The sequence below is a fragment of the Mycolicibacterium madagascariense genome, from assembly GCF_010729665.1.
In the GTDB taxonomy this organism is placed as follows: domain Bacteria; phylum Actinomycetota; class Actinomycetes; order Mycobacteriales; family Mycobacteriaceae; genus Mycobacterium; species Mycobacterium madagascariense.
This window is the reverse complement of sequence record NZ_AP022610.1, coordinates 1-57,671: the sequence shown is the minus strand read 5'-3', so window position 1 is coordinate 57,671 and position 57,671 is coordinate 1. Positions and strand designations below refer to the sequence as shown.

The 57,671-nt window shown below is 69.2% G+C and carries 39 protein-coding genes and 15 pseudogenes (1 of these 54 running past the window's edge); 29 read left to right on the top strand and 25 right to left on the bottom strand.

Annotated elements, in window-relative coordinates; all coding sequences use genetic code 11:
- The 3 genes in view from G6N60_RS00265 to G6N60_RS00255 are tightly spaced (at most 1 nt apart) and all read left to right on the top strand, a layout consistent with a single transcriptional unit that may run on beyond the window.
- Positions 1-375: the 3' end of an MCE family protein gene (locus G6N60_RS00265; RefSeq protein ID WP_179969618.1), read on the top strand. The gene continues 840 nt to the left of window position 1, outside the view; only the last 375 of its 1,215 coding nucleotides appear in the window; its start codon lies off the left edge, out of view; the stop codon is at positions 373-375.
- Complete coding sequence (locus tag G6N60_RS00260) at positions 376-2,028, top strand: MCE family protein (protein WP_163730849.1); 1,653 nt, start codon at positions 376-378, stop codon at positions 2,026-2,028.
- Position 2,029: 1 nt separating this feature from the next.
- Positions 2,030-2,542: an Rv2253/PknI dimerization domain-containing protein gene (locus G6N60_RS00255; RefSeq protein ID WP_246240132.1), complete on the top strand. Its 513-nt coding sequence runs from the start codon at positions 2,030-2,032 to the stop codon at positions 2,540-2,542.
- 683 nt (positions 2,543-3,225) lie between these two features.
- On the opposite strand, the gene dnaB is transcribed toward G6N60_RS00255, so the two are convergent.
- The 9 genes from dnaB to G6N60_RS00210 form a co-directional block, all read right to left on the bottom strand.
- A complete protein-coding gene (gene dnaB, locus G6N60_RS00250) occupies positions 3,226-5,052 on the bottom strand; it encodes a replicative DNA helicase (protein WP_163730847.1) in 1,827 nt (608 codons plus the stop codon).
- A gap of 492 nt (positions 5,053-5,544) precedes the next feature.
- Positions 5,545-5,997 carry a 50S ribosomal protein L9 gene (gene rplI / locus G6N60_RS00245; protein WP_163730845.1) on the bottom strand — a complete coding sequence of 151 codons (453 nt, stop codon included), beginning with the start codon at positions 5,995-5,997 and terminating at the stop codon, positions 5,545-5,547.
- Between the two features lie 20 nt (positions 5,998-6,017).
- Entirely contained in the window at positions 6,018-6,284 is a 267-nt protein-coding gene (rpsR, locus tag G6N60_RS00240) for a 30S ribosomal protein S18 (protein WP_163730843.1), read from the bottom strand.
- Between the two features lie 35 nt (positions 6,285-6,319).
- Entirely contained in the window at positions 6,320-6,841 is a 522-nt protein-coding gene (locus G6N60_RS00235) for a single-stranded DNA-binding protein (RefSeq protein ID WP_163730841.1), read from the bottom strand.
- Between the two features lie 114 nt (positions 6,842-6,955).
- Positions 6,956-7,246, bottom strand: coding sequence for a 30S ribosomal protein S6 (gene rpsF / locus G6N60_RS00230; RefSeq protein ID WP_140689897.1), 291 nt, complete (start codon positions 7,244-7,246; stop codon positions 6,956-6,958).
- A gap of 120 nt (positions 7,247-7,366) precedes the next feature.
- The gene (locus tag G6N60_RS00225; protein ID WP_163730839.1) at positions 7,367-7,831 is read right to left on the bottom strand and encodes an SRPBCC family protein; all 465 of its coding nucleotides are present in this window, start codon (positions 7,829-7,831) and stop codon (positions 7,367-7,369) included.
- Positions 7,828-9,477: a glycosyltransferase family 87 protein gene (locus G6N60_RS00220; protein ID WP_372511026.1), complete on the bottom strand. Its 1,650-nt coding sequence runs from the start codon at positions 9,475-9,477 to the stop codon at positions 7,828-7,830. The genes G6N60_RS00225 and G6N60_RS00220 overlap by 4 nt, the downstream gene beginning before the upstream one ends.
- Positions 9,474-11,897, bottom strand: coding sequence for a transglycosylase domain-containing protein (locus tag G6N60_RS00215; protein ID WP_372511025.1), 2,424 nt, complete (start codon positions 11,895-11,897; stop codon positions 9,474-9,476). The genes G6N60_RS00220 and G6N60_RS00215 overlap by 4 nt, the downstream gene beginning before the upstream one ends.
- A complete protein-coding gene (locus G6N60_RS00210; protein ID WP_163730835.1) occupies positions 11,890-12,312 on the bottom strand; it encodes a DUF5318 domain-containing protein in 423 nt (140 codons plus the stop codon). The genes G6N60_RS00215 and G6N60_RS00210 overlap by 8 nt, the downstream gene beginning before the upstream one ends.
- A 256-nt stretch (positions 12,313-12,568) precedes the next feature.
- Between G6N60_RS00210 and G6N60_RS00205 the strand changes: the two genes are divergently transcribed.
- Together G6N60_RS00205 and G6N60_RS00200 are read left to right on the top strand one after the other, a co-directional pair.
- Positions 12,569-13,114, top strand: a complete 546-nt coding sequence (locus tag G6N60_RS00205) for a PadR family transcriptional regulator (protein ID WP_163730833.1) — start codon at positions 12,569-12,571, stop codon at positions 13,112-13,114.
- Between the two features lie 62 nt (positions 13,115-13,176).
- Positions 13,177-14,259: an inositol-3-phosphate synthase gene (locus G6N60_RS00200; protein ID WP_163730831.1), complete on the top strand. Its 1,083-nt coding sequence runs from the start codon at positions 13,177-13,179 to the stop codon at positions 14,257-14,259.
- A 12-nt stretch (positions 14,260-14,271) separates the two neighbouring features.
- Here the strand turns inward: G6N60_RS00200 and G6N60_RS00195 are convergent, their stop codons facing one another.
- Entirely contained in the window at positions 14,272-15,447 is a 1,176-nt protein-coding gene (locus tag G6N60_RS00195; protein WP_263992450.1) for an enhanced intracellular survival protein Eis, read from the bottom strand.
- Positions 15,448-15,514: 67 nt separating this feature from the next.
- Between G6N60_RS00195 and G6N60_RS00190 the strand changes: the two genes are divergently transcribed.
- From G6N60_RS00190 to G6N60_RS00170, 5 genes are all read left to right on the top strand, one after another.
- On the top strand, positions 15,515-16,414 hold the full coding sequence (locus G6N60_RS00190; protein WP_163730829.1) for an Rv0045c family esterase: 900 nt from the start codon (positions 15,515-15,517) through the stop codon (positions 16,412-16,414).
- 10 nt (positions 16,415-16,424) lie between these two features.
- Entirely contained in the window at positions 16,425-17,210 is a 786-nt protein-coding gene (locus G6N60_RS00185) for an LLM class F420-dependent oxidoreductase (RefSeq protein WP_163730827.1), read from the top strand.
- 73 nt (positions 17,211-17,283) lie between these two features.
- Positions 17,284-19,083, top strand: a complete 1,800-nt coding sequence (locus G6N60_RS00180) for an ABC transporter substrate-binding protein/permease (RefSeq protein WP_163743204.1) — start codon at positions 17,284-17,286, stop codon at positions 19,081-19,083.
- Positions 19,080-19,826 (top strand): amino acid ABC transporter ATP-binding protein, encoded by a 747-nt coding sequence (locus tag G6N60_RS00175; RefSeq protein WP_163730826.1) that lies wholly within the window; start codon positions 19,080-19,082, stop codon positions 19,824-19,826. Before G6N60_RS00180 ends, G6N60_RS00175 begins: the two co-directional genes overlap by 4 nt.
- A gap of 107 nt (positions 19,827-19,933) precedes the next feature.
- Complete coding sequence (locus G6N60_RS00170; protein WP_163730824.1) at positions 19,934-20,401, top strand: MarR family winged helix-turn-helix transcriptional regulator; 468 nt, start codon at positions 19,934-19,936, stop codon at positions 20,399-20,401.
- Here the strand turns inward: G6N60_RS00170 and ggh are convergent.
- Positions 20,398-21,738 (bottom strand): glucosylglycerate hydrolase, encoded by a 1,341-nt coding sequence (gene ggh / locus G6N60_RS00165; RefSeq protein ID WP_163730821.1) that lies wholly within the window; start codon positions 21,736-21,738, stop codon positions 20,398-20,400. The two genes, G6N60_RS00170 and ggh, sit on opposite strands and share 4 nt — an antisense overlap.
- A 54-nt stretch (positions 21,739-21,792) precedes the next feature.
- Between ggh and G6N60_RS00160 the strand changes: the two genes are divergently transcribed.
- The gene (locus G6N60_RS00160) at positions 21,793-22,491 is read left to right on the top strand and encodes an SDR family oxidoreductase (RefSeq protein ID WP_163730819.1); all 699 of its coding nucleotides are present in this window, start codon (positions 21,793-21,795) and stop codon (positions 22,489-22,491) included.
- 6 nt (positions 22,492-22,497) lie between these two features.
- The gene (locus tag G6N60_RS00155; RefSeq protein WP_163730817.1) at positions 22,498-24,171 is read left to right on the top strand and encodes an amidase; all 1,674 of its coding nucleotides are present in this window, start codon (positions 22,498-22,500) and stop codon (positions 24,169-24,171) included.
- Between the two features lie 60 nt (positions 24,172-24,231).
- On the opposite strand, the gene G6N60_RS00150 is transcribed toward G6N60_RS00155, so the two are convergent.
- Positions 24,232-27,090 carry a leucine--tRNA ligase gene (locus G6N60_RS00150; RefSeq protein WP_163730815.1) on the bottom strand — a complete coding sequence of 953 codons (2,859 nt, stop codon included), beginning with the start codon at positions 27,088-27,090 and terminating at the stop codon, positions 24,232-24,234.
- A 220-nt stretch (positions 27,091-27,310) separates the two neighbouring features.
- On the opposite strand from G6N60_RS00150, the pseudogene G6N60_RS00145 reads away from it, so the two are divergent.
- Both G6N60_RS00145 and G6N60_RS00140 read left to right on the top strand, forming a co-directional pair.
- Positions 27,311-28,199 (top strand): annotated as a pseudogene (locus G6N60_RS00145) (LpqN/LpqT family lipoprotein).
- 43 nt (positions 28,200-28,242) lie between these two features.
- Positions 28,243-28,582, top strand: a pseudogene (locus G6N60_RS00140) (hypothetical protein); the annotation flags it as partial.
- 24 nt (positions 28,583-28,606) lie between these two features.
- Here the strand turns inward: G6N60_RS00140 and G6N60_RS00135 are convergent.
- Positions 28,607-29,205, bottom strand: a pseudogene (locus G6N60_RS00135) (YqgE/AlgH family protein).
- A 143-nt stretch (positions 29,206-29,348) separates the two neighbouring features.
- Between G6N60_RS00135 and G6N60_RS00130 the strand changes: the two are divergent.
- Together G6N60_RS00130 and G6N60_RS00125 are read left to right on the top strand one after the other, a co-directional pair.
- Positions 29,349-30,630 (top strand): annotated as a pseudogene (locus G6N60_RS00130) (MFS transporter).
- Between the two features lie 18 nt (positions 30,631-30,648).
- Positions 30,649-31,419 (top strand): TIGR03084 family metal-binding protein, encoded by a 771-nt coding sequence (locus G6N60_RS00125; protein WP_163730813.1) that lies wholly within the window; start codon positions 30,649-30,651, stop codon positions 31,417-31,419.
- On the opposite strand, the gene G6N60_RS00120 is transcribed toward G6N60_RS00125, so the two are convergent.
- Both G6N60_RS00120 and G6N60_RS00115 read right to left on the bottom strand, forming a co-directional pair.
- On the bottom strand, positions 31,416-31,928 hold the full coding sequence (locus tag G6N60_RS00120) for a pullulanase (protein ID WP_163730811.1): 513 nt from the start codon (positions 31,926-31,928) through the stop codon (positions 31,416-31,418). The two genes, G6N60_RS00125 and G6N60_RS00120, sit on opposite strands and share 4 nt — an antisense overlap.
- A gap of 18 nt (positions 31,929-31,946) precedes the next feature.
- A complete protein-coding gene (locus G6N60_RS00115; protein WP_163730809.1) occupies positions 31,947-33,398 on the bottom strand; it encodes a CCA tRNA nucleotidyltransferase in 1,452 nt (483 codons plus the stop codon).
- 110 nt (positions 33,399-33,508) lie between these two features.
- Here G6N60_RS00115 and G6N60_RS00110 point away from each other — a divergent pair.
- The 4 genes and pseudogenes from G6N60_RS00110 to sigM all read left to right on the top strand — a co-directional run bounded on the left by G6N60_RS00110 (position 33,509) and on the right by sigM (position 40,886).
- Positions 33,509-34,295, top strand: a pseudogene (locus tag G6N60_RS00110) (NUDIX hydrolase).
- Positions 34,292-36,680 (top strand): annotated as a pseudogene (locus G6N60_RS00105) (DUF6049 family protein). The pseudogenes G6N60_RS00110 and G6N60_RS00105 overlap by 4 nt, the downstream one beginning before the upstream one ends.
- Positions 36,677-40,258 (top strand): murein biosynthesis integral membrane protein MurJ, encoded by a 3,582-nt coding sequence (gene murJ / locus G6N60_RS00100; protein ID WP_163730806.1) that lies wholly within the window; start codon positions 36,677-36,679, stop codon positions 40,256-40,258. The pseudogene G6N60_RS00105 and the gene murJ overlap by 4 nt, the downstream one beginning before the upstream one ends.
- Before the next feature lie 58 nt (positions 40,259-40,316).
- Positions 40,317-40,886 carry an RNA polymerase sigma factor SigM gene (gene sigM / locus G6N60_RS00095; protein ID WP_163730804.1) on the top strand — a complete coding sequence of 190 codons (570 nt, stop codon included), beginning with the start codon at positions 40,317-40,319 and terminating at the stop codon, positions 40,884-40,886.
- On the opposite strand, the gene G6N60_RS28430 is transcribed toward sigM, so the two are convergent.
- A complete protein-coding gene (locus tag G6N60_RS28430; RefSeq protein WP_246240129.1) occupies positions 40,883-41,194 on the bottom strand; it encodes a hypothetical protein in 312 nt (103 codons plus the stop codon). The two genes, sigM and G6N60_RS28430, sit on opposite strands and share 4 nt — an antisense overlap.
- A 528-nt stretch (positions 41,195-41,722) precedes the next feature.
- Between G6N60_RS28430 and trxB the strand changes: the two are divergent.
- The 3 genes and pseudogenes from trxB to G6N60_RS00075 all read left to right on the top strand — a co-directional run.
- A pseudogene (trxB, locus tag G6N60_RS00085) lies at positions 41,723-42,693 on the top strand (thioredoxin-disulfide reductase).
- Positions 42,694-42,709: 16 nt separating this feature from the next.
- Positions 42,710-43,045 carry a thioredoxin gene (trxA, locus tag G6N60_RS00080; protein WP_163730802.1) on the top strand — a complete coding sequence of 112 codons (336 nt, stop codon included), beginning with the start codon at positions 42,710-42,712 and terminating at the stop codon, positions 43,043-43,045.
- 84 nt (positions 43,046-43,129) lie between these two features.
- A pseudogene (locus G6N60_RS00075) lies at positions 43,130-44,311 on the top strand (N-acetylmuramoyl-L-alanine amidase); the annotation flags it as partial.
- A 14-nt stretch (positions 44,312-44,325) separates the two neighbouring features.
- Here the strand turns inward: G6N60_RS00075 and G6N60_RS28425 are convergent.
- The 9 genes and pseudogenes from G6N60_RS28425 to rpmH all read right to left on the bottom strand — a co-directional run bounded on the left by G6N60_RS28425 (position 44,326) and on the right by rpmH (position 50,545).
- Positions 44,326-45,073: pseudogene (locus tag G6N60_RS28425) on the bottom strand (acetyltransferase).
- Between the two features lie 167 nt (positions 45,074-45,240).
- On the bottom strand, positions 45,241-46,218 hold the full coding sequence (locus tag G6N60_RS00070; protein WP_163730800.1) for a ParB/RepB/Spo0J family partition protein: 978 nt from the start codon (positions 46,216-46,218) through the stop codon (positions 45,241-45,243).
- Positions 46,215-47,114, bottom strand: a complete 900-nt coding sequence (locus tag G6N60_RS00065) for a ParA family protein (RefSeq protein WP_170312538.1) — start codon at positions 47,112-47,114, stop codon at positions 46,215-46,217. Before G6N60_RS00065 ends, G6N60_RS00070 begins: the two co-directional genes overlap by 4 nt.
- A gap of 86 nt (positions 47,115-47,200) precedes the next feature.
- The gene (gene rsmG, locus G6N60_RS00060; RefSeq protein ID WP_163730797.1) at positions 47,201-47,959 is read right to left on the bottom strand and encodes a 16S rRNA (guanine(527)-N(7))-methyltransferase RsmG; all 759 of its coding nucleotides are present in this window, start codon (positions 47,957-47,959) and stop codon (positions 47,201-47,203) included.
- Between the two features lie 54 nt (positions 47,960-48,013).
- Positions 48,014-48,541: a Jag family protein gene (locus G6N60_RS00055; protein WP_163730794.1), complete on the bottom strand. Its 528-nt coding sequence runs from the start codon at positions 48,539-48,541 to the stop codon at positions 48,014-48,016.
- Positions 48,542-48,547: 6 nt separating this feature from the next.
- A pseudogene (gene yidC, locus G6N60_RS00050) lies at positions 48,548-49,665 on the bottom strand (membrane protein insertase YidC).
- A 126-nt stretch (positions 49,666-49,791) separates the two neighbouring features.
- Positions 49,792-50,016, bottom strand: a pseudogene (gene yidD, locus G6N60_RS00045) (membrane protein insertion efficiency factor YidD); the annotation flags it as partial.
- Positions 50,013-50,369 (bottom strand): ribonuclease P protein component, encoded by a 357-nt coding sequence (gene rnpA, locus G6N60_RS00040; RefSeq protein WP_163730790.1) that lies wholly within the window; start codon positions 50,367-50,369, stop codon positions 50,013-50,015. The pseudogene yidD and the gene rnpA, both read right to left, overlap by 4 nt.
- A gap of 32 nt (positions 50,370-50,401) precedes the next feature.
- Complete coding sequence (rpmH, locus tag G6N60_RS00035) at positions 50,402-50,545, bottom strand: 50S ribosomal protein L34 (RefSeq protein ID WP_068001749.1); 144 nt, start codon at positions 50,543-50,545, stop codon at positions 50,402-50,404.
- 574 nt (positions 50,546-51,119) lie between these two features.
- Between rpmH and dnaA the strand changes: the two are divergent.
- From dnaA to G6N60_RS00005, 6 genes and pseudogenes are all read left to right on the top strand, one after another.
- A pseudogene (gene dnaA, locus G6N60_RS00030) lies at positions 51,120-52,587 on the top strand (chromosomal replication initiator protein DnaA).
- Positions 52,588-53,134: 547 nt separating this feature from the next.
- Positions 53,135-54,325: pseudogene (gene dnaN / locus G6N60_RS00025) on the top strand (DNA polymerase III subunit beta).
- 29 nt (positions 54,326-54,354) lie between these two features.
- A complete protein-coding gene (gene gnd / locus G6N60_RS00020; protein WP_163730789.1) occupies positions 54,355-55,239 on the top strand; it encodes a phosphogluconate dehydrogenase (NAD(+)-dependent, decarboxylating) in 885 nt (294 codons plus the stop codon).
- Positions 55,240-56,392: pseudogene (gene recF / locus G6N60_RS00015) on the top strand (DNA replication/repair protein RecF). It abuts the gene before it with no gap.
- Complete coding sequence (locus tag G6N60_RS00010; RefSeq protein ID WP_163730787.1) at positions 56,389-56,991, top strand: DUF721 family protein; 603 nt, start codon at positions 56,389-56,391, stop codon at positions 56,989-56,991. Before recF ends, G6N60_RS00010 begins: the two are co-directional and overlap by 4 nt.
- A 177-nt stretch (positions 56,992-57,168) precedes the next feature.
- Positions 57,169-57,671 (top strand): annotated as a pseudogene (locus tag G6N60_RS00005) (ATP-binding protein); the annotation flags it as partial.

Sequence of the window (57,671 nt, the reverse complement as noted above, 5' to 3'; positions counted from 1 at the left end):
ACGGTTCAGGCGCTGGCCGACGTCGGAGACGACATCGACACCGCACTGGCCTTCCTGCCGGTGTTCCCGATCGGGCAGAACGTCATCGACCGCGGCATCCGCGGGGACTACATGAACCTGTTCGTCACCCTGGACCTCACCCGGGAACGACTCAAGCGCGGACTGGGCGTGGGCACCCGTTTCGGTGACCCCAACATCCCTCTGGTGCCCGCACCCGGCGACGAAGGCTATGACGCCTACTACTCCAAGGATCCCCTCGGCGCCGGCCTCGCCCCACCACCGGCCCACCCGCCCGACACCACCACCACCCCGCCGTCGACCAACCCACCCGACGGCGCCATCCCTGCCCCACCACCCCCGACGGGCGGCAGTTAGATGCTGTCCAGATTGGTGCGCATCCAGCTGGTGATCTTCGCGATCACCTCAACAGTCGGCTTGATCGTGATGGCGGTGGTCTACCTGCGACTGCCCACCCTGGTCGACGTCGGCCGCATCACCGTCCGCGTGCAGATGCCCAACGCCTCCGGGCTCTACCCGCGGGCCAACGTCACCTACCGCGGAGTGGAGATCGGACAGGTCAGCGGCGTCGACGTCGACCGCACCGGCGCCACGGCGACCTTGTCACTGAACGCCTCCGCACACGTCCCCGCCAATCTGCAAGCCGCCGTCCGCAGCGTGTCGGCCATCGGCGAGCAGTACGTGGACCTGCGTCCGCGCAGCGACAACCCGCCCTACCTGCACGACGGGTCGGTCATCGGACGCCAAGACGTCGTACTTCCCCAGCCCGTCGGACCCATGGTGGACCACCTCAGCGCGTTCCTGGGCAGCCTGCCCCAAGACCAGATCAAGAGACTGTTGACCGAAACCTCGACGGCGTTCGACGGCGCCGGACCCGACCTGGCCACCCTCATCGACTCCTCCTCCCGCGCGGCCGCCGACCTGCGCTCGGCCTCCGCCCGAGCGGGCCACCTCATCGACGATTCCCGCCCCGTCCTGCAAGGACAGCTCCGCAGCGCCGATGACCTCCGTCAGTGGACGCACGACCTGGCCGACGTGACCGACCAGCTCGTCACCGACGACCCACCCCTGCGACGAATCCTGTCCACCGGTCCGGGCGCGCTCGACGAGGCCACGGCCCTGCTCGACCAGATCAAACCGACCCTGCCGATCCTGTTGGCCAACCTCACCACCGTCGGACAAGTGCTGCTCACCTACCGACCCGCCCTCGAGCAACTACTGGTCCTGCTCCCCCCATCGACGGCGTTCTACATGTCGGAGGCCGGCCAAAACAACGCGACCGGCAAACCGGTCGGGGACTTCCACGTCTCGATCTCCGACCCGCCCGCCTGCACCGTGGGATTCCTCCCCCCGTCGGCCTGGCGCAACCCCGACGACACCTCAGAAGTCGACACCCCCGACGGGCTCTACTGCAAGCTGCCCCAAGACTCACCCATCTCCGTGCGCGGCGCCCGCAACTACCCCTGCATGGCAGTGCCCGGCAAGTTCGCGCCCACCGTCGAAGAGTGCTCCTCCGACAAGCCCTTTCAACCCCTCGCCCTGCGTCAGCACGCCCTCGGGCCCTACCCCCTGGACCCCAACCTGATCTCCCAGGGCATTCCCCCCGACCAACGCGTCACCCCCCGCGACCACACCTATGCCCCCGTGCAGGGAACACCCCTGCCACCAGGCGCCACACCCTCGGGCACCCCGCCAGGACCCAACGAGGGACCGCCCATACCGACGACCCCACCGCCGGCACCTTCACCCGCTACCCCGCCCGGTCCCGCCGACACCACCGCGGACTCTCCGCCGGCGCCGAACGCGGAGCCGGCCCCGGCGCCCAACGCCGCAGACGTCGCGCCCAGCGCGTTTCACCAAGACCCCACGAGTCCATCGGTGGCCACCGCCCGCTACGACCCGAAGACCGGCCGCTACGCCACCCCCGACGGACAGGCATTCACCCAAACCAACGTGACCTCCGCGCCGCCACACGACTGGCGAAGCGTCATCCTGCCCACCGGGTCCTGACGTGAAACGGCCCGCGACGACGCCCCGACTCCTGACGGTGTCGACCTGCACACTCCTGCTGCTCGTCACGTGCGCCACGAGAGCCGGGGCTGACCCCAGTGACGACGAATTCGCGCTCAACGGAACGTTTTTCGCGGTCTCCGACGGTCAGTACGCCAAGACCAACGACCGCTTTCACGACGAGGCCACCGTCACCAGCACCTGGACCATCACCACCGACTGCGCGGACTTCGAGGACTGCACCGGCACGGTCCGCAGCGACCAAGGGTGGACCGCCGACATCCAGTACGCCGGCCGGTTGTGGAAGGTGGTGCGCGACCTACCCGACTGGGAGCACTGCCCCGACGGCTCCACCGCACCCGGCACCCAGAAATACACGTTCGCCCTCGACGACAACTACCCGCCCAACGTCCTGGTCGGCTTCGATCGCACCGTCGGACCCAGCGGGGCATGCGGCGTCAACCAATGGCTCGACGTCGCCATGCCGTTCACGCTCACCAAGACTCGCCCATGACGCCGCGGCACTACACCCCGCACCGAGACTCTGTCGCCATGAATACCTCGGGGGGCCGCGAGCGGGCGCCGGAGACTTCGTCCCGCCAGCGCACGGATAGTGCATTCAATCGAGTCGTCGGCGTCGTGGATCGGCTAGCTCCCGAGTTCCGGGCACCCCAGAGGCCGATTTCACCTGAGCCGACTCGTCGACGTTCCAGCGATCGCTGACCGCCCGAGGCCTCTGTGGTTTTGGCCGACCCCTTCCGCGAATTGAGCCGCTCACAGCTCCTCAGGTGACGTGGGTTCGTCTCATGCGTGCGCCATCAACACCGGATCGTCGAGAGCTCGACAACCGATGGCCACTCGGCGGAGGTGTTCGACTGTCACGGGTCTCCCAGCAGCGCAGCACGATTCGCGAGAGCTCGAGAGCAGCCCTGGACCTTTCCTGATGGCGCCTAGGTTGCGACTCTGCGCCGATGGTGACCCCACATCCACGGCATCGTTCGCGGTCACGCCGCGATCCGACGTGATGTCACCGCCCAGTCAGCTGACGTGCACCTGGCGAGACTCGCGTCTCACCCGCACGGGCTGATGCGTACCCAAAGCGGGGCTCGTAAATTGTCTAGACATCAATACTTTTGCGTCTAGTTCAACAATGAAGTGCGAATTGTTAATTCACGGTGCATCTCGACACAACCCCCCTCAGTGCGCCATGTTCGCAAACCGCGACAGGTGCAGCTGATGCGCCACGGTGATCGTCTTCGTCGGTCCCGCACGGTGTTTGGCGATGATGAGGTCGGCCTCCCCGCCGCGCGGGTCGTCCCGCTCGAACGCGTCCGGCCGGTGCAACAGGACGACCATGTCCGCATCCTGCTCGATTGATCCCGACTCGCGGAGGTCGGACAGCATCGGCTTCTTGTCGGTTCGTTGCTCCGGACCACGGTTCAGCTGGCTCATCGCGACCACCGGCACTTCGAGCTCCTTCGCCAAAAGCTTGATCTGCCGCGACAATTCGGAGACTTCCTGCTGGCGCGACTCGACCTTCTTGCCCGAGGTCATCAGCTGCAGGTAGTCGATGACGATCAGACGCAGGTCCACCTTCTGGTGCAGTCGGCGCGCCTTGGCGCGAATCTCCATCATCGTGAGGTTCGGTGAATCGTCGATGTAGAGCGGCGCCTCGCTGATCTCGCTCATGCGGCGGGCCAGTCGCGTCCAGTCGTCGTCACTCATTCGACCGGATCGCATGTCGGCGAGCTTGATCTTCGCCTCGGCCGACAGCAGTCGCATGACGATCTCGGGCTTGCTCATCTCCAGGGAGAACACGATGCTCGGCATGCGGCCCTTGATCGAGCACGACCGCAGGAAGTCCAATCCCAGCGTCGAGTTGTGCGTCGGCACCATGCCCTCGCCGGCGAGGTACAGGTGCGACTCGTTGTCGACCTCCACGCATCGCACGGGGACACTCGCCACCGCCCGGACCCACGCCACGTGGACGCCGCGGGTCAGCAGACCCGTCCCGCCGCCCCTGGTCGCACCGAGGGTGGTCGGAATGAGTCGGTCTGCGCCACTGCGCAATTCGACGGTCGTGCGGATGCCTGCCTCGGTCGGCCACTGGTGCAGCTCGTCGGCGACGATCATGGTGCCGTCGGAGAACTCGACCTCGTAGCAGGGCCGTCCGGTCATGACCTCGGTCGCCGCCACGACGCGCGTCGGCTCACCGTCGGCCCCGAGGAGCTGGTCGCCGACCCGGACGTCGCCCATCGTCGTCCACCCGCCCGGGGTGGCCAGCGGAGTGTCCAGTGCCAGCGCCTTGCCCACGCCGGGCCGTGCCGCCACCACGATCATCTGCCCGGGGTGCAGGCCGTTGGTCACCTCGTCGAGTTCGACGAAGCCGGTGGGCACGCCGCGCGCGATGCCGCCTTGCGATGCGATGGCGTCGATCTCGTCCATCGTGGGCTGCAGCAGGTCCTCCAGGACGGTGAAGTCCTCACGGGTGCGGCGCTCGGTCACGTCGTAGATCTCGGCCTGCGCCCGGTCCACGACCTCGGCGACGTCAGATCCGTCGGCACCCGCGTACCCGTACTGCACCACTCGCGTGCCCGCCTCGACGAGCCGGCGCAGCAGCGACTTCTCGGCCACGATGCCCGCGTAGAAGCCGGCGTTGGCCGCCGTCGGCACCGTCGAGATCAGCGTGTGCAGATAGGGCGCCCCGCCCACGCGCTTCAGCAGCCCGCGGCGGTCCAGCTCGGCGGCCACCGTGATGGCGTCGGCCGGCTCACCGCGCCCATACAGGTCGAGGATCGCGTCGTACACGCTCTGGTGGGCCGGACGGTAGAAGTCCCCGGGCCGCAGGCGCTCGAGCACGTCGGCGATGGCGTCCTTGGAGAGCAGCATCCCCCCGAGCACGGACTGCTCGGCCGCCATGTCCTGGGGCGGTTGGCGGCCGTAGTCCTCGGCGGGCGGGCCCGCCTCGTCGGTACGCCCCCCGGAATGACCACCCTGCCTGCCAAGGTCATCGACGACAGCCACGAAGCGTCCCACCTACCCCTTCACGTCCGACAGGCGATCGAACATCCGTTCGACACCATCACCGCGACTGTAGATCAACCCCCCGACGAATACGTCCCCGTTGACGTCGGATCCAGCCGTGACCGCTCACGCTAGACGTTGCTGAAAGTGGTGGAAACCAACGCTGTTGACAACCTCGTGGATGGCGTGTGGATACGACTGGTCGGCCATGTTGAGCCCTTGGGGACAACCTGTGCACAACCGCGCGGGTTTCTACCATCGGCGCTGATGAGAGCATTACAACAGGTGTTGACGGCTGTGGATGCGAATTGGTGCGGCGTGTCGGCCACGGTTGCCGTCTCGGGCGTGTTGCATGGCGTCCGCGGGCCCCTTGGGTGAACAACTGGTGGGATTCGCTGTGCCGAGACGCACCGGCAATGTTCGCCCAGGCATACAGCAACGCCCGGGTGAAGATCGATCAAGGCTTCACCCGGGCGTTTCAACGCTGTGGTACTACTCCGCGACGACGTCCACGGTGACGACGGTGACGACCTCGGGGTGCAGACGCACGTCGACGTCGTGGGATCCGACGGCCTTGATGTGCGCCTTGGGCAGGTTGATGGTCCGCTTGTCCAGGTTCGGGCCGCCGGCCTTCTTGATGGCGGACGCGATGTCGGACGGGGTCACCGAGCCGAACAGCTTGCCGGCCCCGGCGGTCCGCACGGGCAGCGTCACCGAACCGAGCGCCTCGATGGCTGCCTTGAGCTCCTTGGCGTGATCGAGATCGCGGACGAGCTTCACCTCGCGGGCCCGCCGGATCTCCTCGGCCTGGCGTTCGGCGCCACGCGACGCGACGATCGCCATGCCGCGGGGCAGCAGGTAGTTGCGGCCGTAGCCGTCCTTGACCTCGACGGCGTCGCCGGCCGAGCCCAGGTGGTCGACCTCGGCGGTCAGAATGAGCTTCATGTCAGTGTCTCCGTTCCGGTCTAGCGCGATGCCGCGCTGAACGGCAGCAGAGCCACCTCGCGGGCATTCTTGACGGCGATCGCGATGTCGCGCTGGTGCTGCACGCAGTTGCCGGTCACGCGGCGGGCACGGATCTTGCCGCGCTCGCTGATGTACGTCCGCAGCAACGCGGTGTCCTTGTAGTCGATGATCGTGTTCTTGCCCTTCTTCGAGCAGAAGGTGCACTTGCGTGTCTTGACCGGCTTCTCAGGAGCCGGACGCCTCTTCGTGGAGGAGGACTTGGCCATGTCTATCTCTTTCTAGGTACGGATGAAGATGTTGATCAGAAGGGGGGCTCGTCGTCGGCGCCGCTGAACGAACCCGATGCGGGGGCGCTGCCCCACGGATCGTCGCGCGGACCGTCGTTGGAGCCGCTGTTGGCCGGGGGACGCGAACCGCCGCCACCGCCGCCGAAGCCGCCACCGCCACCACCGCTGCGGCTGGCCTTGTTGACCTTCGCCGTCGCGTAACGCAGGGACGGGCCGATCTCGTCGACCTCCAGCTCGACCACCGTGCGCTTCTCGCCTTCGCGGGTTTCGTACGACCGCTGCTTGAGGCGACCGGTGACGATGACCCGCGATCCGCGAGTAAGGCTCTCGGCCACGTTCTCGGCGGCCTCGCGCCAGATGCTGCACCGCATGAAGAGCGGATCGCCGTCCTTCCACTCGTTGGTCTGCCGGTCCATCACCCGGGGCGTCGACGCCACCGTGAAGTTGGCGACGGCGGCCCCGGACGGCGTGAAGCGCAGTTCGGGATCGGCGGTCAGGTTTCCGACGATGGTGAGGTTGGTGTCACCAGCAGCCACGGGATCCTCCTGTGATGAGTGGTCGGCGGGGTAGGTCGCCTCGAAGCGAGTCGCAGCGAGCCTACGGAAGCACTCCGACGAGCGCGGTCGGTTGGACAGCGCGGTCGGTCGGACCTAGTGCTTGTCGGTCCGCATCACCTTGGTCCGCAGGACGGACTCGTTGAGGCTGAGCTGGCGATCCAGCTCGGACACCGTGGCCGGCTCGGCCTTCACGTCGATGACGGCGTAGATGCCCTCGGGGTGCTTGAGGATCTCGTACGCCAACCGGCGACGGCCCCAGATGTCGATCTTCTCGACCGTGCCACCGTCCTTGCGGATGACGTTCAGGAACGTCTCCAGCGACGGAGCAACAGTGCGCTCGTCGAGCGTGGGGTCGAGGATGACCATGATTTCGTATGGACGCATGTGGAACCCATCACCTCCTATGGTCGTGTGCGGCCACGGCGTGTCCGTGGCAGGAGGGTCGCCTGCGTCGGCAACTGGGCAAGGTTACCGCAAGGGGGCCTGAGCAGCGAAATCGCGCGCTCAGCCGCCCTCGGCGGTCCGCTTGATGGCCGCCAGCGTGACGGGGATGCCGGCGTGGGCCGCCGTCGAGCGGATCTCGATCTGGTGCTCCGCGTGCTCGCCGAAGCGGTCGTGGAAACCCTGGATGCCCTCGGGCTGGAACGCCCACCACTCGGTGAGCCGGGAACCGCCGTCGACGGCGTCGATCGTGAAGCCCCACCGCACCCAGCCGTCGTTGACCACCCAGGCGAACTCGCGGCCGGGGTCCGCGGCCACGACCCGGCTCCTGGTCTCCCACGTGCGCTTGCCGTCGTCGTTGCGGCCGGTGAAGTAGGAACCGACCGTCGGGCCGGCGCCCTCGTCCCACCAGCACGCCCGGCACTGCGGGCTCCACTCGCCCATCCTGGTGACGTCGGAGACCAGCTCGTAGAGCCGATCGGGCTCGACGTGCACGACGACCGAATCGTGGAAGTCCAGGGCGGTCACGTGGGCAGCAACTCCTTCTCGGGTGTGGACACCGGCTCGCGCGAGGCGGGCCGCAGTCGACGGGGCAACCACTTCGGCGGCGCGTCCTCGGCGTGCTCGAAGACCCCGCCCGACGGATCGTCGACCCGGCCGCCGTACCGGACCAGATCCAGTTCGGACCGGCGGATTTGGCGAATCACCAACGCGCACAACGTGACTACGGCGACGTCACGTATCAGTACGGTCGTGGTGAACCACTGTTCCGGCAGGCCCATCTTCTGCTCGCCGAACAGATAGAGCATCCGCGGCACCCAGACCAGTGCGTCGATCGTCATCCACGCCAACAGGATTCGACGGTGCGGCAGGGCCAGCACCGCCAGCGGCACCAGCCACAGCGAGTACTGCGGACTCCAGACCTTGTTCGTCAGCAGGAAGGCCGCGACGACGAGGAACGCCAACTGCGCCACCCTGGGCCGCTGCCTGGCCGTCAACCCGAAATAGGCGATCGCGCACAGGCAGATCGCGAACAACACCGCCGTCACCGCGTTCGTCACCGACGGCGGCTGCCAGAAGCCCAGCTGCGGATCGAAGCCCTTCCACCCCGTGAACGACTTCACGACGTTGTAGATCGAATCCATGTCGTCGCCGCGCCGGGTGTTGAGCCGGAAGAATTCCGACCAGCCGCGCGGAAACAGCACCAGGATCGGCAGATTCACCACCAACCACGTCGCGACGGCGGCGCCGACGGTCTTGCCGACCTCGCGCAGCCGTCCCGTCCGCACGCCGACGATGACCAGCGGCACGATCAGCAGCAGGGGGTAGAGCTTGAGCGCCACCCCGACGCCGATGAGGGCACCCGCCAACGCGGGTCGGCGGCGCGACCACGCCAGCATCGCGCCCGCCGCGCAGGCCGTCGCCAACGCGTCGAAGTTGGTGAAGATCTGGAAGATCAGCAGCGGCGAGCCCGCGACGAGCGCCGCATCCCACGGGCGTCGGCCTGCCAGTCGCGCCGTCGCCCACACCGTCGCGAGCCAGGCGAGCGCCAGGCCGAAGGCGGCGATGTCGAAGAACATCACCACTTCTGCGACGATCGGCACGCCGACGAGCTTGGTCAGGGCGGTGTAGGTCTTCGCCAACGCCATCGACGCGTACTGGTAGAGCCCGGTCAGCACCGGATACTCCATGTACCGGACCGCCGGGCGGCCGTCGTACTGGACCTGCGGATTGCCCGCGGCGTCCTTCTCCCGCCACGACGACTTGTACGGAAACTTGCCCTGGGACAACAACTCTGCGGTGTACAGCGGAACCGTGTCGGAGTAGCAGAGCTCGTAGTAGGCGCGCTGGTTCTCCCACACGGCGACCCGCTGATCGGCCGTGCCCCTGCCCGTGGACTGTAGACAGGCCGCCTTCGTCGTGTATCCGAGGGCCAGGAACACCAGCGCGATCATCAGCATGACCCGCAGCGGCGTCATGAACCGCGCCCGGCCGATCAGCGCGTGCCGTCCGACCGGACCGCCGATGACACCCGACAGCGCCGCGCCGATGGTGTCGGTCCGGCTGGGTAGGTCTCGGTCGTCGTCACTGCGCAGGTCGTGTGCCAGCGGAGCTGGCGAGTCGATCCCGATCTGCGGCTCGGGCGGTGTCAGGGGCGGCTCGGCGACCGTCACGGCGGCGGAGGCGGGGCAGTGACGGTCGGGGTCGCCGCAGCGGGGTCACCCGGCGGTGGCGGCGGTGGCGGCGGGCCCCCGGTCACCGTCGTCGGCGGTCCGAACGGGATCGTGATGCCGGGGCCCAGCTCGATCGTCGGCTGGATGACGGTCTCCGACGGCGGCGCGGGCGGGGGTGGCGGCGGCGGTGGCGGGGCGGGCGGCCCCGCGTAGCCGCCGATCTCGGTCGGCTTGGGAAACGTCTCCACGTCGGTCCCCTTCAGCGCGCCGTCCATGGTCGCCTTCCAGATGTCGGACGGCAGCCCGGAGCCGTACACCGCGGCGCCGGACTTGGTGACCAACGGCTTGGTGCCCTCGGTCGTGCCCACCCAGACCGCGGTGGACAGCGACGGGGTGTACCCGACCATCCACGCGTCGCGGTTGTTGTCGGTGTCGCCGAGCTGGTTGGTGCCGGTCTTGGCCGCCGACGGCCTGCCCCCGGCCAGACCGTGTCCGCGGGAGTAGGACGCGATGGGCTGCATCGCGGCGGTCACGTTGTCGGCCACGGCCTTCGGGATCTTCTGTTCGCCGGGGTCGTTCTGCTGGGAGGCGTCGAAGAGCACCTGACCGTCCGGGCGGACGACCTTCTGCACGAAGTGCGGGCGGTGATAGATGCCCGAGTCGGCGAGCGTCGCGTACGCCGAGGCCATGTCGATGACGCGGGTCTGGTACTGGCCCAGCACCACACCGTTGTTGGGCGGGCCGCCCTTGCCGTCCTCGGACAGCGTGTGCTCGACGCCGGGGAAGCTGGTCGCGACGCCGGCCGCATGGGCCGCATCGGCCACGTCCTGCGGACCGTTCTTCAGCTTGAGCATGAGTCGGTAGTAGCTGGTGTTGAGCGACAGCTTGAGCGCCTCGGCGATGTTGCACGTGCCGCACGCCTCGCCGTCGACGTTGGTGATCTTGATGCCGTTGACGTCGACCGGCGAACTGTCCACCTGGTAGCCGAGCCCGATGCCCTGCTCGAGGGCCGCGACGAGCGCGAACACCTTGAACGACGACCCCGTCGGCAAACCGGCCTGCGCGAAGTCGAAGCCGTTGGCGTCCGAACCGCCGTAGTACGCCTTGACCCCGCCGGTCCTCGGGTCGACCGACGCGATGGCCGTCCGCATGTCGGGATCCTGGCCGTCCAGGTACTTCGTCGCCGCGTCCTCGGCGGCCGCCTGCGCCTTGGGGTCGATCGTGGTGGTGACCTGCAGGCCCTCGGTGTTGAGGGTCTGCTCGTCGATGTTGAACAGGTCCATCAGTTCGCGGGTGACCTGACGCTCGATCAACCCGTTGGGCCCGGTCGTCTGGTTCTGTGCCTGCGCCTGCTCCGGCGGCACCGTCGGGGGGAACACCTGCGCGGCGCGTTCGCTCGGCGACAGCGCGCCCATCCGGACCATGCCGTCGAGCACCCAGTTCCACCGCTCGGCCGACCCCGCTGGATCGACCGCCGGGTCCAGTGCCGAGGGCTGCTGGATGAGCGCCGCCAGTAGTGCGCCCTCGGCGACGTTCAGCTGTTCGACGGGTTTGCCGAAGTACGCCGTCGACGCCGCCGCGATGCCGTACACCCCGCGGCCGAAGTAGATGATGTTGAGGTAGGACTGCAGGATCTGGTCCTTCGACCACTCGCCGGTCATCTTCGTCGAGATGACGAGCTCCTTGGCTTTTCGGACCAGGCCGCCGACACCCGAACGGGCATCGCCCACGAGCGCGTTCTTGACGTACTGCTGCGTGATCGTCGAACCACCCTGCAGGTCACCGCCGAAGACGTTGTTCTTCATGGCCCGCAGGAATCCGGTGAACGAGAAGCCCGGGTTGGAGTAGAAGTCGCGATCCTCCGCGGCCATCACCGCGTTGCGCACGTGCACGGGAATCTGGTCGATGTCGACGTCGACCCGGTTGCCCTCCGGCGGCACGATCTTGGCGAGTTCGCTGCCGTCGCTGGCCAGAATCGTCGACACCTGGTTGGTCCTGATGTCCCCCGGCTTGGGGATGTCCACGATGACGTAGGCCATGCCGAACGTGATGGCGGGCAGCAGCACGCACAGCGCGAGGAAGAGGTAGGTGCCCCGGCGCACCCACTTCCAATTGACGTGAAACCGGCGCCCGGGCCCCTGCCCGCCGGGCGGACCGCCGCCGATCGGGGGACCGGGTGGCGGCGACTTGGGCGGCGGCGTGCCGTCGAGAGCGGCCTTCACGACGTCGATCGGGTCGCGGTACTGCGCGGGTGGCGGCTCGCCGACCGGCGGCAGCAACATCGTCCTGCGGTCGTCGGCAGGGAACGGTTCGCGCACCTGGGCGCCGACCGGGCGTCGGGCGGGCATGACGCCACCGCCAGCCGAAGACTCCTTACGGAGGTCGTCGGCCGACTCTTGGCGTCGTCCTTCGCTATTCACTGGCCGTGCGAGCTCCGGAGCGCGCCGTTCGGGTCCCGCGCGCCTTGGGGGGCTTGGGCGCTCCGAGGACGTAGGACTTGACCAGGTGGTTCCAGCTGCACGTCCGGCAAACCTCGACGACGTGCACTGCGAACTCGTCGAACTTGGCGGCCAGCATCACCAGCTCCTCGGTGGTGCGGGCCGACCCGGACACCGCGCCGAGGTGGTCGCCGAACACCCACGACACCAGGGTGAGCTGTTCCTTGCGGCAGATGGGGCACATGACCTGACTGGCCTTGCCGTGGAACTTCGCGGCCCGCAGCAGGTACGGATTGGCGTCGCACACCTCGGAGACGCCGGTGCGTCCGGAGTACACCTCAGCCAGCAGAGACCGCCGCTTGAGCGCGTAGTCCACCACCTGTCGCTGCAATCGCACGAGGACCAGAGTACGTCGGCCCCGTCCCGGCGCAGCCCGGACTCCACGGCACGGTTGCCAGCCGTGGCATCTGGTCTGCGTCGATGCCGCCCCAACTTCCGCGATCCGTCCCGCGAGGGACGCGGCAGACCCCGGGACCGCCCGGCCGGGGACGGCAATGGCGGATTGCGCCCCCGATGTAGCGCGATATATATCGGCGCGATACAGTTGCGCGACGTGTCGGATGATCGTAGCGGTGGCGTAGGGAGGTGATTCGGTGCTCGAACTCGCGATCTTGGGACTTCTGCTCGAATCGCCCATGCACGGCTACGAGCTGCGCAAGCGGCTGACGGGCCTGCTGGGAGCGTTTCGCGCGTTCTCCTACGGCTCGCTGTACCCGGCGCTGCGGCGCATGCAGGCCGACGGGCTCATCGTCGAGGAGTCGGCACCCGAGGGCACGGTCAAGGTCCGTCGGGCCCGCCGCGTCTACGTCCTGACCGACACCGGCAAGCAGCGCTTCGCCGAACTCGTCGCCGACACCGGCCCGCAGAACTACACCGACGACGGCTTTGGCGTGCACCTGGCCTTCTTCAACCGCACGCCGGCCGAAGCCAGGATGCGCATCCTCGAGGGCCGCCGCCGCCAGGTGGAGGAACGCCGCGAAGGCCTGCGCGAAGCCATCGCGCGCGCCACCAATTCACTGGACCGCTACACCCGCCAGCTGCATCAGCTCGGCCTGGAATCCAGTGAGCGCGAAGTCAAGTGGCTCAACGACCTGATCGCGGCCGAGCGCGTGGCCGCACCGCCGGACCAACAGACCTGAACCCGACCAACAGACCCAAGCCGACCACCACAACAGTGTCAGTACGAGAAGGAGACCGCCTTATGTCCGAGAGCCCGCAGAACGAGATCCGGGTCGCCATCGTCGGCGTCGGCAACTGCGCCTCCTCCTTGATCCAGGGTGTGCAGTACTACCAGGACGCCGACGAGAACTCGACCGTCCCCGGCCTCATGCACGTCAAGCTGGGCAAGTACCACGTGCGCGACGTGCAGTTCGTGGCCGCGTTCGACGTCGACGCCAAGAAGGTCGGCTTCGACCTGTCCGAGGCGATCTTCGCGTCGGAGAACAACACCATCAAGATCGCCGACGTGCCGCCGACCAACGTCACGGTGCAGCGCGGCCCGACGCTCGACGGCATCGGCAAGTACTACTCCGAGACCATCGAGGTGTCCGACAGCGACGCCGTCGACGTCGTCAAGGCGCTCAAGGACGCCAAGGTCGACGTCATGGTGTCCTACCTTCCCGTGGGTTCGGAGGAGGCCGACAAGTTCTACGCGCAGTGCGCGATCGACGCGGGCGTGGCCTTCGTCAACGCGCTGCCCGTCTTCATCGCCTCGGATCCCGTGTGGGCCAAGAAGTTCACCGACGCCGGCGTGCCGATCGTCGGCGACGACATCAAGAGCCAGGTCGGCGCCACCATCACCCACCGCGTGATGGCCAAGCTGTTCGAGGACCGCGGCGTGCAGCTCGACCGCACGATGCAGCTCAACGTCGGCGGCAACATGGACTTCCTCAACATGCTCGAGCGCTCGCGCCTGGAGTCCAAGAAGATCTCCAAGACCCAGGCCGTCACGTCGAACCTGCAGCGGGAGTTCAACACCAAGGACGTCCACATCGGTCCGTCCGATCACGTCGGTTGGCTCGACGACCGCAAGTGGGCCTACGTCCGCCTCGAGGGTCGCGCCTTCGGCGACGTGCCGCTGAACCTGGAGTACAAGCTCGAGGTGTGGGATTCGCCGAACTCGGCGGGCGTCATCATCGACGCGGTGCGCGCCGCGAAGATCGCGCTCGACCGTGGCATCGGCGGACCGGTCGAGGCCGCGTCGGCGTACCTCATGAAGAGCCCGCCCAAGCAGCTGGCCGACGACATCGCCCGCGCCCAGCTCGAATCCTTCATCGAGGGCTGACGTCTCGCGCGGTCAAAAGCCGAAGCCGAGCTCCGCGGGTACGTCGGAGGCGAACGCCGCGTCCAGCTGCCGCATGACGCGAGTGTCGTTGCCGCGCAAGCGTTTCGCCATCACGAACGACGACGCCCGGTGCGCGCCGAGGTAGAGACTGCCGAGCACCGAGAGGTCGGTCGACACGTCGGGCTCGTCCCCACTGGGCTCACACCGGGCCCGCCCCTCGCGAATCTCGAGCGCGAACCGGCCCACGTCGGCCACGTCGATCACGACCGACAGGTCCGCGGCGTAGGTGCGGGCCTGCAGGGCCCTCGGTACGTCGAGCAGGCGCAGCCACAGACCGTCCTCCCTGCCGGTGGTGCGGACCACCCGCGCGTCGCTCAATAGGTAGGGAAGAGGGGCACCCGGCGGCATCCGGAGCGTGACGTTCTGCATCAGGTCCAACCCCAGTAGCGCCCGCCACAGCGCGACGTAGGCGTCGTCGCTCGCGGTGGCGAGCTTGGTGATCACGACGTCCTTGCGTTCGGTGTCGCCGTGCGTGCGGTAGAAGACGAAACCGTCGTCGCGCAGGAGCGCGAAGAACGGACTGTCGCCGCCGCGCGACACCTCGCGATCGCCGAACACCTCGTCCCACAGCTGCGGTGGCGTGTGCAGGCCGCCGGGCGTCCGCAACCGCCACCGGTCGTAGATCTGCTCGATCCGTTCGCGGTGCCGAGCCGGCGTCACCACCCGGACGCCGCCGGGATCGGGCACCTCGGGGTGGACGCGGGCCACCCGCCGGTCCACCGCGACACCGTCGACGATGGTTGCCGGGCCGTAGCCGAACCGGCCGTAGATGCCACCCTCGGACGCCTCGAGACCGGCGATCGGATACCGCGCCTCGACCATTCGGCGGTGCAGTTCGTCGAGCATCTCGGTGAGCAGGCCCCGCCGCCGGTGCGTCGGCGCCACGCACACCCACGACAGCCCCGCCATCGGGAGCACGGCGCCGCCGGGGACCGTCAGCCGCAGGTCCAGATGGAACGACATGCCGACGACGTCGTCGCCATCGCAGACGACGATCGCCCCACCCGGTGGGATCAGCGTCCGCCACATGTCGGTGGCGTCCTGCGGCCGGAACGATCCAAAGCTCGTCGCGGCCAACGACCTCATCGCGGGCCAGTCCGCGTCCTCGGCGGTGCGCAGCGTCGTCACGGAGTCGACCGTGGCACAGCCGCGACGCGACCGCACCGAAATATTCAGAGCTTTGTATGGTCGAGCGATGGCGCAGCTCTCCGATGACGAACTCCTGGGCCTCGACGAGTTCGCCCTGCTGCCCGAGAACGCCGAGCAGATCGGCGCGACGGGCCCCCTCCCCACGGTGACCCGGGTCGACTCCGGTCCGATCAGCGCGCTGAAGTGGGGGGACGCCGACCCGCAGCTCGTCTTCCTGCACGGCGGCGGGCAGAACGCGCACACCTGGGACACCGTGATCCTCGGGCTCGGCGTGCCCGCGCTGGCCGTCGACCTGCCCGGGCACGGCCGCTCGGCCTGGCGCGAGGACGGTGACTACGGACCTCGCCGCGCCGCGGAGACGTTGCGCCCGATCCTGCGCGAATGGGCCCCGGCGCCACGGTTGCTGGTCGGCATGTCCCTCGGCGGCCTGACCGCGCTGCGCATCGCCGCCACCGAGCCCGCGCTCGTCCCCGAGTTGGTCCTCGTCGACGTGACGCCGTCATCCCCCGAGAAGCACGAGGCGATGACCAAGGCGCAGATGGGCACCGTCGCGCTGGTGCAGGGGGACCGCACCTTCCCGTCGTTCGCCGCCATGCTCGACGTGGCCGTCGCCGCCGCTCCGCATCGCAGCCGAAACTCGTTGCGCCGCGGTGTCTTTCACAACAGCAAGCAGCTCGACGACGGTTCGTGGACGTGGCGGTACGACTCGTTCCGCACGGGCGACGGCTTCACGAACCTCTGGGACGACGTCCCCGCCATCACCATGCCGACCACGCTGGTGCGCGGCGCGAACTCCCACTTCGTCGACGATGCGGACGCCGACGCGTTCGCCAAGGGCGCCCCGGGCTTCCAGCGCACCCACGTCGTGCCCGACGCCGGGCACTCGGTGCAGGGCGACCAACCCGCTGCGCTGGTCGACATCCTGCGCGGCATTCTCAACGCCTAACGTGGAGGCCATGAGCTTCCCCACCCGCATCGGCGTCCAACTTCAACCGCAGCACTCCCCCAACTACGGCCATCTGCGCGACGCAGTCCTGCGCTGCGAGGACCTCGGCGTCGACGTGGCGTTCAACTGGGACCACTTCTATCCGCTGTACGGCGATCCCGATGGCGCGCACTACGAATGCTGGACCATGCTCGGCGCCTGGGCCGAGCAGACGTCGCGCCTCGAGATCGGCGCGCTGGTCACCTGCAACTCCTACCGCAACCCCGAGCTCCTGGCGGACATGGCGCGCACCGTCGACAACATCTCCGACGGCAGGCTGATCCTTGGCATCGGATCGGGCTGGAAGCAGAAGGACTATGACGAGTACGGCTACGACTTCGGCACCGTCGGCAGCCGTCTCGACGACCTCGCGGCGGCGCTGCCGCGCATCACGTCGCGGCTGGCCAAGCTCAATCCTGCTCCGGTGCGCGAGATTCCGATCCTCATCGGTGGCCAGGGCGAGAAGAAGACACTGCGTCTGGTGGCCGAATTCGCCCACCAGTGGCACGGTTTCACGACGACCGAGACCTACCCGGCCAAGGCCAAGGTGCTCGCCGAGCACTGCGCCACCGTGGGCCGCGACCCCGACACCATCGAACGGTCCGCGGGCGTCACCGGCAAGGGCGACGACCTCATCGCCGACGCCGAGGCGCTCGTCGGCCTGGGCGTCTCGCTGCTCACCGTCGGGGTCAACGGACCGGACTACGACCTGACCGACGCCGAGGCGCTGTGCCGCTGGCGCGACGCGCAGCGGTGATGCGGTGCGCGTTGGGTTCGGTATGAGCCGAACGTTTCACGAGGAGCGCCGGTACCGATAGGTTTCCGGGGTGATCGGCGAACCCAGGCACCCGGCCAGCCTCAAGGTCCTCGTCGTTCTCCTCGCCACCCTGTTCGTCGCCGCGCTGGGCGTGGCACCGGCGGCGGGCGCCGACGGCGACCAGTGCGCGCCGCCCGGCGTCGGCAGTGCCAGCGCCCTCCCCACCAACCTCGCGTCGGCAGCCAAGGGGCCGGCGGCCGACAAGTACACGACCCCCGGCGTCGAACCGCTGCCGGTGAACGTCGGCGCGCTGGGGCTCGGCACCCCCGGCGTGCTGACGGTCGGCACGCTCTCCGACGCGCCGCCGAGCATCTGCATCGACGCTCGGGGCCAGTTCACCGGATTCGACAACGAGCTGCTGCGGGCGATCGCCGCCAAGCTCGGGCTGAAGGTGAACTTCGTCGGCACCGACTTCTCCGGGCTGCTGGCACAGGTCGCGGCGCGGCGCTTCGACGTCGGCTCGTCCTCGATCACCACGACCGACGCCCGTCGGCGGACCGTCGGGTTCACCAACGGCTACGACTTCGGCTACTTCTCGCTCGTCGTCCCGTCGGGTTCGGCACTCAAGAGCTTCTCGCAACTGGCGGCGGGTCAGCGCATCGGCGTCGTGCAGGGCACGGTGCAGGAGGCCTACGTCGTCGACACGCTGCACCTGGATCCGGTGAAGTTCCCCGACTACAACACGGTGTACGCCAGCCTGAAGACCCGCCAGATCGACGCGTGGGTCGCGCCGTCGCAACAGGCCGTCGGCACGGTCCGGGCGGGCGACCCCGCCCAGATCGTCGAGAACACCTTCAGCTTGGACAACTTCGTCGCCTACGCGGTGGCCAAGGAGAACAGGCCGTTGATCGACGCCCTCAACGCCGGCCTCGACGCCGTCATCGCCGACGGCACCTGGGCCAAGCTGTACTCCGAATGGGTGCCGCGGGCGCTCCCGCCCGGGTGGAAACCGGGCTCGAAGGCGGCTCCCGTGCCCCAGCTGCCGGACTTCGCGACGATCGCGGCGACCAAGAAGCCGACCGCGGACAACTCCGGGGTCGCGCCGAAATCGGTACTGCGCCAACTGAAGGACTCGTTCCTGGATTGGGGGCTGTACCGCAAGGCGATCCCCGACCTCCTGACGACGGGCCTGCCGAACACGCTGATCCTCACCGTCAGCGCCAGCGTCATCGGGCTGGCGCTCGGGTTGGTCCTCGCCGTGGCGGGCATCTCGACCTCGAGATGGCTGCGGTGGCCGGCGCGCGTGTACACCGACGTGTTCCGTGGCCTGCCCGAGGTGGTCATCATCCTGCTGATCGGGTTGGGCGTCGGGCCGCTCGTCGGCAGTCTGACGGGCAACGACCCCTACCCGCTGGGCATCGCGGCGCTGGGGTTGATGGCGGCGGCCTACGTGGGCGAGATCCTGCGTTCGGGCATTCAGAGCGTGGAGGCCGGACAGCTCGAGGCGTCCCGGGCGCTGGGCTTCAGCTACTCGCGGTCGATGCGCTTGGTCGTTGTGCCACAAGGCATTCGACGGGTGCTGCCGGCACTGGTCAACCAATTCATCGCGTTGCTCAAGGCGTCGTCGCTGGTGTACTTCCTCGGCCTGATCGCCAGCCAGCGTGAACTGTTCCAGGTCGGCCGGGACCTCAACGCCCAGACCGGCAACCTCTCGCCCCTGGTGGCGGCGGGGCTGTTCTACCTGCTGTTGACCATTCCGCTGACCCATCTGGTCAACGTCATCGACGATCGCCTCCGGCGCGGGCGGCCCGTCGCCGACTCCGCGGAGCCGAACAGCCCGGCCAGCCCGGCGGCCACCCAGGAGATGGTGTGAGCACACCCGCGAAGTCCGAACCAGTCTCGTTGGCGGCCAAGGACATTCACTTGTCATTCGGCAGGAACGCGGTCCTGCGCGGGGTCGACCTCGACGTCCCCGCAGGCACCACCACCGTGGTGATCGGGCCGTCCGGTTCCGGGAAGTCGACCCTGCTGCGGGTGCTCAACCGGCTGTACGAACCCGATCGCGGCGACATCCTGCTCGACGGTCGCTCGGTGCTCGCGGACGATCCCGACGCCCTGCGGCAACGGATCGGCATGGTGTTCCAGCAGTTCAACCTGTTTCCGCACAAGACGGTGCTCGACAACGTCACGCTGGCACCCCGCAAGCTCAAGGGACTCGGCGCCGACGCGGCGCGCGAACTCGGGCTGGCGCAGTTGGAGCGAGTCGGGTTGCGGCACAAGGCCGATGTCCGTCCCGCCACCCTGTCCGGTGGCCAGCAGCAGCGGGTCGCGATCGCGCGGGCGCTCGCGATGGCGCCCCAGGTGATGTTCTTCGACGAGGCCACCTCGGCGCTGGATCCCGAACTGGTCAAGGGCATCCTGGCGCTCATCGCCGAGCTCGGCCGCGACGGCATGACGATGGTGGTGGTCACCCACGAGATGGGTTTCGCGCAGTCGGCCGCCGACGCCGTGGTGTTCATGGACCACGGCGCGGTCGTCGAATCGGGCGAACCGGACCGACTCTTCGACGGCGCGGAAACCGAACGGCTGCGCCAGTTCCTGTCACAGGTGCTCTGACCGGGTGACGTGATGACCCGGACGGTCAGGTGCGCGCCACTGTCATTTCATCCCAAACGTCTGTTGTTGGGCTTCTGACAGGTAGTGACAGGTTAGACTAGCGAATTATGGTGGAGACCGAGCCGCAGGTCACTGAACTTGCCGGAGAGCTGCAACACGTGCTCTCGAAGCTGTTCTCCGTGCTGCGGCGAAGCGACGCGAACAAGAACACCCCCGAGGGCGGCGCCGATCTCACCCTTGCGCAACTGTCGATTCTGCTGACGCTGCTCGACCTCGGCCCGATCCGGATGACAGAGCTGGCGGCCCACGAGCGCGTCCGCACCCCCACGACGACGGTCGCCATCCGCCGGCTCGAGAAGCTGGGACTGGTCAAGCGGTCCCGCGATCCGTCCGACCTGCGGGCCGTGCTCGTCGACGTCACCCCCCGCGGACTGGTGCAGCACCGCGAGGCGCTGGCCACCCGGCGGGCTCAGCTGGCATCGATGCTCGGCAACCTCAGCACCGAGGAGCGCGAGACGCTGGCCAATGCGTTGGCGCCGTTGGCCCGACTGGCCGAACAGGACCCGAAGACCTAACCCAGCCAGTCCAGTACCGCCGCCGCGGTCCACGACTGCTGCATGCTGCCGAGCGGCTCACCGGTGAACGGTTCGTAGTATTCGGCGAACGTCCCGTCGCTTGCCTGGCGCAGACCCTCCCGTCGCAGGGCAGCCGACCGCTCCGCCCAGCCGCGTCGTGCGAAGCACCACGAGAACAGCCACGTGACCACCGGCCACACCGGCCCGCGCCAGTATTCACGCGCCCGGAAGTCCCGCGACACCGGCGAGGTCGAGGGGATCAGTGCGTACTTCAGGTCGGGGTGGCCGCAGAAGCGCGGACCCTCGAGCAGCCGGAGCAGCATCCGCTCCTTCTCGTGCGGCAACCCTCCGCACAGCAGCGGCGAGAACTGCGCGAGCGTCTCGGTGGCGATCCACTTCTTGGCGCGCAGGTCGTAATCCCTTGCGGCGCCGGTCCGTTCGTCGGTGCTGTCGACGACGCCCCGGCGGAACCGCTCGGCCCACGAGTAGAGATCGCGGACGTCGGCGTGCGGCCGCTTGTAGTCCTCCCCGATCTCGGCCAGCACCGTGCACGCGACCGAGAGGATGGCCGAGACGAAGACGTCCTCGACGGCGAAGCTCATCACCTTCGGCAGCAGCGCGTCGTCGTAGTTGACCGACTTCATCTCCTCGACGAGCCACATGTAGCGGTCGTACTCGCCGTCGGACGGCCGCTGCGTCGTATCGGTGTTGATCTTCGTGTCCTCGCGCTGGTACGGCGGTACCACTCCAGGAATCACGTTGGCGTAGGCGCCATCCCAGCGCGGTGAGTTGTCGAGCCCGGACTCCCAGCCGTGGTAGAGCGTGACCCGCCCCCGCCCGTCGGGGTCACGCGCCTCGGCCAGCCAGCGATGCCACCGCACCAGATCCGGCCAGCGCCGGTCGAGGAACGCCCCGGCCACCGCGCGGGTGGAGCGGCCCCTGGTGCGGGCGCGGTCGAGGATGCGCTGCACGGCGATCGCATGCACCGGCGGTTGCGTGATGCCCGAGGTGTGCCGGTTCTTCGGCGCGTTGGCCGCCAGCGTCGACGTGGCCCAGCGCGCGGGCCCAGGAAAGTAGCCGTCGACGCCGTTGGCGAAGACGATGTGCGGGATCATCCCGTTCGCCCACTGCGCCGACAGCAGGGTGTCCAACTCGACGACGGCCCGCTCGACGCTCAGCGGGGCGAGTCCGATCGTCACGAACGCGGAGTCCCAGCTCCACATGTGCGGGTACAGCAGGGGGGCGGCGGTGGTCATCACGCCGAGGTCGTTACCCCGCAGCAGGTAGGCGGCGCGGGCCGCCAGCTGGGTGGGCGCAAAGCTGGAATCGGGAGGCATCGCGATCAATCATGCGATGCGTTGGGCGAGCGCGCAGGTCGGTAGGGTTCGCGTGTGGTTCCTGATGATCGGTCGCACGGCGACAAGACCCCCACGGCGCTGATCACCGGGGCCGCGGGCGGCCTCGGCTCGGCCCTCGCCGACGCGCTGGCGCCCACCCACGCGCTGCTGCTCGCGGGCCGCCCGTCGGATCGGCTGGACGCGCTCGCGGCCCGGCTCGGCGCCCCGACCTGGCCGCTCGATCTGACCGACGCCGCGTCGATCGAGGCCGCGACCGAGGTGCTGACCGACCTCGACGTGCTGATCCACAACGCGGGCGTGTGCTACCCGGGGCGGGTCGCGGAGTCCAGCGCCGAGGAGTGGCGGGCCAGCTTCGAGGTCAACGTCGTCGGCGCCGTCGCGCTGACGCTCGCATTGCTACCCGCGCTGCGCGCCGCTCGCGGGCAGGTGATCTTCATCAACTCCGGCTCGGGCATCAAGGCGTCGCCGGGGATGGCGTCGTACTCGGCGAGCAAGTTCGCCCTGCGGTCGTTCGCGTATTCGCTGCGCGCCGACGAGCCGGACCTGCGGGTGACGTCGGTGCACCCCGGCAGGTTCGACAGCGAGATGCAACGTGCGCTCGTCGCCTACGAGGAGGGCGACTACGACCCCGCCCGGTTCATGTCGCCGGAGACGGTGGCCGGCGTCGTCGCGCAGGCGGTGCACACTCCGCCCGACGCGCAGGTGCACGAGATCGTGCTCCGGCCGAGGTAGCCGACGATGACCTTCGACGTGCGCGAGGCCTCGATCGCCGACCTGCGAAACGCCATGGCCGACGGCCGGGTCACCGCGGTCGGCCTGCTCGAGGCGTACCTCGCCCGCATCGCCGCCTACGACGGGTACCTCAACTCGATCGTGGTGTTCGACCCGGACGCCCACGCCGCGGCGGCCGCCTCCGATGCCCGCCGCGCCGCCGGTGCCACGCTGGGCCCGCTGGACGGCATCCCCTACACGGTCAAGGACAGCTACCAGGCGCGCGGTCTCACCGTGGCGGCTGGCAGTCCCGCGTTCGCCGACCTGGTGGCTCAGCGGGATTCGTTCGTCGTCGAGCGCCTGCGGGCAGCAGGCGCCGTACTGATCGGCTTGACCAACATGCCGCCGATGGCCAACGGCGGCATGCAGCGCGGTCTCTACGGGCGGGCCGAGAGTCCCTACAATGCCGCGTTTCTCACCGCGCCCTTCGCCTCGGGTTCGTCGAATGGCTCCGGTACCGCGACCGCTGCGTCGCTGTGCGCCTTCGGCATCGGTGAGGAGACGTGGTCCTCGGGCCGCGGCCCGGCGTCCAACAACGCGCTCTGCGCCTACACCCCGTCACGCGGCGTCATCTCCACCCGCGGGGGTTGGCCCCTGGTGCCGACGATGGACGTCGTGGTCCCCCACACCCGTTCGGTGGCCGACCTGCTGGAGATACTCGACGTCCTCGTCGTGCCGGACCCCGACGCCCGGGGGGACTTCTGGCGGCTGCAGCCCTGGGTGCCGTTGCCCCACGTCGACGAGATGCGGCCGCCGTCGTACCCCGTTCTGAGCCCGACGTCGTTGCACGGCAGGCGCTTCGGGGTACCGGGCATGTACGTCGGTGCCGACGAGGACGCCGGGGTCGGCGCCACCGGGATCGGCGGCCCGACGGGTCGGCGCATCGAGACGCGTCCGTCGGTGCTCGACCTCTTCGACGCCCTGCGGCGGGATCTGGTCGCAGCCGGTGCCGAGGTGGTCGACGTCGACTTCCCGGTGGTGAGCAACTACGAGGGCGACCGGGCGGGTGCACCGACGATCGCCACCCGTGGCTGGGTCAGCCGCGAATACCTGCGCCGCGAGATCGTCGACCTGTCGGCGTGGGCGTGGGACGACTTCCTGGCCGCCAACGGCGATCCCGCGCTCAACCGTCTCGCCGACGTCGACGGCAGCCGCATCTTCCCGCCCCCGCCCGGTGCCCTCCCCGACCGCTACGACGGCTTCGACGACGACATCGCCGACTATCCCGCCTTCATTCGGGAACACCCCATCGACTCGTTCCTCGGCATTCCCGCGATCGCCGAAGGCGTGCACGCCCTCGAGCGCACCCGGCAGGTCGACTTCGAGCAGTGGCTCGACGAGCACCGCCTGGACGCCGTCGTGTTCCCCGCGGTGGCCGACGTCGGGCCCGCCGACATGGACGTCAACCCCGCGTCGGCCGACCTCGGCTGGCGCAACGGCGTGTGGGTGGCCAACGGCAACTTGGCGATTCGCCACCTCGGCATCCCCACGGTCACGGTCCCGATGGGCACGATGGCCGACATCGGCATGCCCGTCGGGTTGACGATCGCGGGCCGCGCCTACGACGACGTCGCCCTGCTCGGCTACGCCGCGGCGGTCGAGGCGACGGGTCAGCGCCGCACACCGCCCCCGCTCGGGTGATTCGTGTCGATCCCGTCGCGCCCACCGCTACTGAACCGACACGAATCGCGCCGGTGTCGGTCAGATGACGACGTTGACCAGCTTGCCCGCGACCACGATGATCTTGCGCGGCGTGGCGCCCGCCATGAAGGCGACGACCTTCTCGTCCGCCAGCGCCGCGGCCTCCAGGGCGTCGGCATCGGCGTCGGCCGCCACCGTGATGCGCCCACGGACCTTGCCGTTGACCTGGACGGGATACTCGACGGTGTCCTCGACGAGGTACGCCGGATCCGCCTGCGGGAAGGGCCCGTGCGCGAGTGAGCGCTCGTGGCCGAGGCGGTGCCACAGCTCCTCGGCGAGGTGCGGCGCCAGCGGCGCGAGCATCAGCACCAACGGCTCGACCGCCGCTCGCGCGGTGACCTCGTCCTTGGTGAGGTGGTTGGTGTACTCGATGAGCTTCGCGGCCGCGGTGTTGTTGCGCAGTCCCGCATAGTCTTCCGCGACGCCGGCGATCGTCTTGTTCAGCAGCCGCAGCGTGGGCTCGGTCAACTGCTCCTGCTCGGTGACGCGCGTGGCACCGGTGCCCTCGTCGACGACGACGCGCCAGACCCGCTGCAGGAACCGGTACGCACCGACGACGTCCTTGGTCGCCCACGGCCGCGACGCCTCCAGGGGCCCCATCGACATCTCGTACACGCGCAGGGTGTCCGCGCCGTACTCCTCGCAGATCTCGTCGGGTGAGACCGAGTTCTTCAGGCTCTTGCCGATCTTGCCGAACTCGCGGTTGACCTCAGCGCCCTGGTACCAGAACGCCCCGTCGCGTTCGACGACCTCGGCGGCGGGCACGTAGGACCCGCGCGAGTCGGTGTAGGCGTAGGCCTGGATGTAGCCCTGGTTGATCAGGCGGCGGTAGGGCTCGCGCGACGAGACGAAGCCCCGGTCGTAGAGCACCTTGTGCCAGAACCGCGAGTAGAGCAGGTGCAGCACCGCGTGCTCGACGCCGCCGACGTACAGGTCGACCCCGCCGGGATCCGACGGGCCGTGCTCGGCCGGCCGCGGACCCATCCAGTACGCCTCGTTCTCCTTGGCGCAGAACGTCTCCGAGTTGTGCGGGTCGGCGTAGCGCAGCTCATACCAGGAACTGCCCGCCCACTGCGGCATGACGTTGGTGTCGCGGGTATAGGGCTTGAGCCCGTCGCCGAGGTCGAGGTCGACGTGGACCCACTCGGTGGCCTTGCCGAGCGGAGGAGACGGCTCGCTGTCGGCGTCGTCCGGATCGAATTGCACCGGAGCGTAATTGGGGACGTCGGGCAGTTCCACCGGCAGCGCCGACTCGGGCAGCCCGTGCGCGCGACCGTCGGCGTCGTAGACGATCGGGAACGGCTCACCCCAGTAGCGCTGGCGGGCGAACAGCCAGTCCCGCAGCTTGTATTCGATGCGCGCGCGGCCCCGCCCGGCGGCCTCCAGCCGGCCGACGATCGCCTCCTTGGCCGACGCCACGCTCAACCCGTCGAGCTCACCGGAGTTCACCAGCACGCCGTCGCCGTGGTAGGCGCCGACGGTGACGTCACCGCCGGACACCACCTCGACGATCGGCAGCCCGAACGCCGTCGCGAACTCCCAGTCGCGCTGGTCGCCGCTGGGCACCGCCATGATGGCCCCGGTGCCGTAACCCGCCAGCACGTAGTCGGCGATGAACACCGGAATGCGGCTGCCGTCAACGGGATTCGTCGCATGGGCCCCGAGGAAGACGCCGGTCTTGGACTTGTTCTCCTGGCGCTCCAGGTCCGACTTGGCGGCGATGGCAGCCCGGTAGGCCGCCACGGCCTCGGCGGGCGACGCGGCCCCGAACGTCCAGCGCTCGTCGGTCCCCTCCGGCCATCCGGCGCCTCCGCGCTCGCCGGCCGCGACGAGCGCGTCGACCAGCTCGTGCTCGGGCGCTAGCACCAGGTAGGTGGCACCGTAGAGGGTGTCGGGCCGTGTGGTGAACACCTCGACGTCACCGGCGTCGGTGGCGAAGCGCACCTCGGCGCCCGTCGATCGCCCGATCCAGTTGCGCTGCATGGCCTTGACCTTGTCCGGCCAGTCCAGCACGTCGAGGTCGTCGAGCAGCCGGTCGGAGTACGCGGTGATGCGCATCATCCACTGCCGCAGGCGTTTCCGGAAGACCGGGAAGTTGCCGCGGTCGCTGCGCCCGTCGGAGGTCACCTCCTCGTTGGCGAGCACCGTGCCCAGCCCCGGGCACCAGTTGACGACGGAGTCGGCGCGGTACACCAGCCGGTAGGAGTCGACGAGGTCCGCGCGCTCGCCCGCCGCGAGCTGCGACCAGGGGGTGCCGTCGGGGACCCTGGCGCCCGACTCGAATTCGGCCACCAGGTCGGCGATCGGGCGCGCCTTGTTGGCGGCCTGGTCGAACCACGAGTCGTAGATCTGCAGGAAGATCCACTGCGTCCACTTGTAGAAGTCGGTGTCGGTGGTGGAGAAGCTGCGCCGGGCGTCGTGGCCGAGCCCCAGCCGGCCCAGCTGGCGACGGAAGTTGACGATGTTCGCCTCGGTGCGGGTGCGGGGATGGGTCCCCGTCTGCACCGCGTACTGCTCGGCGGGCAACCCGAACGCGTCGAAACCCAACGCGTGCAACACGTTACGTCCCGTCATACGGAAGTACCTGGCGTACACGTCGGTGGCGATGTAGCCCAGGGGATGACCGACGTGCAGGCCCTCGCCGGAGGGGTAGGGGAACATGTCCTGCACGAACATCTTGTCGGCGGGCACCTCGGAGCCGTCGGTGGGCGCCAGCGAGCCGACCGGGTTGGGCACGTGGAACGTTCCCAGCCGGTCCCAGTTCTGCTGCCAGGTACGTTCGATCTCCCCAGCCAGCGCCGCGTCGTAGCGGTGCCGTGGGGTGCCCGAGGCGTCCGAGGCGCCTTGCCCATCAGTCACGCCGAACAGGGTAGTCACCTGCTGCTCTGAGCCCCAATCGCCATTCGCGGGCCGACCCGCCCGACACGTTGGTATCGGAACCGTTGCAGTGGGGTCAGGGCATGGTTGCAGGTCGATCCCGGGCCTAGTGGTGGCGATCGCGGCATGGATACAGTCGGCGCCTGGCCGGGGATCCCTCGGCCCCGACGACATCGCTTGAGCCGGAAGGACCGACGCTGAGATGCTCGAAACTGCCCGTCGCTGGGGACTTCTGGCCGGTGGCTTCGCCGCGGGCACCGCATGCGTACTCGGTCTCGCAGGCACCACGGCCTCCGCCGAGCCCGCCGCCCCGTGCCCGCCCCCGCCCCGCCACCGTCACGCAGACCGTCACGGTGCAGGCGGGCGCACCCGCGGCGCCCGGGCCCAACGAGCTGACCGTCGCCACCCCGATCGCCGCCGCCCCGGCCATCAGCACCATCGTCCCCGCCGCCTCGGGCACCATCGCCGACTTCTTCAAGTCCAAGAACGTCGCCATGGAGCCGCAGAAGGCCGACGGCTTCAAGTCCCTCAACATCGTGCTCCCGATGCCCACCGGCTGGGCCCAGGTGCCCGACCCCAACGTGCCCGACGCCTTCGCGGTGATCGCCGACCGCGTCGGCGGCGACGGCCTCTACACCTCCAACGCTGCGCTCCAGGTCTACAAGCTGGTCGGGGACTTCGACCCCAAGGAGGCCATCAGCCACGGCCTCATCGACTCCCAGCAGCTCCCGGCGTTCCGCCCGATCAAGGGCTCGCTCGCAGACTTCGGCGGCATGCCGTCGGCCGCCATCGAGGGCACCTACCGGCAGAACAACCTCACGCTGAACACCTCGCGCCGGCACGTCCTCGCGACCTCCGGACCGGACAAGTACCTGGTGACGCTGTCGGTGACCACCAGCGCCGACGTGTCGGTCGCGGCGGGGTCGGCGACCGACGCGATCGTCAACGGGTTCCGGGTCGGGTCCCCCGATGCGCCGCCACCGCCGGCCGCCGCGCCCGTCGCAGCGCCGAACGCACCCACCGCACCCCAGGCCCCCGTCGCACCCGCCATCCTGCCCGCGGCCGCCCAGCCGCTCGGCCTGCACCGCTGAGCCCCCACCCGCACCCCCGCGCCGGGCCTCGTATGGTGGGGTCATGCTGATCGCCGCCGTGCTGTGCCTGTGCGCCGCCCTGGTGAGCGCCGCGACCGGGTTCTGGTCGCTGGCCCGGCGGCAGCCGACCGACGGCGTCGCGCGGGTGCTGCGGGCCGTCGTCCCCACCCAGCTGGCCGCCGCGGTGATGCTCGGCGCGGGCGGTGTCGTCGCGCTGATCGCCCCGCACCAGGCCGGGGTCGTGGCCGTCGCGGTCAGCGTGCTCGGTGCGGTCGGAACGGTCGCGGCGGGGTGCTACCAGAGCGCCAAGCTCGTCGCCGACAGTGAGGCCGCGGCGAGTGCCGGTTGTGCGGGGTCGTGCGCCTGCGTGCACGATGTCCTGCCGCACAACGACTTTCGTAGAGCGGCTAGTTGCGACTGACGTCGATCGGGTGGGTCGCCAGGAGCGACAGCGGCATCGGCTGACGCCGCAGCACCCGCCCCCACAGATCCACCCGCGGCTCGACCAGGACGTCGGATGGCAACGCCGACAACACGATCCAGTCGTCACGCTCGATCTCACCCTCGAGCTGCCCGATGGTCCAGCCCGAGTACCCGGCGTAGATCCGCACACCCTCGACGATGGGCTCGATGGCGTCGGGATCGGCGTCGAGGTCGACCATCACGATGCGGCCCTGGACGTGGCGCAGACCGGGCACGTCGTGCGGCTGGCGCCCGCCCGCAAGGTGGCCAGGCAGAGGGCGGCGTCGCGTTTGACCGGCCCGCCGACGAACATCGTCTTGGGCTTCGTCGCGAGCTTCGTCCACTGCGGCAGCACGTTGAAGACGGCGGTTTCGCTGGGCCGGTTCAACACCACGCCGAGGGTGCCGCCGTCGTTGTGCTCGACGACGTAGATGACGCTGCGGCGGAACGTCGGCTCCATGAGATCGGTGTTGGCGAGCAGGAGCGTGCCCGCACGGACCCGGTTCGTCGCAGGTGCGATGTGGTCATCCGGTTCCTCCGACACCTGTCCATCATGACACCAGCGTTCGCCGATGGTGGCGATCAACCGCGGCCGTGCGGCGTTTGTTACCTGAATCCTTTGTAGGGTGGTTCGGTCGGCCCGCGACGACGACCTGCCCGCCGACCACCCACGACATCGGATGACATGTGACCTCGCCGCGCAACCGCCTCGTCCCGTGGCGAGCGGTTCGAGCCCTCCCCGAATTTCGCCGGTTGCTGGAGCTGCGGGCTGCCAGCTCGTTCGGCGACGGGTTGTTCCAGGGCGGTCTCGTCGGCGCGCTGCTGTTCAATCCCGACCGCGCCACCAGCCCGTGGGAGATCGCCGGATCGTTCGCCGTGCTGTATCTCCCCTACTCGCTGCTCGGTCCGTTCGCCGGCGCCCTGCTGGACCGGTGGGACCGCCGGACCGTCCTGATCGGCGCCAACCTCGCCCGGCTGCTGCTGATGATCGTGGTCGCGGTGCTCATCGCCTCCAGCGCGGGCGCCCGTGGATCCTGCTCGGCTCCCTGGTCGTCAACGGCTTCACCCGCTTCGTGACGTCGGGGCTCTCGGCCGGGCTGCCGCACGTCGTGCCCCGCGAGCAGGTGCTGACTATGAACTCGGTGGCCACGGCCGTCAGCGCGGCGACGCTGTTCTTCGGCGCGGTCTTCATGCTGGTGCCGCGCTGGGCGTTCGGCGCCGGTGATAGCGGTTCGGCCGCCGCGCTGTTCATGGCGGCGGCACCCGTGGCGCTCGCGTGGTTCCTGTCCGTGCGGTTCGCACCCACGTGCTCGGACCCGACGACTCGTCACGCGCCGTCCACGGCTCGGTGTTCTATGCCGTCGCCACCGGGTGGGGGTACGGGTTGCGCACGGCGTTCGTCGTGCCGAGCGTGGCCGCGACGCTGTCCGGGGTGATCGCCCACCGCGTGGTGTTCGGGATCAACACGCTGCTGGTCCTGGTCATCGTGCGGCACACCGGCTCGGCGAACGTGGCGGGCCTCGGCGTGGCCGTGCTGTTCGCCGCCTCGACCGGCCTCGGCTCGTTCCTGGCCAACTTCCTCACCCCGGTCGTCGTGCGCCGGTGGAGTCGTTTCGCCACGGTCAACGTCGCGCTGGGCGCGGCCGCCGCCCTCCAGCTCGCCGCGGTCGGCCTCGACCTACCGATCATGATGGCCTGCGGTTTTCTGCTCGGCGCGGCCGGCCAGGTGGTCAAGCTGTGCGGCGATTCGGCGATGCAGCTCGACGTCGACGACGCGCTGCGCGGTCACGTCTTCACCGTGCAGGACTCACTGTTCTGGGTGGCCTTCGTCGCCTCCATCACGGCGTGCGCCGCCGTCATACCCGCCGACGGGCACTCCCCTGGGCTGGTCGTCGCCGGTGCCGTCGTGTACCTGCTCGGCATGGCCGCCAGCGCGGTGACCGGCAGGCGCGCGACGTGGCAGGTCTAGGGTGCCGATGGTGACGCCATGCTGACCGACCTCGTAGCCGACCTCCGCGCCGAGAGCGATGCCCTGGACGACCTGGTCGCCGGGCTCGACGACGACGGCTGGCGACTCGAGACGCTCGCCCCCGGCTGGACCATCGCCCATCAGATCGCGCACCTGTGGTGGACCGACGGGGTCTCGGTCGTCGCGGTGACCGACGAACGGGGGTTCGCCGAGATCCTCCGCGAGGCGGCCACCGACCCGTCCGGCTTCGTCGACGCGGGCGCCGAGCGGCTCGCGACGACGTCGCCGGCGGACCTGCTCGCCGAGTGGCGCAGCACGCGCGCCCGGCTGCACGCCGAACTGCTCGAGGTGGCCGACGGCAGGAAGCTCCCGTGGTTCGGCCCGCCCATGAGTGCGTCGTCGATGGCGACGGCGCGGCTCATGGAGACCTGGGCTCACGGGCTCGACGTCGCCGACGCCCTCGGCGTCACGCGGCCGGCGACGGCCAGGCTGCGCGCCATCGCCCACATCGGCGTCCGCACCAGGGACTTCGCGTTCACCGTGCACGGTCTGCCCGTTCCCGCCGAACCCTTCCTGGTCGAGTTGCGCGCCCCCGATGGCGACACGTGGTCATGGGGTCCGCAGGACGCCGCGCAGCGGGTGACGGGATCGGCCGAGGACTTCTGCATGCTGGTCACCCAGCGCAGACCGGCGGCCCAACTCGACGTCACGGCCGTCGGCGCGGACGCGTCGCGCTGGCTGACGATCGCGCAAGCGTTCGCGGGCCCGCCGGGCGCCGGCCGCGGTTAGGGCGCTCCGGCCGCGTCGGCCAGACCGTCGCCGTCGGCGTCGGTCAGGGTGAGGTCCCACGTCCCGTCGGCGTCGGTGTCCACGTAGACGATGCGGCCGCCGTCGCGACCGACGAGCGCCCGGTCGGCGAGACCGTCGCGGTCGGCGTCCAGCAGTCGGTCGTCGGCCTGGCCGTCGCCGTCGACGTCCGCCAGCGGACCGCCCGTGTGCTCCGCGCCGTCGAGCCCGAACCAGCGCAACGGACCCGCGCGCCCGTCGACTCCCAGTGCCCACGTGCCCGAGCCGTCGTCGGTGTAGGACGCCTCGGCGCGCCCGTCGTCGTCGAGATCCAGCAGCAGGTGATCGGCGACCCCGTCGCGGTCGAGGTCGGCCAGCGCGTCGTCGAGCCTGCCGTCCCCGTCGAAGTCGAGTCCGAACGCGTCGAAGACGCCGTCGCCGTCACTGTCGACGTTCGGTTCCACCGACCACGCCGCCGCCAACCCATCCCCGTCGCCAAGGCAGTACTCCACCCCTGCTTCGACGCGCGCTCAGGCCTTGGCGTTCCACCACTTCCGAAGTTCGGCGACGGCCTCGTCGTGCTCGAGGGGGCCGCGGTCGAGGCGGAGTTCCTTGAGGTACTTCCACGCCTCGCCGACCTGGGGTCCCGGTGGGATGTCGAGGATCCGCATGATCTCGTTTCCGTCGAGGTCGGGCCGCACCCGCTGGAGGTCCTCCTTGGCCGCGAGCTCGGCGATGCGGTGTTCCAGGTCGTCGTAGTTGGCCTGCAGGCGCGCGGCGCGGCGCTTGTCGCGGGTGGTGCAGTCCGCCCGCACCAGCTTGTGCAACCGCTCCACCAGAGGGCCGGCGTCGGTGACGTAGCGCCGCACTGCCGAGTCGGTCCACTTGCCGTCCCCGTAGCCGTGGAACCGCAGGTGCAGATACACCAGCGCGGAGACGTCGTCGACCATCTGGTTGGAGTACTTCAGCGCGCGCATGCGCTTGCGGGTCAGCTTCGCCCCCACCACCTCGTGGTGATGGAAGCTCACCCCGCCGTCGCTCTCGTGCCTGCGGGTGGCGGGCTTGCCGATGTCGTGCAGCAGCGCCGCCCACCGCAGCACCAGGTCCGGACCGCCGGGCCCCTCCAGGTCCATGGCCTGCCGCAGCACGGTCAGCGAATGCTGGTAGACGTCCTTGTGCTGGTGGTGCTCGTCGATCGCCATGCGCATCCCGCCCACCTCGGGCAGCACCACGTCACCCAGGCCGGTCTGCACCATCAGGTCGATGCCCGCCACGGGGTCGGCACCCAGCATCAGCTTGTCCAGCTCGGCCGCCACGCGCTCGACGGTGATGCGGCCGAGCTCGCCCGCCATCCGCGTCATGGCCTCGCGGACGCGGGGTGCGACACCGAACCCCAGCTGTGAGACGAATCTCGCTGCCCGCAGCATCCGCAGCGGGTCGTCGCCGAACGACACCTCCGGAGCCGACGGCGTGTCGAGCACGCGGTGCCGGATTGCCGCCAGCCCGCCCAGCGGATCGTGGAATTCGCCGAGGCCCGACGGCGTGATTGCCACGGCCATCGCGTTGGCGGTGAAGTCGCGACGCAGCAAATCGTCGGAGAGGTGGTCGCCGAACTGCACCTCGGGGTTTCGGGTGACCCGGTCGTACGCGTCGGCGCGGAACGTCGTGATCTCGAGGCGGTCGGTCCCCTTGCCGACGCCGACCGTGCCGAACTCGATGCCGGTGTCCCACAGGCCGTCGGCCCATCCGCGCACCACCTGCTGCACCTCGCGGGGCCGGGCGTCGGTGGTGAAGTCCAGGTCCGTCAGCGGCCGTTGCAGCAGCGCGTCGCGGACACTGCCGCCGACCAGGTACAGCTCGTGTCCGGCGTCAGCGAACAACCGCCCCAGCTCGCCGAGGATGGCGGCGTGGGGCTGCAGCGCCTTCGCGGCAGCCAGCAGCTCCCCTGAGTCAGGCGGGCTGGCAGCGGGATCGTTCGGCACGTTCGTTGAGCCTAGTGGGCGCTCTCGGGTGTATTACGACCCGGCGACAAGCCGACCACGACGGCGAGTGCGGCCAGGGCGAATTCCAACTGGCAGCTACTATCGCTTGGGTGTCGGAGGGCGAACGAGCCAAACCACGACGGCGCCGGGGACGGCGCCGCGGGCGACGCTCTGCCGGTCCCCCCGAGCCAGGCGCCACGGCCGCCGCCGGAACCGCCGCCGCTCCGCTTCCCGGGCCGACGCCCGGACACCGTCCCGACGCCGCGGCGACCCCATCGGGTCGACAGGGCCGGCGCGCGCCCGACCGGCTGCGCACGGTGCACGACGTCCGCGGGCGGACTCGTGATCGACGGCATCGACGGCCCGAAGGGCGCCCAGGTGGCTGCGCTGATCGGTCGCGTGGATCGGCGCGGACGCATGCTGTGGTCGCTGCCGAAGGGACACATCGAGCAGGGTGAGACCGCCGAGCAGACCGCCATCCGAGAGGTCGCCGAGGAGACCGGCATCCAGGGCAGCGTGCTCGCGGCGCTGGGCAGCATCGACTACTGGTTCGTGACCGAGGGTCGCCGCGTCCACAAGACCGTGCACCATTACCTCATGCGATTCCTCGATGGCGAGCTCTCCGACGAAGACGTCGAGGTGACCGAGGTGGCCTGGGTGCCGCTGGTCGAGCTGCCCGCCCGGCTGGCCTACGCCGACGAACGCCGGCTCGCCGAGGTGGCCGGAGAGCTCATCGACAAGCTGCACTCCGACGGCCCGGAGGCGCTGCCGCCGCTGCCGCACAGCGCACCGCGGCGCCGACCCCAGACCCATTCGCACACCCGCAACCGCCGACCCGACCAATCCCCGCAACCGCCACCCGGCCGGCGGGCGAACGGCTGCGGCCAAGGCCCATGACGCGCGCCGCGGCGGGTGTCGCCGGGTCGCGCCTGCTGACCGTCCTCGCGCTGCTGATGCTGCTCGTCCTGCCCGGGTGGCGCCGCGCCGCCGCCGGGGAGCCCGGCGAACGACCCTTCCTGCAATTGCACATCGACTCCATCACCCCAGAGACCGTCACGACGACGACCGAGCCCACCGTGACCGTGTCGGGGACGGTGACCAACGTCGGCGACCGGCCCGTGCACGACATCATGGTGCGCCTCGAACACGCCCCCGCCGTCACGTCGTCGACCGGGCTGCGCACCGAATTGACCGGCGGCGTCGACCAATACGAGGCCGTCGCGAACTTCGTCACGGTCGCACCGGAGCTGGCGCAGGGCCAGCACATGCCCTTCACGCTGTCCTATCCGGTGCGCTCGGCGGACTCCCCCTCGCTGCGCATCGACCAGCCGGGGATCTACCCGGCGCTGGTCAACGTCAACGGCACCCCGGACTACGGCGCGCCGGCCCGCCTCGACGACGCCCGGTTCCTGCTGCCCGTCCTCGGCGTGCCCGCCGACCCGAGCACGCCCGCCGGCACCGACGACGCGGTGACCGCCGTCGTCCCGCCCGACACGTCGCGACCCGTCCACGTGACGATGCTGTGGCCGCTCGCCGACAAGCCCCGCCTCGCCGCGGGCGTTCCCGGCGGCACGACCCCCGTCCGGCTCGTCGACGACGAGCTCGCCGCGTCGCTGGCCCCTGGCGGGCGTCTCGACACGCTGCTGACCGCCGCCGACTTCGCGACGAGTCCCGCCGTCGACCCGGCCGGGGAGACGCGCGCCGCCCTGTGCCTGGCCGTCGATCCCGACCTGTTGGTCACGGTCAACGCCATGACGGCGGGCTACGTCGTCAACGACGATCCCGCCGGCGGCCTGGCCTCACCGACGCACGCCGGGACGGGGCAGGACGCGGCGGTCAACTGGCTGGGCCGGTTGCGGACGCTCGCCCAGCGGCTGTGCGTGGCCCCGACGGTCTACGCGCAGGCCGATCTGGGAGCCCTCGCCAGGGTCGGGGACCCCGGGCTCTCGACGACCGCGACGACCGAGGGCGCCGACATCGTCGACCAGATCCTCGGCGTGGCGTCGACCCGCGGCGCCACCCTGGTCGGCGACGGCCCCCTGACCGGGCCCGCGGTCAAGCTGCTGTCCTCGCATGGTCCGACGGTGGCGATCGCCGCCGGTGAGTCCGTCGCCCAGGACTCGACGGCGGACGACCCCGCGGCCATCGACCTCGCCCCGCGTCGCTACGACGCCAACGTGGTCGCCGCGCCCTTCGACCCCGCGGTCGGCGCGGCGCTGGCCGGTGCGGGCACCACGCCGGTGACCCCGTCCTATCTCGATGGCTCCCTCGACGTTCCGCTGTCCCACGACTCCTCCATCGCGCGCCGCGAAGACGCCCTGGCCGCCGTGCTGTGGCGTGCGCTGCGGCCGCAGACCGAGCCCCGCACCGAGCTGCTCATCCCGCCGCTGGCCTGGAACCTGCCCCCCGACGAGGCCCAAGCCGTGCTCTCGACGCTGGCCTCGGCGATCCGGTCCGGGCTGGCCGTACCAAGGCCGCTGTCGGCTGTACTCGCCGAGCAGCGCGATCCCGCCGTCGGAGGTGGCTCCGCTACCGGCAGAGACGCTCGGCAACCCGCGGTCCCACATCGACGCGGACGTGACGTCGGACATCTCGAACGTCACCGCTCGGCTGTGGGGACTGACCGGGCGCTGACCACCGACCCGCGCACCGGCCTGACCGGGCCGCAGTACACCGCGCCGCTGCGGGAGGACATGCTGCGGGCGCTGAGTCAGTCGGTCGCCCCCGATGCCCGCAACGGCCTGGGCGGGCAGCGGGTCGGCGTCGTCGGCACCACGGTCGAGGACCTGCTGCACGCCGTCACGATCGTCAACCCCGGCGGCTCCTACACCCTGGCGACCGAACGCAGTCCGCTGCCGCTGGCCCTGCGCAACGATCTGCCCGTGCCCATCCGGGTGCGCCTCGACGTCGACGCCCGCCGGGATGACCGTGACGAACATGGGCGAGATCGAACTGCCTCCCGGCTACCTGCCGCTGCGCGTGCCCATCGAGGTGCACTTCACCCAGCGCGTGGCCGTCGACGTCGCCCTCCAGACCGCCGACGGTCTGCCCCTTGGCGAACCGGTGCGGCTGTCGGTGCACTCGAACGCCTACGGCAAGGTGCTGTTCTTCATCACGCTGTCCGCCGGGGCGGTGCTGGTGCTGCTCGCGGGACGCCGGCTGTGGCATCGGTTCCGAGGCCAACCCGACCGCGCCGACCTCGACCGCCCGTCGCGGCGCGACGGTGAGCGCAGGCCGGACCCGTTGGACGTCGCGCTGGCCCACGAGGACGGCCCCCTGTGAATGCCGTCCGGCCGCCCAGGGTGCCGCCGCGCGCACCGCAGCGGATCCCGCAGGGCGCAGCGCCGCGCCGCCGCGCCGGTGCCCCCGAACTGACCGACTCGGCCGTCGTCTCGCGGTCGTGGGGCATGGCGCTCGCGACGTTGATTAGCCGCATCACCGGCTTCCTCCGCATCCTCCTGCTGGCCACGATCCTCGGCGGACCGCTGCTGAGCGCCTTCTCGGTGTCCAACCAGCTGCCCAACCTGATCGCCGCGCTGGTGCTCGAGGCGACGTTCACCGCGATCTTCGTACCCGTGCTGGCCCGCGCGGAGCGCGACGACGCCGACGGGGGCACGGCGTTCGTACGCCGCCTGCTGACGCTGACGACCGCACTGCTGGTGGTGGCGACGGTGGTCTCGGTGGCCGCCGCGCCGTTGCTCGTCCGACTGATGCTCGGCGGCGATCCGAAGGTCGACCGATCGCTGACCGTGGCGTTCGCCTACCTGCTGCTGCCGCAGATCATCTTCTACGGCCTGTCGTCGGTGTTCATGGCAATCCTCAACACGCGCAACGTCTTTGGGCCGCCGGCGTGGGCGCCGGTGCTGAACAACGTGGTGGGCCTGGCGATCCTCGGCGTCTTCGTCGTCGTGCCCGGCGAACTGTCGCTGAACCCCGTCGCGATGGGCACCGCCAAGCTGTTGGTCCTGGGCATCGGCACGACCCTCGGCGTGGTGGCCCAGACCGCGATGGTGTTCGTCGCCGTACGCCGCGAGCGGATCAGCATGCGCCCGCTGTGGGGCCTCGACGACCGGATCAAGAAGTTCGGCGGGATGGCCGCCGCCATGGTGCTCTACGTCTTGATCAGCCAGGCCGGCCTCATCGTGGGCAACCAAATCGCCAGTCACGCAGCGGCTTCGGGCCCGGCCATCTACAACTACGCGTGGCTCGTGCTCCAACTCCCGTTCGGCATGATCGGCGTGACGGTGCTGACGGTGGTGATGCCGCGGCTCTCGCGCAACGCCGCGGCCGACGATCAGCCCGCGGTGCTCGCCGACCTGTCGTTCGCGACCCGCCTGACGCTGCTGACGCTCATCCCGGTCGTGGCGTTCATGACCGTCGCGGGCCCGGCGATCGGCAGTGCGCTGTTCGCGTACGGGAACTTCGGCCAGGTGGACGCCGGCTACCTCGGGATGGCGCTCACGCTGTCGGCGTTCACCCTGCTGCCGTATTCGATGCTGCTGCTGCAGACGCGGGTCTTCTATGCCAGGGAACAGCCGTGGACCCCCATCGTGCTCATCGTCGTGATCACCGCGGTCAAGGTCATCGCCTCGCTCGCCGCGCCGCATCTCACCGACGATCCCGAACTCGTCGCCGGTTATCTCGGGTTCGCCAACGGGCTCGGCTTCCTGGCCGGTGCCGTCGTCGGCCACGTCATGCTGAGGGCCAATCTCAAACCGCCGGGCGGACGAATGATCAGCCTCGACGTGGTGCGGACCATCCTCGTCACCGTGGCGGGGTCGTTGCTCGCGGGCCTGGTCGCGCACGTCGTCGACCGACTGCTGGGCCTCGGGACGCTCACCGAGCACCATGGCGGCGCCGGGTCGATCCTGCGGCTGCTGGTGCTCGGCCTCATCATGGCGCCGATCATCGCGACGGTGCTGCTGACCGCCAAGGTGCCCGACGCGCTCGCCGCCGCCGCGGCGGTCCGGCGCCGGCTCGGACGCGGGCGAGCCGTTCCGAGCGAACCCCGTCCCCGGGGTCGGGTGCCCGACCCACCTCGCCGCGGTATGCCCCTCACGTACTCTGATCAGAGCAATTTCCGTCCGTTACCGTCGCGTCAAATTCCTCCGGCGTGGCAGGGCGGGCCTCCGGCGACCGTCGCCGGTGCCGGGCTTCGGAAAGGACCAGCGGTGACCGACGACCCCGCGGGCGATTCCGCACCCGAGGCGAGCGGCGCGACCACCCGCATCCCGCGACAGAGCGTCGACGACTTCCAACCCGACGTGCCGGCGGAGTCTCATCTGCCGCCGTCGGGACGGCCTCCCGCCGACTACGCCGGCGACCCCACCCGCGAACCGACGGCGTTTGCCGTGCCGGGGGAACCGGCGATCGAGGCCGCCACGGCCGACGACGAGGTCCACCTCATTCCCGGCGCCACCATCGCCGGCGGGCGCTACCGCCTCCTGGTGTTTCACGGCGGGCCTCCGCACCTGCAGTTCTGGCATGCGATGGACACGGTGCTCGACCGTCAGGTCGCTCTGACCTTCATCGATCCCGACGCCGTGCTTCCCGACGAGGAACTGACCGAGATCCTCTCGCGCACAATGCGTTTGAGTTCGGTCAACTCGACCGGCGTGGCTCGCGTGCTCGACGTCGCCCGCACCGGCTCCGGCGGCCTGGTGGTCTCGGAGTGGATTCGCGGCGGGTCGCTGGCCGAGGTGGCCGAGACCGCGCCGTCGGCGATCGGCGGTGCCAGGGCGGTCCAGTCGCTGGCCGCCGCCGCGGAGGCCGCCCACCGCGCGGGGGTCGCGCTGTCGATCGACCACCCGGGCAGGATCCGCGTCAGCATCGAGGGTGACGTCGCGCTCGCCTTCCCGGCGACGCTGCCCACCGCCACGCCCGAGGACGACATTCGCGGCATCGGAGCGGCGCTCTACGCGCTGCTGGTCAACCGCTGGCCCCTGCCGGAGTCCGGCGTGCGCAGCGGCATGGCGGCCGCCGATCGGGATCCCGCGGGCGAGCCGGTGGAGCCGCGCAGCATGGACCGCGCCATCCCGTTCCAGATCTCGGCCGCGGCCGTGCGGGCCGTGCAGGAGAACGGCGGCATCAGGTCGGCGCCCACGTTGCTCAACCTGCTGCAGCAAGCCACCGCCGTCGCCGACCGCACGGAGTTGATCGCGCCGATCGACCAGCCCGAGGCGCCCCGTGCGCGCTACGCCGCCGACGACGACCCCGAGGCCAAGGCCAAGCGCCGCAAGGGCGTCCTGATCGGCGCCGCGGTGGCGGGTGCCATCCTCGTCGTCGCCCTCGTCGTGCTGGCGACGGTGCTGCGGGGCGTGTTCAGTGACGTCGGCGGTCCGCTGGACAAGGACCAGCTGGGGCTCAACGCACCGACGAGCAGCAGCACCGGCGCCAGTGCGCCGAGCACGGCGATCGTGAAACCCGTTCGCGCAACGGTCTTCTCGCCCGGCGGTGAGGCCGACAATCCCGCGGACGCGGCCAACGCGATCGACGGCAATCCCGCGACGAGCTGGTCCACCGACATCTACAGCGACGCCGTGCCGTTCCCGAACTTCAAGAACGGGGTCGGGTTGGTCCTGCAGCTGCCGCAGCCGACGGCCATCGGGTCGGTGACGTTGAACCTCAACAGCACCGGCACGTCGATTCAACTTCGCTCGGCACAGTCACCGACGCCGGCGACGCTCGACGAGACCACCGAGCTGACACCCCCGACGCCGATGAAACCGGGCACGAACACCATCACGATCAACAACCCGACGCCGGTCTCCAACCTGCTGGTGTGGATCACCACGCTGGGGTCGGTCAACGGCAAGAGCGTCAGCGCCCTCTCCGAGATCACGCTGAAGGCCGCTTCCTGAGTCAGGCGCCCCACAACAAGTGTCGGGGCAGGGGTGGCGCGTTCATTACTGTTCGGGCATGGGGACTTTCGCGTCGCACGACGGTCGGGACCGCACCGATGCGGAGTTGCTCGCCGCGCACGTCGCCGGGGATCGACATGCCTTCGCGGAGTTGTTCGGCCGCCACCAGCGGCAGCTCTACCGGCTGGCGAAGGTGACCAGCCGCCATCCCGAGGACGCCGCGGATGCCCTGCAGGAGGCGATGCTCGCCGCCCACCGCAAGGCGCCGACCTTCCGCCACGACGCGTCGGTGAGCAGCTGGCTGTACCGCATCGTCGTCAACTGTTGTCTGGACCGCTTGCGGCGCAACAAGACTCACGCCGCGCTCCCGCTGGGGGACGACGACTGCCGGATCGGGGACCCGACTGCGCGCGTCGACACCGCGATCGTCGTCGAGCGCGCCCTGCTGCGGCTGCCCGTCGATCAACGCGCGGTCGTGGTGGCGGTCGACATGCAGGGCTACTCGATCGCGGAGACCGCCCGCCTGCTCGGGATTCCCGAGGGCACGGTCAAGAGTCGATGCTCGCGGGCCCGGGCCAAGCTGGCCCAGTCGCTGGCGTCCTTCGACGGCGTCGCGACGGCCCGCTAGCGACTCTGCCGCACCGTGGTGTCGGTGCGCGGCACGGCGACGAGCTGCGGCCCGTTGACCGCCTGCGACAGGCAGCCCGGGATGTTGCGGCACGCGATGATGGTGCCCGCGCCCGGCGAGGCGCCGGGAACGGCGGGGATCGGGTTCGGAATGCCACACGTCTGGTGGTACGGGTCGTACGGCACGATGTTCTGGTCGCACGCCACGGGACTGGAGTCAGGCGTGGTGGCGGCTCCGAACGCGATCAGACCTGAACTCGCCATGGCGGCGAAGGCGCCGGTGACGAGGAGTCGACGGATGTTGCGCATGAGGGCCTTCGTTCGTGTTCGGCGAGATGTCAAGGTGGCCGAGGGCCTTATCAGCTACCCCTCAGCCAACGAACGGGCGAGCCGCGGAATTCCCGATACGGGCAGCGCAATGGTGTACTGACGCGCGACGGCTCGACCCGGCAGGAGACGCGTTCGGTGGACAGCGTGGCAGACGATCACGACGGCGATCGGGTCCCGTGGGAACTGCTGTCCGCGCTGCGGGACGGTCTGCTCGACGAGGGCACCGCGGCCCGCCTGCGCAGCCGTGCCGCTGCCGATCCACACGTCGCCGACCGCCTCGCCGCGCTGGACCGGGTGCCGCAGCAACTGGCCGCCCTGGCCGCGGACGCCGAGACCGCCGACGCCGTCCCGCCGGACGTCACGCGCGCGTCGAGCGCGCCCTGCGCTCGTGTCCGCCACCGGGCCGCCGGCGGTGGCGCCGCTGGGGCCGCCGGTGACGCGTCCGAGGCGCCGTCGCGGAACAGCCGGGCTTACGCTGGTGTTATAGGCGTACCCAGAAAGGCGGAAATGACTTCACCGAACACCGTCCACGACCTGATCATCATCGGTTCCGGCCCAGCTGGTTACACGGCGGCCGTGTACGCCGCGCGTGCCCAGCTGCATCCGCTGGTGTTCGAGGGCGTGCAATTCGGCGGCGCCCTCATGACGACCACCGAGGTGGAGAACTACCGGGTTTCAAGGACGGCATCACCGGCCCCGAACTGATGGAGCAGATGCGTGAGCAGGCGCTGCGGTTCGGCGCCGACCTGCGCATGGAGGACGTCGACGACGTCTCGCTCGACGGCCCCGTCAAGACGGTGACCGTCGGTGACGAGACGTTCCGGGCACGCGCGGTCATCCTGGCCATGGGCGCGGCCGCCCGTCAGCTCGGCGTTCCCGGCGAGATGGAGCGCATCGGCACCGGCGTCAGCACGTGTGCCACGTGTGACGGATTCTTCTTCCGCGATCAGGACATCGCCGTGATCGGCGGTGGCGACTCCGCGATGGAGGAGGCCACCTTCCTGACCCGGTTCGCCCGCAGTGTGACGCTCATCCACCGCCGCGACGAGTTCCGCGCGTCGAAGATCATGCTCGAACGCGCCAAGGCCAACCCGAAGATCACGTTCCTGCTGAACACCGCGGTCACCGAGGTGGAGGGCGAGCCCAAGGTCACGGGCGTGCGCCTGCGCGACACCGTCACCGGTGAGGAGTCGAAGCTCGCCGTCACGGGCGTGTTCGTCGCCATCGGTCACGATCCCCGGTCGAGCCTCGTCGCGGGCAAGGTCGACTTGGACGACGACGGGTACGTCGCCGTCAAGGGCCGCACCACCAGCACCTCGGTCGACGGCGTCTTCGCCTGCGGCGACCTGGTCGACCACACGTACCGCCAGGCCATCACCGCCGCGGGCAGCGGGTGTTCCGCGGCGATCGACGCCGAGCGCTGGCTCGCCGACACCGAAGACCCCGAGCTGAACCCCACCAACGCCACCGACGCCTAACCCCGAGGAGCCCGACATGAGTGAAACCACCAGCGCGACCGTCGCCGTCACCGACGATTCGTTCTCCAGCGACGTCCTGTCCAGCAGCACTCCCGTGCTGGTGGACTTCTGGGCCACCTGGTGCGGTCCCTGCAAGATGATCGCCCCGGTGCTGGAGGAGATTGCCAACGAGAAGGCTGGCGCACTCACCGTCGCGAAGATGGACGTCGACGCCAACCCCGGCACCGCCCGCGACTTCCAGGTGGTGTCGATACCGACGTTGATCCTGTTCAAGGATGGTCAGCCGGTCAAGCGCATCGTCGGCACGAAGGGCAAGGCCGCGCTGCTGCGCGAGCTGTCCGACGTCGTCTGATCGGCCTCCGGCAACGGCAGCCGTGGTTTCCCGACTGGCCTGGAGGTTTCAGAATTACCGGTTCTGTCTGCGACAATTCTGTTCATGTCTAGTCTGCGCCGCGGCGATCGGGGAATCCCCGTGGCCGAGATTCGGGCGGCATTGGCGGCGTTGGGGCTGCTCGACAACTCCGACGCGGACCTCACCACGGGCAAGCACGTGGCCTTCGATGCCTTCGACGACGACCTGGATCACGCGGTCCGCGCCTTCCAGCAGCACCGGGGGTTGCTGGTCGACGGCGTGGTCGGAGAGGCCACGTACCGCGCGCTGAAGGAGGCGTCCTACCGGCTGGGGGCACGGACACTCGCGCACCAGTTCGGCGCGCCGATGTACGGCGACGACGTCGCGACGCTGCAGGCCCGGTTGCAGGACCTCGGGTTCTACACCGGCCTCGTCGACGGCCACTTCGGTTTGCAGACCCACAACGGTCTGATGTCCTATCAGCGCGAGTACGGCTTGTACCCGGACGGCATCTGCGGTCCGGAGACGCTGCGCTCGCTGTACTTCCTCGGCTCCCGCGTGACGGGTGGCTCGCTGCACGCGATCCGCGAGGAGGAGTTGGTCCGCCGCTCCGGGCCGCGGCTGTCGGGCAAGCGCATCATCATCGATCCGGGCCGCGGTGGCGACGACCACGGGCCCATCATGAACGGTCCCGACGGACCCATCAGCGAAGCCGACATCCTGTGGGACCTCGCGAGTCGCCTCGAAGGCCGGATGACGGCGATCGGCATGGAGACCTTCCTGTCCCGGCCTGTCGGTCGCAGTCCCTCCGACGCCGAGCGCGCCGCGACGGCGAACACCGTGGGCGCCGATCTGATGATCAGCCTGCGCTGCGCCGCCCTGCCCGGCTCCCCCGCCAACGGCGTCGCATCGTTCCACTTCGGCAATTCGCACGGCTCGGTGTCGACCATCGGCCGCAACCTCGCGGACTTCGTGCAGCGAGAGTTGGTGGCGCGCACGGGATTACGCGACTGCCGCACGCACGGCCGCACGTGGGATCTGCTGCGCCTGACGCGCATGCCCACCGTGCAGATCGACGTCGGCTACATCACCAATGCGCACGACCGGGATCTGCTGGTGTCCGGGCAGGTGCGTGACGCGTTGTCCGAGGGCATACTCGCGGCCGTCAAACGGCTCTATCTGCTGGGCAAGAACGATCGTCCGACGGGCACGTTCACCTTCGCCGAACTGCTCGCCCACGAAGCGGTCGGTCGAACAGCAGCGCGCCGCCCAGAGCTGAGTCACGCGCGCAGGCTCGCGCCGGCTCCGACGGGCTGCTTCAGCTCGGCGCTCACCAGGAGTCGCTCCAGCGCTGCTTCGACGTCGGCCTTCCATCCCAGCCCCTGCTCGAGTTCGAGCCGCATCCGCGGGAAGTACCGATGCGGCGCGACGACCTCGAAGCCGACGTCGGCGAGGAACTCCGCGTCGGTCACGCACTGCTCCACCGAACAGTCGCCGAGGACCGCGACCGCGGGCGCAGGTCCGGCGAAACCCGTTGTGGGTCAGACAGTTCCGCTGCGTCGGGCGTCCTGCCGTAGGACTCGAGGGCGCGGACGCCTCGTCGCACCAGGTCCCCGACGACCGCAGCCATCAAAGCCCGGGTGAGCCCGTCGCCGTCCTCCCCCGACTCGACGCCCACCGTCGTCAACAAGACGGCGTCGGCACTCACGGGTCCGGTCGGGAAGAGGCCCGCTCGTGGCACCGAGCGCGGCGGCGCATAGAACGCGTAGCCCAGACACGGGTCGTCGCCACTGGACGCCGATGCGGTGAAGTCGGCCTCCTCGGGTTCGCATGGGACGGCGAGCTGTCCGCAGGAACCCCACTCGAGCATCACCATCGAGAGCCAGGCTTCCTTTCGAACTCCGGGTCGGCGAGGTGATCTCCGCGCTGCAGGGTGGCCGGGTCGACCTCCCAGAAGACACAGCGCCGAGCGTGCTTGGGCAACTGCTCGAAGGCTTCGAGTCGCAGCGGAGTGATGCGGGCGGACACTAGACCGCCCAGTCCGCTCGCGCCGGCCGCCGACGCAGGGTCACGGCACGGCGCTGGCTCCGAGTCCGGAGACATGCGAATCACGTTGCTGCGCAAGGGTTTAGCTCCTTCGAGGGCCGACGACGGCGGGCTGGTGTCACAGTGACGTAATTACGCCGTGTGACCGGTCATGCCTCCGACGCGTTCATTAGGTCGACTATGCGCTGAAGGTCGTCGACCGAGCCGAACTCCACGACGATCTTGCCCTTGCGTTTGCCTAGACTCACGGTGACCCTGGTATCGAACGCCGACGACAGCTTCTCAGCAACGTCCTGCAGCCCCGGCATCTGGATCGGCTTGCGCCGCGGCGCCGGTGGGGCGTCAGGGACGCCATCCCGGTTCGCCAGCGTCACCGCCTCCTCCGTCGCCCGAACCGAAAGGCCCTCGGCGACGATGCGGGCGGCCAACTCCTCCTGCTTCTCCGCACCACCCTCGAGGGCGAGCAACGCCCGGGCGTGGCCGGCGGACAAGACGCCCGCCGCCACCCGGCGCTGCACCGCGATCGGCAGCCGCAGCAGCCGAATCATGTTGCTGATCACCGGGCGCGACCGACCGATTCGCACCGCGAGCTCGTCGTGGGTGACGCCGAATTCGTCGAGCAGCTGTTGATACGCCGCCGCCTCTTCCAACGGGTTCAACTGTGCGCGATGGATGTTCTCCAGCAGCGCGTCCCGCAGCATGCTGTCGTCGGCGGTCTCGCGCACGATGGCCGGGATGGCGGCGAGACCGGCCTCCTGCCGCGCGCCAGCGCCGCTCCCCATCACCAGTTGGTACCGAGGACCGCCGTCGGCCGGCTTCAGCGCCCGCACGACGATCGGCTGCATCAGTCCGAACTCACGGATCGAGTGCACCAGTTCGGCGAGGGCGTCACCGTCGAACACCTGGCGCGGCTGCTTCGGGTTGGGTTCGATCAGCGACGGATCGATCTCGCGGTACACCGCACCCACGTCATCGACGGGCTCGACCGTGGCGGTCGGCGCGCTGCCGTACATCACGTCGGCCGCGGCCGCGCCCATCGCCGGGCTCAGCTCGCTGTCGCTGGGGCCGGTCGGGATCAGGGACGCCAATCCACGTCCGAGGCCGGTTCGCTTGGGAGGCGGCGTCATCGTGGTTCCTTCCCCGTGGTGTGGGCACGTTCGGCGATCTCACGGCTGGCGTCGAGATAGCTCATCGCACCGCGCGATCCCGGATCGTATTCGAGGATCGTCATGCCATAGCCCGGCGCCTCGGAGACCTTGACGCTGCGCGGGATGACGGTCCGGAGCACCTTGGCCCCGAAGTGCGACCGGACGTCGTCGGCCACCTGGTCGGCCAGCTTGGTCCGTCCGTCGTACATCGTGAGCACGACGGTCGTGACGTCCAGCAGAGGATTGAGGTGCGACTTGACCATCTCGATGTTGCGGAGCAACTGACCGACGCCCTCGAGTGCGTAGTACTCGCACTGGATCGGGATCAGCACCTCGGGCGTGGCGACGAGCGCGTTGATCGTCAGCAGGCCAAGGGAGGGCGGGCAGTCGATGAAGACATAGTCGAAGTCGTACTCCTCGAGCGTCGCGAGCGCATTGCGCAGTCGGCCCTCCCGGGCCACCATGCTGACGAGTTCGATCTCGGCGCCCGCCAGATCGATCGTCGCGGGCACGCAGTAGAGGCGTTCGCTGTACGCGCTCTGCTGCAGCGCGTCCTTCACGGGGATCTCACCGATCAGCACCTCGTACGACGACGGTGTGCCGGGGCGATGCTCGATGCCCAGCGCGGTGCTCGCATTGCCCTGCGGGTCGAGATCGATCACCAGAGTCTTCAGCCCCTGCAGCGCGAGCGCCGCGGCGACGTTGACAGCGGTCGTGGTCTTGCCGACGCCGCCCTTCTGGTTCGCGATCGTGAACACCCGTTGGCGTGGGGGCCGCGGCAGCTGCCGACCCTTGGCGCCGTGGAGGACACGGACGGCGCGCTCGGCCTCGGCCCCAATGGGCGTATCGCCGACCGTCTGGTCCTTCCATTCCACGTCGACAGGAGGGCGCCATGTTTCACGTGAAACATCGGGCGGGCTAGCCGGCGACGAAGTGCCGCCGTCGCCACTCGGCGGTCGTGTCACTTGGTCCTCCTCGTCGACCCCTGGGGCCGTGGTGGTCGTCGCTCCTGGCTCTGCGACCGAGGCGCCGGGGGTATGCGTGACCCCCGACGACCGGCTCCCGAACGACTCCCCCGCACCGCTACGACCACGGTCACGGGTGGAGTCAAATAGTTCACGCCACATTCCATCACCTTCACGTCGGTGGCACCCAATGAGCTCATCACGCGGCGGTGCTCGGCGATCTCGGCCGCCGCCCGCTCACCCTTCATCGCCAGCATCCGACCCCCCGGTTCGAGGAGGGGCAAGCACCAGCGCGACAGCTTGTCGAGAGACGCGACAGCCCGCGACGTGACGACGTCGATGTGACCCGCCGCATCACGCACGGCCCGCTCCTCCGCTCGCCCGCGGATTACCGTCACAGGAATACCGAGCAGCTCGACGACCTCGCTGAGAAACTCCGCCCGCCTCAGGAGCGGCTCGACCAAGGTGACCGCGACGTCGGCCCGCGCCAGCCGCAAGGGAATGCCCGGCAATCCCGCGCCACTGCCGACGTCTGCGACGCGCTCCCCCGAGTTCAGCAATTCGGCCACCGCGGTGCTATTCAGAATGTGCCGTTCCCAGAGTCGATCGACTTCCCCTGGACCAATGAGTCCACGCTCGATGCCGGCGCCGGCCAACACGGCCGCATACTGCTCTGCCAGCTCGAGGCATTCCCCGAACACTGCCGCAGCGGACGGCGGCGCCGCCGGCGCTTCACCATGTTTCACGTGAAACATCCTCCGACTCCGACGCCACCGGCCACACGAACTACATCGTTGTAACTAGAGACGTCAGGCCGGCAGGACGACGACGCGGCGCGACGGCTCGGCGCCCTCGCTCTCGCTGCGAACGCCATCGACAGCCGACACGGCGTCGTGCACGATCTTGCGCTCGAACGGCGTCATCGGCGTGAGCTCCTCACGCTCGCCGCTCGCCAGCACCCGCCGCGCCACCTTGTCACCGAGAGCGGCCAGCTCGTCTCGACGGCCACGCCGCCAATGCGCCACGTCCAACATGAGGCGACTGCGCTCGCCGGTCTTCTGGTGCACGGCCAGCCGGGTCAGCTCCTGCAGCGCATCGAGCACCTCGCCCTTGCGACCGACGAGCTTGGCCAGATCGCTGCCGCCGTCGATCGCCACCACCGCACGATCACCCTCGACGTCGAGGTCGATGTCCCCGTCGAAGTCCAGGAGATCGAGCAGTTCCTCGAGATAGTCACCGGCGATCTCGCCCTCGGCGACGAGACGGTCCTCGAGATTGTCCGACGCGGGTGCGGCGTCGTCGACGTCCGTACGTTCGGTGGTATCGGCATCAGTCATGTTCGTTCACTTCCTTGCTGTCTCAGCCATCAGGGACCCGAGCTCGATCGGGTAGGGGCGTCGCTTCGGGCGGTTGTTCGTTCGGCGCGGCGCACGGTTGGCGCCCGCGCCGGCCTTGGAGGGCGTCGCCTTCCCACCGGCGTTCGACACCGGCTTCGACACGGGCGTCTTCGCGTCGGACTCGAGCGGATCGGTCTCCTGCCCCGTCGTCTCGGACAGCTCGGTGGGCGCGGGCACGGTCGGCGCCGCACCGTTGGCTGCGGGCCGCTTGCGTTTGGGCTTGGAACCGGGAGCCGGGGCATTCGACGCACGACGCGCCAAGTCCTCCTGCTTCTTCAGCTCCTCTTCCTTCTCGATCCTGCCGAACACGTAGTGCTGCTGGCCGTAGGTCCAGATGTTGTTCGACACCCAGTACAGGATGATCGCGATCGGGAGGAACGGACCACCGACGACCACGCCGAGGGGAAACACGTACAGCGCGAGCTTGTTCATCATCGCGGTCTGCGGATTGGCCGCGGCCTCGACGCTCTGCCGTGCCACCGAGGCGCGGCTGTTGAAGTGCGTCGCGATGCCCGCGATGATCATCAGCGGTACGCCGACCGCAATGACGGCCGCCCGGTTGAAGTCGTCGAAGGCGCCCAGTCCCACCGTCTGAATCATCGACGCGCCGAGCGGGGCACCGAAGAGGTTGGCGTCCAGGAAGTGTCCGACGTCGGTGGCGCTGAAGATGTAGTTGCCCAGTTCGCGGTTCTGCTCGACTGACAGGCCCAGTCGGCCGAAGCCGGTCTGCGTCCGGTTGAATGAGTTCAGCACGTGATAGAGCCCGATGAACACCGGGATCTGGGCCAGCATGGGCAGACAGCCGAGGATCGGATTGAAGCCGTGTTCCTTCTGCAGCTTCTGCATCTCCAGCGCCATCCGCTGGCGATCCTGCCGTACTTCTTCTGCAGCGCCTTGATCTGCGGCTGCAATTCCTGCATCTGCCGCGTCGTGCGGATCTGCCGAACGAAGGGCTTGTAGAGGATCGCCCGCAGCGTGAACACGAGGAACATCACTGCCAGTGCCCACGCGAAGAAGTTGTCGGGGCCGAGCACGAAGGCGAACGCCTTGTACCAGAGCCACATGATCGCGGAGACCGGGTAGTAGATGACGTCGAGACTGAACCAATTAAACAAACGAATCGCTCCTCAGCGTCGCGGTGTCCTCAGCTTCGCCGGAGTCCGTCCGCGGACGACATCCGATCGCGGCCGTTCCGGAATCGGGTCCCATCCGCCTCGGTGCCATGGGCCGCACTTGGCCAGCCGCACCAGGGCCAGCCAACTCCCCCGCACCGCGCCGTACTCCCGCAGGGCGTCGACGGCGTACTGACTGCACGTCGGGGTGAAGCGGCACGAGGCGGGACGCAGTGGCGAGATCATCGTGCGGTACAGCTCGATGGCGCGGATGGCCACGCCGGCCACCCCGCGGCGCGTCATCCCCGGCCTCCGGCGTTGGCCTTCACGCGCTGCAGCGCGGTGTGCAGTTCCTGCGCCAACCTGGCGGAGATGGCGTGCCTGCTGCCGGGGAGTGCTCGGATCACCACTTTGTCACCTGGCCCCAGATCGTCGATCACCCCGCGTGCCACGTGCCGCAGCATCCGGGATACCCGATGGCGCTGCACGGCCGACCCGACCGACTTCGATACGACGAGCCCGATCTTCGGAGTCGTTTCCTCACCGGTCGACACGAGGGCGTGAACGACGAGATCGGGTTGGGCCGCGCGAAGGCCGCGACTCACGGTCAGCCCGAAGTCGGTCGACCGCGTCATCCGGTACTGAGCCGGAAGCACTCTCCTACACCCCGCTCACGACCCACACGGGATCATGCAGTGAGCGAGCGACGGCCCTTGCTGCGCCGACCCGACACGATGGCGCGGCCGGCGCGGGTGCGCATCCGCAACCGGAAGCCGTGCACGCGAGCCCGGCGCCGGTTGTTCGGCTGAAATGTCCGCTTGCCCTTGGCCACGGCTGCTTCTCCTCTGTGACGGTCGCGCCCGCTCCGTCGCACATGAGCTCCATGTGCGCGTGGAAGCAGCCGCAGTACGTACGCTTCTGTTCGTCTCGCTTGCTAGCCCCGGCGCGTGAACCCGAGGATCCGGGTCGCAGCCGTGCCGCCACGTTCGGGCGACTGTTCGAGGGTACTGACGAGATTTCCCTAGGTCAAACCGCCTTCTCCGGCTCCAGCTACCGCCACATTCTTCACACCGTCACCACCCAGCACGGTGCTTGCCAGAAGCTTCCTGGGAGACGCCGTCAATGTTCCCGAACTGTTGGCACCCGGCAATAAACCTGTTAGCTTCTGCCAAGGCCATTTCAGACGAGACGGCGCTACGACACAAGCGAATGACGGTCGCGCGACCGCGAGCCCACGACGCCCTCGACCACCCGGTCGGGCCTAGTGTGCCCGGGAGCCTGGCTGTCCTGCCAGAACGCACGACACGACGACCGGTGTCGGTTATCCACAAATTGTGGATAACCATGTGGACATCCGGTTTTCGTCCATTCGGCCAACACGCCCGGCCAAGAGGGGGACGTCTCCGTTGACAGCAGACCCCGACCCCCCGTTCGTCGCCATCTGGAACGACGTCGTGACGGAGCTCAACGGTGACTTCGGCTCGGACTCGGCGACCGGCGCCGCGATCCCCAACCTCACCCCACAGCAAAGGGCCTGGCTCAAGCTGGTGAAGCCGCTGGTCATCGCCGAGGGGTTTGCCCTGCTGTCGGTTCCGACACCGTTCGTCCAGAACGAGATCGAGCGTCACCTCCGCGAGCCGATCATCTCGAGTCTCAGCCGCCGCCTCGGCCAGCGCGTGGAACTCGGGGTCCGCATCGAGACCCCGGCACCCGATGCCGGCACCGAGCTCCCGCTGGACGGCCTGCCCGATCCGGACGAGGTCGACGACGACGAGGAAGCACTCGCCAGCGCGGAGGAGAGCTGGCCGAGTTACTTCACCAACCGGCCGCAGAATCCGCCGTCCAACGACGTCAGCCTCAACCGCCGCTACACGTTCGACACCTTCGTCATCGGGGCGTCCAACCGGTTCGCCCACGCCGCGACGCTCGCGATCGCCGAGGCGCCGGCCCGCGCCTACAACCCTTGTTCATCTGGGGCGAGTCCGGTCTGGGCAAGACCCACCTGCTGCACGCGGCGGGCAACTACGCCCAGCGGCTGTTCCCGGGAATGCGCGTGAAGTACGTGTCGACCGAGGAGTTCACGAACGACTTCATCAACTCCCTGCGCGACGACCGCAAGGCGTCGTTCAAGCGGAGCTATCGCGACATCGACGTCCTGCTCGTCGACGACATCCAGTTCATCGAAGGCAAGGAAGGCATCCAGGAGGAGTTCTTCCACACCTTCAACACCCTGCACAACGCGAACAAGCAGATCGTGATCTCGTCCGACCGGCCGCCCAAGCAGCTCGCGACGCTCGAGGACCGGTTGCGGACGAGGTTCGAGGGGCTTGATCACCGACGTCCAGCCACCCGAGCTCGAGACGCGAATCGCCATCTTGCGCAAGAAGGCTCAGATGGATCGGCTCGACGTCCCCGACGACGTCCTGGAACTGATCGCCAGCAGCATCGAACGCAACATCCGCGAACTCGAGGGCGCGCTGATTCGCGTGACTGCGTTCGCCTCGCTCAACAAGGCGGCCATCGACAAGTCGCTCGCCGAGATCGTGCTGCGCGATCTGATCTCCGATGCCAGCACGATGCAGATCAGCATCGCGACCATCATGGCCGCGACCGCCGAGTACTTCGAGACGACCATCGAAGAGCCGCGGCCCCGGCAAGACCCGCGCGCTGGCACAGTCCCGCCAGATCGCCATGTATCTGTGCCGCGAGCTCACCGATCTGTCCCTGCCGAAGATCGGTCACTCGTTCGGCCGCGACCACACCACGGTGATGTACGCCGAGCGCAAGATCCGCGGCGAGATGGCTCAGCGGCGCGAGGTCTTCGACAACGTCAAGGAACTCACCACGCGGATCCGCCAGCGCTCCAAGCGCTGAGCCCTCGCTTCCCCACCTCGCATCGGGTAGACACCCGTCGAGTTCTCCCCTGCGCCAACGATTTTCGAAAATCTTCTGACCCTCTCGCACCACGAGTCACATGACCGTCTCGCGGGACAACTCGTACAGGTTCTGGACGAAGCGGCGGCGGCGGCCGCATCGGTGCACACACCACGGGCCGTCCACAGCGGGCGTCGGCGGCCTCGCGACGATCCACGAAGTGCCCCACGACCGCACCGCCCTCGACCTGCGCGGCGCCGCGTGCACTAACAGCATCCACAGCACCTATTACTGTTACTCATCTCTATCTCTAGATTCTCTTCTAAGAGAAGGACCTGGGGAGCGCGCCCTGTGGGTCGCTCGTCGAGCGGACCTCACGGGGCGTCTGTCACTCCGATGGATTAGCTTTCAACTTGAAGGCGGAGGCTCTACGGTGGGTCTTCGACAACCGGAACGGTCGTCGAATCGCAGCGTGGTGACATGTCCGCAAGGCACCCGTAGATCCGCTGCTAGTGCTTGTAGCTCGGGTTTCACTGAAGGGGACGCGATGGACGTGGCGACGACGATGGGTACCGACCTGAAGTTCCGCCTGGTGCGGGAGGACTTCGCCGACGCGGTGGCGTGGGTGGCGCGCATCCTGCCGACCCGGCCGACGGTGCCGGTGCTCTCCGGGGTGCTGCTCACCGGTTCCGACGAGGGTCTGACCATCTCCGGTTACGACTACGAGGTGTCGGCCGAGGTCCGGGTGGCGGCTGAAATCGCCACTCCCGGAAGCGTTCTCGTCTCGGGACGGCTGCTCTCCGACATCACGAAGTCCCTGCTGCCAAGCCCGTCGACGTCAGCGTCGAGGGCACCCGTGTCTCGCTCAGCTGCGGCAGCGCCCGGTTCTCCTGCCGACGATGGCCGTCGAGGACTACCCGACGCCGGCGCTGCCCGAGGAGACCGGTGTCGTCGCCTCCGATCTGTTCGGCCAGGCCATCAGCCAGGTCGCCGTCGCCGCCGGGCGTGACGACACGCTGCCGATGCTGACCGGCATCCGGGTCGAGATCTCGGGTGAGAAGGTCGTGCTGGCCGCCACCGACCGCTTCCGTCTCGCGGTTCGCGAGCTGACCTGGTCGACGAGCGCGGCCGACATCGAGGCCGCCATCCTGGTACCCGCCAAGACGCTGGCCGAGGCCGCGCGCGCGGGGACCGACGGCACCGACGTCCACCTGTCGCTCGGCGCGGGGGCCGCCGTCGGCAAGGACGGACTGCTCGGCATCCGCAGCAACGGCAAGCGCACCACCAGCCGACTGCTCGACGCGGAATTCCCGAAGTTCCGGCAGCTGTTGCCCGCCGAACACACCGCCGTCGCCACGGTCGGCGTCGCGGAGCTGACCGAGGCCATCAAGCGCGTGGCGCTGGTGGCCGACCGCGGCGCCCAGGTCAGGATGGAGTTCAGCGACGATTCGCTACGGTTGACCGCCGGCGGTGAGGACGCCGTCGGCCGGGCGAGGATCTGCCCGTCGAATTCTCCGGCGACCCGCTGACCATCGCCTTCAACCCGACGTACCTGACCGACGGCCTGGGTTCGCTGCACTCGTCAAAGGTGACGTTCGGCTTCACGACATCCAGCCGTCCCGCAGTGTTGCGGCCGGCGGGTGATGATGGTGATGCGCACGTCGGTGCGACCGGTCCGTTCCCGGCTGGGCAAACCGACTACGTGTATTTGTTGATGCCGGTGCGGCTTCCGGGCTGACCGGCCCTATCGCCACGAAAGAGGCGCACATGCAACTCGGCCTGGTCGGTCTCGGAAAGATGGGCTTCAACATGCGTGACCGGCTCCGCAAGGGCGGTCACGAGGTCATCGGGTACGACCCCCGCCCCGAGGTCAGCGACGTTCCGGACCTCGCCGGGCTCGCCAGGACTGCGCCCCGCGCGGTGTGGGTCATGGTGCCCTCCGGCGACATCACCAACGAGACCATCGTCGGATTGTCCGAGGTGCTGAGTGAAGGCGACCTGGTGATCGACGGTGGCAACTCGCGCTACACCGAGGATCAACCGCACGCTGCCCTGTTGGCGGAGAAGAAGATCGGCTTCATCGATGCCGGGGTGTCCGGTGGCATCTGGGGCTTGACCGAGGGCTACGGGTTGATGGTCGGCGGCAGCGACGAGGACGTCGAGAAGGTCATGCCGATCTTCGACACGCTGCGGCCGGCGGGACCTCGGGAGGACGGCTTCGTCCACGCCGGTCCCGTCGGTGCCGGGCACTTCGCCAAGATGGTTCACAACGGTGTCGAGTACGCCATGATGACGGCCTACGGCGAGGGATACGAGATGTTGGCCGCCGAGGACCTCATCAAGAGTCCGCAGGAGGTCTACCAGGCCTGGACCAACGGCACCGTCGTGCGGTCCTGGCTGCAGACGCTCCTGGCCAAGGCCCTCAAGGAAGATCCCCAGCTCGCCGAGATCCGCGGGTACACCGACGATTCGGGTGAGGGTCGGTGGACGGTCGAGGAGGCCATTCGCCTGCGCGTGCCGGTGCCCGCCATCGCCGCGTCGTTGTTCGCGAGATTCCTTTCGCGACAAGATGATTCGCCGACGATGAAGGCCGTCGCGGCACTGCGGAACCAGTTCGGTGGCCACGCGGTGAAGAGGATCAGCGAGGGCTAGGTGTACGTCCGTCACGTCGCGCTGACCGACTTCCGCTCGTGGTCGCACCTCGAGTTGGAGCTGGTGCCCGGGCGCACCGTGTTCGTCGGACCCAACGGCTTTGGAAAGACGAACATCGTTGAGGCGCTGTGGTATTCGTCGACGCTGGGGTCACACCGGGTGGGGTCGGACCCGCTGATCCGGGCGGGCGCCGAGCGCGCGATCGTGTCCTCGATCGTGGTCAACGACGGTCGTGAGTTGGCAATCGACCTGGAGATCACCGCAGGCCGCGCCAACAAGGCGCGGTTGAACCGGTCGCCGGTGCGCAGCGCCCGCGAGATCCTGGGGGCGTTGCGGGCGGTGCTCTTCGCACCGGAGGACCTGGCGCTGGTGCGTGGGGATCCTGGGGAGCGGCGCCGGTACCTCGACGAGCTCGCCACGACCCGGCCGTCGGTGGCCGGGTGCGCGCCGACTACGAGAAGGTGCTGCGCCAACGGACGGCGCTGCTGAAGAGTGCTGCGGGCGCGCGGTATCGGGGCGATGCGGGCGCGTTGGAGACCCTCGACGTCTGGGACGGGCACCTGGCGTCCCACGGTGCCAAGCTGATCGCGGCGAGGGTTGCGCTGGTCACGCTGCTGGCCCCCGAGATCGAGAAGGCCTACCAGCTGCTGGCGCCGGCGTCGCGTCCGGCGTCGGTGCGCTACCGCAGTGCGGGGAGGCGGTCGAGGCCGAGGCCTCGACGGGCGCGGCGAATCAGGAGGTGTTCGAGGTGGCGCTGCTCGACGAGTTGGCGCGCCGGCGCTCGGCCGAACTGGAACGGGGAGTCTGTCTCGTCGGTCCGCACCGCGACGACCTCGAACTGCGGCTTGGGGATCAGCCCGCGAAGGGTTTCGCCAGCCACGGCGAGTCGTGGTCGATGGCGTTGTCGCTGAGACTCGCGGCCTACGAATTGCTGCGATCCGAGGGCTCGGACCCGGTGCTGCTGCTCGACGACGTGTTCGCCGAATTGGACAACGCCAGGCGGCGGGCGTTGGTCGAGGTGGCCGCGTCGGCCGAGCAGGTGTTGGTGACCGCCGCGGTGGCCGAGGACATCCCGCAGGACTGGGATGCTCGGCGGATGCGCATCGGCATGCGCGACGAGGATTCCGGTCGAGTGTCGGAGGTGATTCCATGACGGACCGCAGCGACGACGAGCCGTTGGGACCGCCCGATGCGCTGGCCCATCTGAAGGGGATGGACCTGGTGCGCCGCGCCCTCGAGGAGGCCCGGGGCGCGGCGAAGAGCCAGGGCAAGGACGTCGGGAGGGGTCGCACGTCCTCGACGAACGCCACCCCGACACGCGGCTTCCGGCGGCGATGGTCGGGACCCGGTCCGGATTCGCGTGATCCCCAGACGTTGGCCGCGGCGACCTCCGAGCTCGCCAAGAGCCGGGGGTGGTCCGCACGCGTGGCGGAGGGCTCGGTGTTCGGCCAGTGGGCGGCCGTCGTCGGTGAGCAGATCGCCGAGCACGCCGATCCGACAGTCCTGCGCGACGGCGTGCTGACGGTCGTGGCCGAGTCGACCGCGTGGGCCACCCAGCTGCGGATGGTGCAGGCGCAACTGCTGGCCAAGATCGCCGCGGCGGTCGGCGACGGCGTCGTCACCAGCCTGAAGATCGTCGGCCCCGCCGGACCCACCTGGCGCAAGGGCAGTACAACGTGCCGGGACGAGGCCCCGGGATACCTACGGATGACCAGAAACAGCCGGTTCTCAGAGCGCCGACAACACGTGTAGGTGCGTATTCGGTCGTCGGGACGCACGGGACGTCGAGAAAAACCGTGCACGGCTCGATTAGGAGCGCGGAAACGCCGCCTCAGAATCAGTGCTGACAGTGCATCACGGTAGACTGGTCTGGACTCGCGAGGGCAATGGCTCTTCGCACCTCGAAAATACCAAGGAGACGCGCTAACTGTGGCTGCCTCAGACAAGACCGCATATGGCGCAGAATCGATCAAGGTTCTCGAGGGCCTCGAGGCGGTGCGGAAACGTCCGGGCATGTACATCGGGTCCACGGGTGAGCGCGGTCTGCACCACCTGGTGTGGGAGGTCGTCGACAACGCGGTCGATGAGGCGATGGCGGGCTTCGCCACCAAGGTGGACGTCCGCATCCTCGAGGACGGCGGCGTCGAGGTCACCGACGACGGGCGCGGCATTCCGGTGGCGATGCACAGCACCGGCATCCCCACCGTCGACGTCGTGATGACCGTTCTGCACGCCGGTGGCAAGTTCGAGGAAGGGGCGTACACCGTCTCGGGTGGCTTGCATGGCGTGGGTGTGTCGGTCGTGAATGCGCTGTCCACGCGCCTGGAAGCCGACATTCGCACCGATGGGTTCGAGTGGTTTCAAACCTACGATCACCCGTGCCCGGCACCTGCGCCAGGGCGAGAAGACCACTAAAAGGGCACCACGATCCG

Coding starts and splice junctions, on each gene's coding strand:
- G6N60_RS00170 (WP_163730824.1), top strand. CDS start 19,934: ATGGTGGAGACCGAGCCGCAGGTCACTGAACTTGCCGGAGAGCTGCAA.
- rpsR (WP_163730843.1), bottom strand. CDS start 6,284: ATGGCCAAGTCCTCCTCCACGAAGAGGCGTCCGGCTCCTGAGAAGCCG.
- G6N60_RS00200 (WP_163730831.1), top strand. CDS start 13,177: ATGTCCGAGAGCCCGCAGAACGAGATCCGGGTCGCCATCGTCGGCGTC.
- rplI (WP_163730845.1), bottom strand. CDS start 5,997: ATGAAGCTCATTCTGACCGCCGAGGTCGACCACCTGGGCTCGGCCGGC.
- G6N60_RS00190 (WP_163730829.1), top strand. CDS start 15,515: ATGGCGCAGCTCTCCGATGACGAACTCCTGGGCCTCGACGAGTTCGCC.
- G6N60_RS00260 (WP_163730849.1), top strand. CDS start 376: ATGCTGTCCAGATTGGTGCGCATCCAGCTGGTGATCTTCGCGATCACC.
- G6N60_RS00055 (WP_163730794.1), bottom strand. CDS start 48,541: ATGACTGATGCCGATACCACCGAACGTACGGACGTCGACGACGCCGCA.
- gnd (WP_163730789.1), top strand. CDS start 54,355: ATGCAACTCGGCCTGGTCGGTCTCGGAAAGATGGGCTTCAACATGCGT.
- sigM (WP_163730804.1), top strand. CDS start 40,317: ATGGGGACTTTCGCGTCGCACGACGGTCGGGACCGCACCGATGCGGAG.
- ggh (WP_163730821.1), bottom strand. CDS start 21,738: ATGCCTCCCGATTCCAGCTTTGCGCCCACCCAGCTGGCGGCCCGCGCC.
- G6N60_RS00125 (WP_163730813.1), top strand. CDS start 30,649: ATGCTGACCGACCTCGTAGCCGACCTCCGCGCCGAGAGCGATGCCCTG.
- G6N60_RS00155 (WP_163730817.1), top strand. CDS start 22,498: ATGACCTTCGACGTGCGCGAGGCCTCGATCGCCGACCTGCGAAACGCC.
- G6N60_RS00070 (WP_163730800.1), bottom strand. CDS start 46,218: ATGACGCCGCCTCCCAAGCGAACCGGCCTCGGACGTGGATTGGCGTCC.
- G6N60_RS00010 (WP_163730787.1), top strand. CDS start 56,389: ATGACGGACCGCAGCGACGACGAGCCGTTGGGACCGCCCGATGCGCTG.
- rsmG (WP_163730797.1), bottom strand. CDS start 47,959: ATGTTTCACGTGAAACATGGTGAAGCGCCGGCGGCGCCGCCGTCCGCT.
- rpsF (WP_140689897.1), bottom strand. CDS start 7,246: ATGCGTCCATACGAAATCATGGTCATCCTCGACCCCACGCTCGACGAG.
- trxA (WP_163730802.1), top strand. CDS start 42,710: ATGAGTGAAACCACCAGCGCGACCGTCGCCGTCACCGACGATTCGTTC.
- G6N60_RS28430 (WP_246240129.1), bottom strand. CDS start 41,194: ATGCGCAACATCCGTCGACTCCTCGTCACCGGCGCCTTCGCCGCCATG.
- G6N60_RS00185 (WP_163730827.1), top strand. CDS start 16,425: ATGAGCTTCCCCACCCGCATCGGCGTCCAACTTCAACCGCAGCACTCC.